Annotated in this window: 55 protein-coding genes (2 of these 55 running past the window's edge); 17 read left to right on the top strand and 38 right to left on the bottom strand. The window is 59.1% G+C overall.

What is annotated here, in order from left to right; genetic code table 11:
* From V476_RS18575 to V476_RS18545, 7 genes are all read right to left on the bottom strand, one after another.
* On the bottom strand, window positions 1-192 hold the 5' end (the start) of the coding sequence (locus tag V476_RS18575) for a peptidoglycan DD-metalloendopeptidase family protein (protein WP_003391034.1). 675 nt of this gene lie to the left of the window's left edge; only the first 192 of its 867 coding nucleotides appear in the window; the start codon lies at window positions 190-192; the stop codon falls past the left edge of the window.
* A gap of 207 nt (window positions 193-399) precedes the next feature.
* Window positions 400-1,035 (bottom strand): protein-L-isoaspartate(D-aspartate) O-methyltransferase, encoded by a 636-nt coding sequence (locus tag V476_RS18570; RefSeq protein WP_002554702.1) that lies wholly within the window; start codon window positions 1,033-1,035, stop codon window positions 400-402.
* Between the two features lie 41 nt (window positions 1,036-1,076).
* Window positions 1,077-1,826, bottom strand: coding sequence for a 5'/3'-nucleotidase SurE (gene surE / locus V476_RS18565; protein ID WP_003314323.1), 750 nt, complete (start codon window positions 1,824-1,826; stop codon window positions 1,077-1,079).
* Window positions 1,814-2,872, bottom strand: a complete 1,059-nt coding sequence (gene truD, locus V476_RS18560; RefSeq protein ID WP_024960248.1) for a tRNA pseudouridine(13) synthase TruD — start codon at window positions 2,870-2,872, stop codon at window positions 1,814-1,816. Before truD ends, surE begins: the two co-directional genes overlap by 13 nt.
* The gene (gene ispF / locus V476_RS18555) at window positions 2,869-3,342 is read right to left on the bottom strand and encodes a 2-C-methyl-D-erythritol 2,4-cyclodiphosphate synthase (protein ID WP_024960249.1); all 474 of its coding nucleotides are present in this window, start codon (window positions 3,340-3,342) and stop codon (window positions 2,869-2,871) included. The genes truD and ispF overlap by 4 nt, the downstream gene beginning before the upstream one ends.
* A 53-nt stretch (window positions 3,343-3,395) precedes the next feature.
* Window positions 3,396-4,241: an S-formylglutathione hydrolase gene (gene fghA / locus V476_RS18550; RefSeq protein ID WP_003339558.1), complete on the bottom strand. Its 846-nt coding sequence runs from the start codon at window positions 4,239-4,241 to the stop codon at window positions 3,396-3,398.
* Between the two features lie 96 nt (window positions 4,242-4,337).
* Window positions 4,338-5,450, bottom strand: coding sequence for an S-(hydroxymethyl)glutathione dehydrogenase/class III alcohol dehydrogenase (locus tag V476_RS18545; protein ID WP_003339560.1), 1,113 nt, complete (start codon window positions 5,448-5,450; stop codon window positions 4,338-4,340).
* Between the two features lie 104 nt (window positions 5,451-5,554).
* On the opposite strand from V476_RS18545, the gene V476_RS18540 reads away from it, so the two are divergent.
* Complete coding sequence (locus V476_RS18540; RefSeq protein ID WP_024960250.1) at window positions 5,555-6,451, top strand: LysR family transcriptional regulator; 897 nt, start codon at window positions 5,555-5,557, stop codon at window positions 6,449-6,451.
* Between the two features lie 6 nt (window positions 6,452-6,457).
* On the opposite strand, the gene ispD is transcribed toward V476_RS18540, so the two are convergent.
* The 23 genes from ispD to rpsB all read right to left on the bottom strand — a co-directional run bounded on the left by ispD (window position 6,458) and on the right by rpsB (window position 32,705).
* Window positions 6,458-7,168, bottom strand: coding sequence for a 2-C-methyl-D-erythritol 4-phosphate cytidylyltransferase (gene ispD / locus V476_RS18535; protein WP_024650257.1), 711 nt, complete (start codon window positions 7,166-7,168; stop codon window positions 6,458-6,460).
* Window positions 7,169-7,181: 13 nt separating this feature from the next.
* Window positions 7,182-7,460 carry a cell division protein FtsB gene (gene ftsB / locus V476_RS18530; RefSeq protein ID WP_003314315.1) on the bottom strand — a complete coding sequence of 93 codons (279 nt, stop codon included), beginning with the start codon at window positions 7,458-7,460 and terminating at the stop codon, window positions 7,182-7,184.
* Window positions 7,461-7,650: 190 nt separating this feature from the next.
* Window positions 7,651-8,937, bottom strand: coding sequence for a phosphopyruvate hydratase (gene eno, locus V476_RS18525; protein ID WP_003339565.1), 1,287 nt, complete (start codon window positions 8,935-8,937; stop codon window positions 7,651-7,653).
* Between the two features lie 139 nt (window positions 8,938-9,076).
* Window positions 9,077-9,922, bottom strand: coding sequence for a 3-deoxy-8-phosphooctulonate synthase (kdsA, locus tag V476_RS18520; protein ID WP_003314314.1), 846 nt, complete (start codon window positions 9,920-9,922; stop codon window positions 9,077-9,079).
* Window positions 9,923-9,936: 14 nt separating this feature from the next.
* Window positions 9,937-11,568 carry a CTP synthase gene (gene pyrG, locus V476_RS18515; RefSeq protein WP_003364819.1) on the bottom strand — a complete coding sequence of 544 codons (1,632 nt, stop codon included), beginning with the start codon at window positions 11,566-11,568 and terminating at the stop codon, window positions 9,937-9,939.
* A gap of 263 nt (window positions 11,569-11,831) precedes the next feature.
* Entirely contained in the window at window positions 11,832-13,169 is a 1,338-nt protein-coding gene (tilS, locus tag V476_RS18510; RefSeq protein ID WP_024960251.1) for a tRNA lysidine(34) synthetase TilS, read from the bottom strand.
* Window positions 13,170-13,305: 136 nt separating this feature from the next.
* On the bottom strand, window positions 13,306-14,253 hold the full coding sequence (gene accA / locus V476_RS18505; RefSeq protein ID WP_024960252.1) for an acetyl-CoA carboxylase carboxyl transferase subunit alpha: 948 nt from the start codon (window positions 14,251-14,253) through the stop codon (window positions 13,306-13,308).
* Between the two features lie 128 nt (window positions 14,254-14,381).
* On the bottom strand, window positions 14,382-17,903 hold the full coding sequence (dnaE, locus tag V476_RS18500) for a DNA polymerase III subunit alpha (RefSeq protein ID WP_024960253.1): 3,522 nt from the start codon (window positions 17,901-17,903) through the stop codon (window positions 14,382-14,384).
* Between the two features lie 68 nt (window positions 17,904-17,971).
* Entirely contained in the window at window positions 17,972-18,625 is a 654-nt protein-coding gene (rnhB, locus tag V476_RS18495) for a ribonuclease HII (RefSeq protein ID WP_024960254.1), read from the bottom strand.
* An 11-nt stretch (window positions 18,626-18,636) separates the two neighbouring features.
* Entirely contained in the window at window positions 18,637-19,779 is a 1,143-nt protein-coding gene (gene lpxB / locus V476_RS18490) for a lipid-A-disaccharide synthase (protein WP_024960255.1), read from the bottom strand.
* A gap of 2 nt (window positions 19,780-19,781) precedes the next feature.
* A complete protein-coding gene (gene lpxA, locus V476_RS18485; RefSeq protein ID WP_024960256.1) occupies window positions 19,782-20,558 on the bottom strand; it encodes an acyl-ACP--UDP-N-acetylglucosamine O-acyltransferase in 777 nt (258 codons plus the stop codon).
* Complete coding sequence (gene fabZ, locus V476_RS18480) at window positions 20,555-20,995, bottom strand: 3-hydroxyacyl-ACP dehydratase FabZ (protein ID WP_002554719.1); 441 nt, start codon at window positions 20,993-20,995, stop codon at window positions 20,555-20,557. The genes lpxA and fabZ overlap by 4 nt, the downstream gene beginning before the upstream one ends.
* Window positions 20,996-21,104: 109 nt before the next feature.
* Window positions 21,105-22,160, bottom strand: coding sequence for a UDP-3-O-(3-hydroxymyristoyl)glucosamine N-acyltransferase (gene lpxD, locus V476_RS18475; RefSeq protein WP_003314304.1), 1,056 nt, complete (start codon window positions 22,158-22,160; stop codon window positions 21,105-21,107).
* Between the two features lie 2 nt (window positions 22,161-22,162).
* Window positions 22,163-22,666, bottom strand: coding sequence for an OmpH/Skp family outer membrane protein (locus V476_RS18470; protein WP_003314303.1), 504 nt, complete (start codon window positions 22,664-22,666; stop codon window positions 22,163-22,165).
* Between the two features lie 45 nt (window positions 22,667-22,711).
* Entirely contained in the window at window positions 22,712-25,087 is a 2,376-nt protein-coding gene (gene bamA / locus V476_RS18465) for an outer membrane protein assembly factor BamA (protein WP_024650250.1), read from the bottom strand.
* Between the two features lie 74 nt (window positions 25,088-25,161).
* On the bottom strand, window positions 25,162-26,514 hold the full coding sequence (gene rseP / locus V476_RS18460; RefSeq protein WP_003314300.1) for a sigma E protease regulator RseP: 1,353 nt from the start codon (window positions 26,512-26,514) through the stop codon (window positions 25,162-25,164).
* 116 nt (window positions 26,515-26,630) lie between these two features.
* Window positions 26,631-27,821: a 1-deoxy-D-xylulose-5-phosphate reductoisomerase gene (gene ispC, locus V476_RS18455; protein ID WP_003422047.1), complete on the bottom strand. Its 1,191-nt coding sequence runs from the start codon at window positions 27,819-27,821 to the stop codon at window positions 26,631-26,633.
* A complete protein-coding gene (locus tag V476_RS18450) occupies window positions 27,818-28,633 on the bottom strand; it encodes a phosphatidate cytidylyltransferase (protein WP_024960257.1) in 816 nt (271 codons plus the stop codon). Before V476_RS18450 ends, ispC begins: the two co-directional genes overlap by 4 nt.
* On the bottom strand, window positions 28,633-29,388 hold the full coding sequence (gene uppS / locus V476_RS18445; protein ID WP_003314296.1) for a polyprenyl diphosphate synthase: 756 nt from the start codon (window positions 29,386-29,388) through the stop codon (window positions 28,633-28,635). Before uppS ends, V476_RS18450 begins: the two co-directional genes overlap by 1 nt.
* A gap of 16 nt (window positions 29,389-29,404) precedes the next feature.
* Window positions 29,405-29,962 (bottom strand): ribosome recycling factor, encoded by a 558-nt coding sequence (gene frr, locus V476_RS18440; protein ID WP_024960258.1) that lies wholly within the window; start codon window positions 29,960-29,962, stop codon window positions 29,405-29,407.
* Entirely contained in the window at window positions 29,962-30,702 is a 741-nt protein-coding gene (gene pyrH, locus V476_RS18435) for a UMP kinase (protein WP_003339591.1), read from the bottom strand. The genes frr and pyrH overlap by 1 nt, the downstream gene beginning before the upstream one ends.
* Before the next feature lie 205 nt (window positions 30,703-30,907).
* On the bottom strand, window positions 30,908-31,771 hold the full coding sequence (gene tsf, locus V476_RS18430; protein WP_024960259.1) for a translation elongation factor Ts: 864 nt from the start codon (window positions 31,769-31,771) through the stop codon (window positions 30,908-30,910).
* 190 nt (window positions 31,772-31,961) lie between these two features.
* Window positions 31,962-32,705: a 30S ribosomal protein S2 gene (gene rpsB, locus V476_RS18425; protein ID WP_003314293.1), complete on the bottom strand. Its 744-nt coding sequence runs from the start codon at window positions 32,703-32,705 to the stop codon at window positions 31,962-31,964.
* 314 nt (window positions 32,706-33,019) lie between these two features.
* Here rpsB and map point away from each other — a divergent pair, with 314 nt between their 5' ends.
* The 4 genes from map (at window position 33,020) to V476_RS18405 (ending at window position 38,789) form a co-directional block, all read left to right on the top strand.
* Window positions 33,020-33,802, top strand: a complete 783-nt coding sequence (gene map / locus V476_RS18420; RefSeq protein ID WP_003391089.1) for a type I methionyl aminopeptidase — start codon at window positions 33,020-33,022, stop codon at window positions 33,800-33,802.
* Window positions 33,803-33,867: 65 nt separating this feature from the next.
* On the top strand, window positions 33,868-36,564 hold the full coding sequence (locus tag V476_RS18415) for a [protein-PII] uridylyltransferase (protein ID WP_024960260.1): 2,697 nt from the start codon (window positions 33,868-33,870) through the stop codon (window positions 36,562-36,564).
* 51 nt (window positions 36,565-36,615) lie between these two features.
* Window positions 36,616-37,809, top strand: coding sequence for a succinyldiaminopimelate transaminase (gene dapC, locus V476_RS18410; protein ID WP_024960261.1), 1,194 nt, complete (start codon window positions 36,616-36,618; stop codon window positions 37,807-37,809).
* 131 nt (window positions 37,810-37,940) lie between these two features.
* Window positions 37,941-38,789 (top strand): matrixin family metalloprotease, encoded by an 849-nt coding sequence (locus tag V476_RS18405; protein WP_024960262.1) that lies wholly within the window; start codon window positions 37,941-37,943, stop codon window positions 38,787-38,789.
* A gap of 91 nt (window positions 38,790-38,880) precedes the next feature.
* On the opposite strand, the gene V476_RS28480 is transcribed toward V476_RS18405, so the two are convergent.
* Window positions 38,881-39,111, bottom strand: coding sequence for a hypothetical protein (locus tag V476_RS28480; protein WP_003314288.1), 231 nt, complete (start codon window positions 39,109-39,111; stop codon window positions 38,881-38,883).
* 232 nt (window positions 39,112-39,343) lie between these two features.
* Here V476_RS28480 and V476_RS18395 point away from each other — a divergent pair, with 232 nt between their 5' ends.
* From V476_RS18395 to V476_RS18380, 4 genes are read left to right on the top strand one after another with little or no spacing between them, the layout of a single operon-like run.
* Window positions 39,344-39,691, top strand: a complete 348-nt coding sequence (locus V476_RS18395; RefSeq protein ID WP_003314287.1) for an ArsC family reductase — start codon at window positions 39,344-39,346, stop codon at window positions 39,689-39,691.
* A 47-nt stretch (window positions 39,692-39,738) separates the two neighbouring features.
* Entirely contained in the window at window positions 39,739-40,773 is a 1,035-nt protein-coding gene (gene dapD, locus V476_RS18390) for a 2,3,4,5-tetrahydropyridine-2,6-dicarboxylate N-succinyltransferase (protein WP_024960263.1), read from the top strand.
* 59 nt (window positions 40,774-40,832) lie between these two features.
* Window positions 40,833-42,038: an aminotransferase class V-fold PLP-dependent enzyme gene (locus V476_RS18385; RefSeq protein ID WP_024960264.1), complete on the top strand. Its 1,206-nt coding sequence runs from the start codon at window positions 40,833-40,835 to the stop codon at window positions 42,036-42,038.
* Window positions 42,035-42,442: a SufE family protein gene (locus V476_RS18380; protein ID WP_003314282.1), complete on the top strand. Its 408-nt coding sequence runs from the start codon at window positions 42,035-42,037 to the stop codon at window positions 42,440-42,442. The genes V476_RS18385 and V476_RS18380 overlap by 4 nt, the downstream gene beginning before the upstream one ends.
* Here the strand turns inward: V476_RS18380 and tcdA are convergent.
* A complete protein-coding gene (gene tcdA, locus V476_RS18375) occupies window positions 42,433-43,263 on the bottom strand; it encodes a tRNA cyclic N6-threonylcarbamoyladenosine(37) synthase TcdA (protein WP_003339603.1) in 831 nt (276 codons plus the stop codon). The genes V476_RS18380 and tcdA overlap by 10 nt on opposite strands.
* Window positions 43,264-43,546: 283 nt before the next feature.
* On the opposite strand from tcdA, the gene V476_RS18370 reads away from it, so the two are divergent.
* The 7 genes from V476_RS18370 (at window position 43,547) to V476_RS18340 (ending at window position 52,554) form a co-directional block, all read left to right on the top strand.
* A complete protein-coding gene (locus V476_RS18370; protein WP_024960265.1) occupies window positions 43,547-46,060 on the top strand; it encodes a glycosyltransferase in 2,514 nt (837 codons plus the stop codon).
* Between the two features lie 99 nt (window positions 46,061-46,159).
* On the top strand, window positions 46,160-47,311 hold the full coding sequence (dapE, locus tag V476_RS18365) for a succinyl-diaminopimelate desuccinylase (RefSeq protein WP_003339604.1): 1,152 nt from the start codon (window positions 46,160-46,162) through the stop codon (window positions 47,309-47,311).
* Entirely contained in the window at window positions 47,311-48,120 is an 810-nt protein-coding gene (locus V476_RS18360; protein ID WP_024960266.1) for a putative RNA methyltransferase, read from the top strand. The genes dapE and V476_RS18360 overlap by 1 nt, the downstream gene beginning before the upstream one ends.
* Window positions 48,121-48,139: 19 nt before the next feature.
* Window positions 48,140-48,517 (top strand): hypothetical protein, encoded by a 378-nt coding sequence (locus V476_RS18355; RefSeq protein ID WP_003306646.1) that lies wholly within the window; start codon window positions 48,140-48,142, stop codon window positions 48,515-48,517.
* Window positions 48,518-48,695: 178 nt separating this feature from the next.
* A complete protein-coding gene (gene plsB, locus V476_RS18350; RefSeq protein WP_003391119.1) occupies window positions 48,696-51,197 on the top strand; it encodes a glycerol-3-phosphate 1-O-acyltransferase PlsB in 2,502 nt (833 codons plus the stop codon).
* A gap of 112 nt (window positions 51,198-51,309) precedes the next feature.
* Window positions 51,310-51,660 carry a YbaY family lipoprotein gene (locus V476_RS18345; protein WP_024960267.1) on the top strand — a complete coding sequence of 117 codons (351 nt, stop codon included), beginning with the start codon at window positions 51,310-51,312 and terminating at the stop codon, window positions 51,658-51,660.
* A 204-nt stretch (window positions 51,661-51,864) separates the two neighbouring features.
* A complete protein-coding gene (locus V476_RS18340) occupies window positions 51,865-52,554 on the top strand; it encodes a DUF4197 domain-containing protein (RefSeq protein ID WP_004418704.1) in 690 nt (229 codons plus the stop codon).
* Window positions 52,555-52,619: 65 nt separating this feature from the next.
* Here V476_RS18340 and V476_RS18335 read toward each other — a convergent pair whose 3' ends face one another.
* Window positions 52,620-53,429 (bottom strand): class I SAM-dependent methyltransferase, encoded by an 810-nt coding sequence (locus V476_RS18335; protein ID WP_024960268.1) that lies wholly within the window; start codon window positions 53,427-53,429, stop codon window positions 52,620-52,622.
* A gap of 96 nt (window positions 53,430-53,525) precedes the next feature.
* On the opposite strand from V476_RS18335, the gene V476_RS18330 reads away from it, so the two are divergent.
* Window positions 53,526-54,149: a hypothetical protein gene (locus V476_RS18330; protein WP_010416207.1), complete on the top strand. Its 624-nt coding sequence runs from the start codon at window positions 53,526-53,528 to the stop codon at window positions 54,147-54,149.
* Window positions 54,150-54,160: 11 nt separating this feature from the next.
* Here V476_RS18330 and V476_RS18325 read toward each other — a convergent pair whose 3' ends face one another.
* The 5 genes from V476_RS18325 to adk form a co-directional block, all read right to left on the bottom strand.
* Window positions 54,161-54,850, bottom strand: a complete 690-nt coding sequence (locus tag V476_RS18325; protein ID WP_024960269.1) for an extensin-like domain-containing protein — start codon at window positions 54,848-54,850, stop codon at window positions 54,161-54,163.
* A gap of 133 nt (window positions 54,851-54,983) precedes the next feature.
* Window positions 54,984-55,847 (bottom strand): DUF72 domain-containing protein, encoded by an 864-nt coding sequence (locus tag V476_RS18320; RefSeq protein ID WP_024960270.1) that lies wholly within the window; start codon window positions 55,845-55,847, stop codon window positions 54,984-54,986.
* A 2-nt stretch (window positions 55,848-55,849) separates the two neighbouring features.
* On the bottom strand, window positions 55,850-56,161 hold the full coding sequence (locus V476_RS18315) for a hypothetical protein (protein ID WP_003314268.1): 312 nt from the start codon (window positions 56,159-56,161) through the stop codon (window positions 55,850-55,852).
* Between the two features lie 244 nt (window positions 56,162-56,405).
* The gene (gene tsaB, locus V476_RS18310) at window positions 56,406-57,080 is read right to left on the bottom strand and encodes a tRNA (adenosine(37)-N6)-threonylcarbamoyltransferase complex dimerization subunit type 1 TsaB (protein ID WP_024960271.1); all 675 of its coding nucleotides are present in this window, start codon (window positions 57,078-57,080) and stop codon (window positions 56,406-56,408) included.
* A 92-nt stretch (window positions 57,081-57,172) separates the two neighbouring features.
* Window positions 57,173-57,314: the 3' end of an adenylate kinase gene (gene adk / locus V476_RS18305; protein WP_003314266.1), read on the bottom strand. The gene runs 506 nt beyond the window's last position; the window shows 142 of its 648 coding nt (coding positions 507-648); its start codon lies beyond the right edge, outside the window; its stop codon occupies window positions 57,173-57,175.

The following is a 57,314-nucleotide window of genomic DNA, read 5'->3' as shown; positions in this document are numbered from 1 at the left end:
GCGCCTGACCACATATTGGCCAGTGGTCACTGTCGGGCGCTGGGCCACGGCGTTGCCGTTGCGATCAACGACGCGAACGCCGCCTGAAGGCGAGCTGGAGCAGCCGACCAAAAGGACACTGAGAGCAATGCCAATCACCAGACGCTGATAACTTCTTGAAGACCTGAGCTGCTGAATGACTGTGAGACTCACCCGCCACTCCCTTTACTGGTGACTGAATTCAAAAAAGATGCCTATTGTGCCGTAATAGCGACGGGCAGCCAGTGATATCCGCTGAAAAACGCTGTTAAGTATCAATCAGCTGCATGGAAATGATGCCATCAGGCCATTTAACATTTGTGGCCGCGCGCTGTAGACCGATGACTGACGCCAGAATTCATTGTTTACCGCAGACAATCTTCAAGCGATGGGTCCATTGAGCAGTGGCACGAAGCGCACAGCCCCCAGCACATGTCGGGAAAAACCGTTTTCTTCACGAATGATCAGCATCAACTGCTGAACCTCTCCCGAGCCCACGGGGATGACCAATCGGCCTCCCGGTGCCAGTTGATCGAGCAATGCCTGCGGCACATCGGTGGCCACCGCCGTAACGATGATGCCGTTATACGGCGCCAGTGCAGGCCAGCCTTCCCAACCGTCACCCCAACGGAACACCACGTTGCGCAGATTGAGCTCGACCAGACGCTCCTTGGCGCGATCCTGAAGCACCTTGATGCGCTCTACCGAAAACACTCGTTCTACCAGCTGCGCCAGCACAGCAGTCTGATAGCCGGACCCTGTACCGATCTCCATGACCTTGTCCAGCGGCCCGGCTGCCAACAGCAACTCGCTCATCCGCGCGACCATGTAAGGCTGGGAAATAGTCTGGTTGTGGCCGATGGGCAATGCGGTGTCTTCGTAGGCGCGATGCGCCAGCGCTTCATCGACAAACAGATGCCTGGGCGTCTTGCGAATGACGTCCAGTACCCGCTGGTTGGAAATGCCCTCTTCGCAGAGGCGTTGAATCAGACGCTCGCGGGTACGCTGCGACGTCATTCCGATCCCTCGACGCAATAGATCATCCTGCTCGCGTGACATCAACGAAGTCCCTCCAGCCAAGTGTTCAGGCTGCTGAATCCGTCCTGATAGGTTCTATCCAGCTGCAACGGCGTGATCGATACGTAGCCTTGTACGACCGCATGAAAGTCGGTCCCGGCACCGCCGTCCTCGACGTCGCCTGCAGCAGCGATCCAGTAGCCGGCGCGGCCACGCGGATCGACGACTCTGATCGGTGCCGCAGCGCGGGCACGATGCCCCAATCGGGTCAATTGAATGCCGCGGATATGCTCGAGCGGCAGGTTGGGAATATTCACGTTCAATACCGTGCGGGGTGGCAGGTCGAGTTGCTCATGGGCCTCGACCAGCAAGCGCGCGTAATGCGCCGCCGTCGCCAGATTATCCGGCTGACGTGACAGAAACGAAAAGGCAAACGACGGGCGCTGCAGAAAACGCCCTTCAAGGGCTGCAGCGACCGTTCCGGAATACAGTACATCGTCGCCCAGATTGGCCCCCAGGTTGATGCCTGAAACCACCATGTCCGGTTGACGTTCCAGTAGCCCGTGAATGCCCAGATGCACGCAGTCGGTGGGCGTACCGTTGACACTGATGAAGCCATTTTCCAGGGTGTGCGGATGCAAGGGCCGGTCGAGTGTCAGAGAACTGCTGGCACCACTTTTGTCCTGATCAGGCGCAATCACCACGCAGTCGGCGTAGTTCGCCAACGCCGCATGGAGCGCGACAAGACCGGGCGCATTCACCCCGTCATCATTTGATATCAGAATACGCATGAGCTGTCCGTCTGCCCAACCGGCACCAGATCGATGAGTTCGCGGACCAAAACGGTCGCGAAACATCCGGGCGGAAGGACGAATTCCAGTTGCAGAATGTCAGACTCGGGATAATGCCACGTCAGCCGCCCAATGGGCAGTCGCAGGATGCGACGTTCGTGCTCCATGCCCGCTCTGACCAGCCAGTCACGCAATACAGATTCGTCGTCGGCAACGGTATTTTCCAGCGCTGCCGTCGCACCGCCAGCTGGCGAAGGGCCTTCACCCCATTGAGGTCCGGTGGGGTGCAGATCGAGGATCGCCAGACGAGGATCGCTGCATTCATCCACCCCGGCCGGGAAAAAGCTGCGGCTGTCGGTGAACGCGAGCAAATCACCGACCTGAGCCTTCTGCCAGCTGCCATCGACAACCCGAGCGGCCAGCACCCGATTGAACAGGTAACTGCGCGCCGTGGACAACAGTCGCGAACGCACCGCGCGTTGCTCAGGCAGCGCCTTGCGGGCGGCGTAATCGCGTGCCTCGCCAAGATTTCCGCCCTGATAACCGAAACGCTGCGTGCCGAAATAATTGGGAATGCCCTGCCGAGCGATGGTTTCAAGACGCTGATTCAAGGCGCCCTTGTCTGCATCCAGCTGGGTCAGACGCAGCGTGAAGCCATTGGCCGCATGGGCGCCGCGTTGCAGTTTGCGTTTGTGGCGGCCGCTCTTGAGAATCTGCAGCGTGTCGTCCTGCGCAGCGGACAGGTCAGGATCGGCCTTGCCAGGCAATTGAATGCTGAACCACTGGCGGGTCAGTGCCTGACGATCCTTGAGCCCGGCATAGCTGACTGTGCGCAGTTGGACGCCCGCAGCCCTGGCCAGTCGGCGGGCCGCCTCTTCCGTGTTCAGACCGCGTTTCTCGACCCATAGCCACAAGTGCTCGCCATCCCCGGAAAGCGGAATGTCCAGCACTTCGTCGACCTGAAAGTCTTCGGCAGTCGCTTTGAGGACTGCACGCCCCAATGCCTCGCCGTAAGCTCGCGGGCCCAGCAGTTCACGTTCATTCATGCGCGCAGCAACAATGCAACGGCATGCACCGCGATGCCTTCTTCACGCCCGGTAAAGCCAAGCTTTTCAGTCGTCGTGGCCTTGACGTTGACCTGGTCCAGCTCAACCTGAAGGTCTGCAGCGATCAATGCACGCATGGCATCGATGTGCGGCGCCATTTTCGGTGCCTGAGCGACGATGGTGGCGTCGACATTACCGACCTGCCAGCCTTTGCCATGAATCAACGTAAGGACATGACGCAGCAGCACGCGACTGTCGGCGCCCTTGAACTGCGGATCCGTGTCGGGAAAGTGCTTGCCGATATCGCCCAGCGCTGCGGCACCCAGAAGCGCGTCGCTCAAGGCATGCAGCAGGACATCGCCATCGGAATGGGCCAGCAGACCGAACCCGTGTGCAATCCGCACGCCGCCCAAGGTAATGAAGTCGCCTTCAGCGAAACGGTGCACATCAAAGCCATGGCCAATACGCATAAAAAAACGCCCTGAAAAAAGTCAGGGCGTGATTCTACCTGCTTTGGCGCGCGTTAGCTGTTCAAGGCTGCTGCGTGATGCCTGAGATGGTCTTCGATGAAGCTGGCGATGAAGAAATAGCTGTGGTCGTAACCTGGCTGCATGCGCAGGGTCAGCGGGTAGTCCGCAGTCTTGGCCGCCTGAACCAGCACCTCGGGTTTGAGCTGGTTGACCAGAAAATCATCACGATCGCCCTGATCGACCAGGGTCGGCAGCTTTTCGGACGCCTGCGCAATCAGCACGCTGGCATCCCACTCGCGCCAGCGAGAACGGTCTTCGCCCAGATAACGGGAAAATGCCTTTTGCCCCCACGGGCAATCGATCGGATTACTGATCGGCGAGAACGCGGATACCGACCGATAGCGACCTGGATTGCGCAATGCGCAGACCAGCGCGCCGTGACCGCCCATCGAGTGCCCGCTGATGCTGCGCACCTGTGACGCCGGGAAATGCCCCTCGATCAGCGCCGGCAGTTCCTTGACCACGTAATCATGCATTTGGTAATGCCGCGCGTAAGGCTGCTCGGTGGCGTTGAGGTAGAAGCCCGCGCCTTGACCGAAGTCCCAGGCGCCGTCAGGGTCATCTGCCACGTCAGCACCGCGCGGACTGGTATCAGGCGCTACGATGATGATGCCCAGCTCGGCCGCCAGTCGATGGGCGGCGGCTTTCTGCATGAAGTTTTCATCCGTGCAGGTCAGGCCGGACAGCCAGTACAACACCGGCAGCTTGCCGCCCTGCTCCGCCTGTGGCGGCAGATAGACGGCAAACACCATGTCACAACCGAGCACCTGAGAATGGTGCTTGTAGCGCTTGTGCCAGCCGCCGAAGCTCTTTTGGCAGGAAATATTTTCCAAAGGCATATCGTGTCCTCTAGCTACAAGCCTCAAGCCGCAAGCTACAAGCATGTAAGAGACCTTCGTGCTTGCCGCTTGGAGCTGACAGCTTGCTGCTGCTCCTTAAAAATGAATGACCGTGCGGATGCTTTTGCCTTCATGCATCAGGTCGAACGCCTTGTTGATGTCTTCCAGGCCCATGGTGTGGGTGATGAACGTATCCAGCGGGATTTCACCGGTCTGCGCCATGTCCACATAGCTCGGCAATTCGGTACGGCCACGCACGCCGCCAAACGCCGAACCGCGCCAGACGCGCCCGGTCACCAGCTGGAACGGACGGGTAGCGATTTCCTGACCGGCACCGGCCACGCCGATGATGACCGACTCGCCCCAGCCCTTGTGGCAGGATTCCAGCGCTGCACGCATCAGTTGCACATTACCGATGCACTCAAACGAGAAGTCGACGCCGCCATCGGTCATGTCGACGATGACTTCCTGGATCGGACGGTCGAAATCCTTCGGATTGACGCAATCAGTCGCGCCCAGCTGTTTGGCGATCTCGAACTTGGCAGGGTTGATGTCGATGGCGATGATGCGAGCCGCCTTGGCTTTGACCGCACCGATCAATGCAGAGAGGCCAATACCGCCCAGACCGAAGATGGCTACGGTATCGCCAGGCTTGACCTTGGCGGTGTTGAGCACCGCACCGATACCGGTGGTGACACCGCAACCCAGCAGGCAGACTTTTTCCAGCGGTGCCTGCTTGTCGATTTTGGCCACCGAGATTTCCGGCAGTACGGTGTATTCGGAGAAGGTCGAGGTGCCCATGTAGTGGAAAATTGGCTCGCCCTTGTAGGAAAAACGCGTAGTACCATCGGGCATCAGGCCTTTACCCTGAGTGGTACGAATCGCCTGGCACAGGTTGGTCTTGCCCGAGCGGCAGAACTTGCACTGACGGCATTCCGGGGTGTACAGCGGAATCACGTGATCGCCGACCACCACCGAGGTCACGCCCTCACCCACCGCCTCGACAATCGCACCACCTTCGTGGCCGAGGATCGATGGAAAGATCCCTTCAGGGTCAGCCCCGGACAGTGTGTAGGCATCGGTGTGGCAGACGCCGGAGGCCACTACTCTGAGCAGCACTTCTCCCGCCTTGGGCATGGCCACATCGACTTCAACGATCTCCAATGGCTTTTTGGCTTCAAAAGCGACAGCAGCGCGCGACTTGATCATCAATCTTCTCCGACGGGTAAAAACAAGGATTGCAGTGTAGTACAGTGCCAATTGACGAGTAATACGGCTAAAAGCAAAACATTAATGCTGTACAGGGATAATTGATGTACACCAATCGTTGGGAAGGTCTGGATGAGTTCGTTGCCGTCGCGGAATGCGGGCAGTTCACCGCCGCGGCTCTGCGGCTCGGGGTCTCCTCGTCGCATGTCAGCCGTCAGATCGTGCGCCTTGAAGAACGCCTGCAGACTCGTCTGCTCTACCGCAGTACCCGCAAGGTCGCGCTCACCGAAGCCGGTCAGACCTTTCTGCATCACTGCCAGCGCCTGCAGGACGGCCGCGAAGAAGCACTGCGCGCGGTGGGCGATCTGGCCAGCGAACCGAAGGGGTTGTTGCGCATGACCTGCGCCGTGGCCTATGGCGAGCGCTTCATCACGCCGCTGGTCACACGCTTCATGGACCTGTACCCGCACCTGCGGGTCGATATCGAGCTGAGCAATGAAACGCTGGACCTGGTTCATGAAGGCATGGACCTGGCGATTCGTCTTGGCCGGTTACAGGATTCGCGCCTGGTCGCAACCCGCCTTGCGCCACGGCAGATGTACCTGTGCGCCTCGCCGTCCTACATCGAGCGTTACGGCAGGCCGCACAGCCTTTCGGAACTCAATCGCCATAATTGCCTGATCGGAGGCAGCGATACCTGGCAGCTCCAGCAGAACGGGCGTGAATTTTCACAGCGCGTGCAAGGCAACTGGCGCTGTAACAGCGGCCAGGCCGTGCTGGATGCCGCGTTGCATGGCGTGGGTTTGTGTCAGTTGCCGGATTACTACGTGCAGAAACATCTCAACGACGGCACGCTGATCTCATTGCTGGAGGCGCATCAACCGCCCAACACGGCCGTGTGGGGGCTCTATCCGCAGCAAAGGCACCTGTCACCCAAGGTGCGCAAGCTGGTGGATTATCTCAAGGAAGGCTTGGCGATGAGGGATGAGTACCGCCAGTAGCGGGGCCTAGCGCCCGAACTCGCTGCGGCGCTGGCGCAGCCATTCCAGGTCTTCCGGGCGCGTGACCTTGATGTTGTCTGAGCGTCCCTCGATCAGGCGTGGAGATTGCCCCGCCCACTCGATGGCCGATGCCTCATCGGTGATGCTGACGTTAGAGACCAGGCTGTCCGCCAGGGCGCGATGCAGGGCCCCAAGACGAAACATCTGCGGCGTGAAGGCTTGCCAGATCAGGCTGCGATCCACTGTTTCCAGCACACGACCGCTGCTGTCGGCACGCTTGAGCGTATCGCGGGCCGGCACGGCCAGCAGGCCGCCAACAGGATCATCGGCCAGTTCGCCGAGCAGATTGTCCAGATCACTGCGCGCCAGGTTCGGACGCGCAGCGTCATGAACCAGCACCCAGTCATTGTCACTGGCGCCCTGCGCATGCAGGTGCAGAAGCGCATTGAGCACCGAGCCTGAGCGCTCGATGCCGCCGTCCACGCGCTGAATGCGAGTGTCATGCGCGCAGGGCAATGCAGCCCAGTAAGGGTCGTCCACAGCCAGACTGATCACCAGCCCCTTGAGCCGGGGGTGATCGAGAAAGCAAAGCAGGCTGTGTTCCAGAATTGTCAGGCCGCCCAGTGGCAGGTACTGCTTGGGACGGTCGGCTGCCATGCGAGCACCAATGCCCGCTGCAGGTATCACTGCCCAGAAGGCAGGAAGAAAGTCTTTCATCGCACCAACTTGATTATTGCGCGAGCTGGTAAAGGGTTTCGCCGTCCTTGACCATGCCCAATTCATGTCGGGCACGCTCTTCGACGGTTTCCAGACCCTTTTTCAACTCCATGACCTCGGCATCGAGCACGCGGTTGCGCTCGAGCAGCACCTGATTTTCAGCGTGCTGGTCGGCAATCTGCTGAGTCAGGCTGGCCACTTGCGCGAGGCTTCCGTTACCGACCCAAAGGCGGTACTGCAAGCCAGCCAGCAACAGGAGCAGGACGAGGAACAACCAGTTAGGACTGCGCATTGAAATATCAGGTACCCAGTAAAAAAGACAGCAGAGCCAACGTGAACAACAAACGACTGAGGGCATTGAGCCTGACATAAGCCAGGCTCAATCACTCCAGATTACCGCGGAGCGTCAGCATCGGAGCTACACAGGCGAGTCAGGGAACCCGAATCCGTGCAGCACTCTGCGTCTTTTTACCATCTATGGCTCAGCCGCGAAACTCGGCACGACCACGATACACAGCCTTGGAGCCCAATTGCTCCTCGATGCGCAGCAATTGGTTGTACTTGGACACGCGGTCGGAGCGGCACAGCGAACCGGTTTTGATCTGACCAGCAGAGGTGCCCACAGCCAGGTCAGCAATGGTCGAATCTTCGGTCTCGCCGGAACGGTGAGAGATGATTGCCGTGTAACCGGCAGCCTTGGCCATCTGAATGGCTTCCAGGGTTTCGGTCAGCGTACCGATCTGGTTGAACTTGATCAGGATCGAGTTGGCGATCTTCTTGTCGATGCCTTCCTTGAGGATCTTGGTGTTGGTCACGAACAGGTCGTCACCTACCAGCTGGGTTTTCTCGCCGATCTTGTCGGTGAGGATTTTCCAGCCATCCCAATCGGACTCGTCCAGACCGTCTTCGATGGAAATGATCGGGTGCTTGCGAGTCAGCTCGGCAAGGTATTCGGCGAACTCGGCAGAGCTGTATTCGCCCTCTTCGCTCAGCTTGTACTTGCCGTTCTTGTAGAACTCGCTCGCTGCGCAGTCCAGCGCCAGGGTCACGTCGGTGCCCAGCGTGTAACCCGCATTGGCAACCGCCTCGGCGATAGCGTCGAGCGCTTCCTTGTTGGACGCCAGGTTGGGCGCGAAGCCACCTTCGTCACCCACTGCGGTGTTCAGGCCACGCGCTTTGAGTACAGCCTTGAGGTGATGGAAAATCTCGGTGCCCCAGCGCAGGCCTTCAGCGAAGGATTTGGCGCCGACAGGCTGGATCATGAATTCCTGGATGTCGATATTGTTATCGGCATGCTCGCCACCGTTGATGATGTTCATCATCGGCACCGGCATGGAATACACGCCCGGTGTGCCATTGAGGTTGGCGATGTGCGCGTACAGCGGCAGGTCCTGATCCTGTGCGGCGGCCTTGGCAGCTGCCAGGGAGACCGCGAGGATGGCGTTTGCGCCCAGGCTTGCCTTGTTTTCGGTGCCGTCCAGCTCGATCATCGCGTGATCCAGCGCCTTCTGGTCAACCGGGTCCTTGCCCAGCAGCAGGTCACGGATAGGGCCATTGATGTTGGCCACAGCTTTCAGAACGCCCTTGCCCATGTAACGGCTCTTGTCGCCATCACGCAGCTCCAGCGCTTCGCGCGAGCCGGTTGAGGCCCCGGACGGCGCACAGGCGCTGCCGATGATGCCGTTATCGAGGAGCACATCTGCTTCTACGGTGGGATTGCCACGGGAGTCGAGAACTTCACGACCTTTGATGTCGACGATTTTTGCCATTGTTGTAAACACTCCAAGATTGACGAAAACGACGCAGCTGGGGAAACAATGCTCGCAATCAGACGCAGAAAAAGGCAGGTCTGAATGCGACAACCCCGTCACGAATGACGGGGAACGGCACTTTACCGGAGAACCCTGTTCAAGCGGTCTCTACGATCGGAAAACTCTTTACAAGTTCATCCAGGGACTTGAGCTGGGCCAGGAACGGCTCGAGCTTGTCCAGACGCAGGGCACATGGCCCGTCGCATTTGGCGTTATCAGGATCCGGATGGGCTTCAAGGAACAGGCCGGCCAGATTCTGACTGATACCGGCCTTCGCCAGATCCAGCACCTGAGCGCGGCGCCCGCCGGCAGAATCGGAACGACCGCCCGGCATCTGCAGGGCGTGGGTCACGTCGAACAGAATCGGATACTCGAACTGCTTCATGATGCCGAAGCCAAGCATGTCCACGACCAGATTGTTGTAACCGAAGCTGGAGCCACGCTCACAGAGAATCAACTGATCGTTACCGGCCTCTTCGCACTTGGTCAGGATGTGTTTCATTTCCTGGGGTGCAAGGAACTGGGCTTTCTTGATGTTGATGACTGCGCCGGTTTTCGCCATCGCGACGACCAGATCGGTCTGCCGCGACAGGAAAGCCGGCAACTGAATGATGTCGCAGACTTCAGCCACCACGGCGGCCTGATGCGGCTCGTGAACATCGGTGATCAGCGGCACGTTGAAGGTGCGCTTGATCTCTTCGAAAATACGCATGCCTTCTTCAAGGCCCGGCCCACGGTAGGAGTTCACCGAAGAGCGGTTGGCCTTGTCGAAGCTGGCCTTGAACACGTAAGGGATACCGAGCTTTTCGGTGACCTTTACGTATTCTTCACAGACCTGCATGGCCATATCCCGGGATTCGAGTACGTTCATGCCGCCGAACAGCACCATTGGCTTGTCGTTGGCGATCTCGATCGAACCTACGCGGATGATTTTCTGAGCCATGTCTGCAGTCCCTGTCAGGAATTTTTCTGATGTTGAGCCAGTGCCGCCTTGACGAAGCCGCTGAACAGCGGATGACCGTCACGGGGTGTGGAGGTGAATTCCGGGTGGAACTGGCAAGCGACGAACCATGGATGATCCGGTGCTTCGACCACTTCAACCAGCGCGCCGTCGCCGGAGCGGCCGGAAATCTTCAGGCCCGCCTCGATCAGTTGCGGCAACAGGTTGTTGTTCACTTCATAGCGATGACGATGACGTTCGACGATCACGTCCTTGGTGTAGCAGTCGTGGACCAGCGAACCGGCTTCAAGCTGGCACTCTTGCGCGCCCAGACGCATGGTGCCGCCCAGATCGGAGCTTTCGGTACGGGTTTCGACTGCGCCGGTGGCATCTTCCCACTCGGTGATCAGACCCACTACAGCGTGCGCGCTGGTGCGATCGAACTCGGTGGAGTTGGCGTCTTTCCAGCCCAGCACGTTACGGGCGAACTCGATGACCGCGACCTGCATGCCCAGGCAGATGCCCAGGTACGGAACCTTGTTCTCACGGGCGAACTGAACGGCAGTGATCTTACCTTCGACGCCGCGCAGACCGAAGCCACCGGGAACCAGGATCGCATCCACGCCTTCCAGCAGGCCGGTGCCCTGGTTTTCAATGTCTTCAGAGTCGATGTAACGCAGGTTGACCTTGGTGCGATTGGTGATACCGGCATGGCTCATGGCTTCGATCAACGACTTGTAGGCGTCGAGCAGCTCCATATACTTGCCGACCATCGCAATGGTCACTTCGTGTTCCGGGTTGAGCTTGGCGTCGACGACCTTGTCCCACTCGGACAGGTCGGCACCACCACATTGCAGGCCGAAGCGCTCGACCACAAAATCGTCCAGGCCTTGCGAATGCAGAATGCCCGGGATCTTGTAGATGGTGTCCGCGTCTTCGAGGGCGATGACCGCACGCTCTTCGACGTTGGTGAACTGAGCGATCTTGCGACGCGAAGAAACGTCGATCGGGTGGTCGGAACGGCAGACCAGCACATCAGGCTGCAGGCCGATGGAGCGCAATTCCTTCACCGAATGCTGGGTCGGCTTGGTCTTGGTCTCGCCGGCAGTGGCGATGTACGGCACCAGCGTCAGGTGCATCAGCATCGCGCGGCGTGCGCCGACTTCGAAGCGCAACTGGCGGATGGCTTCAAGGAAAGGTTGCGACTCGATGTCGCCCACCGTGCCGCCGATCTCGACCAGCGCCACGTCGGCATCGCCAGCACCCTTGATGATGCGGCGCTTGATTTCATCGGTGATGTGCGGGATGACCTGAATGGTCGCGCCCAGGTAATCACCACGGCGCTCTTTGCGCAGGACGTGCTCGTACACACGACCGGTCGTGAAGTTGTTGTTCTGGGTCATGGTGGTGCGGATGAACCGCTCATAGTGACCAAGGTCCAGGTCGGTCTCGGCGCCGTCGTGAGTGACGAATACCTCACCGTGCTGGAACGGGCTCATGGTGCCCGGGTCCACGTTGATGTACGGATCCAGTTTGAGCATGGTGACCTTGAGTCCCCGCGCCTCCAGGATGGCCGCCAATGAAGCCGAGGCAATGCCTTTCCCCAATGAAGAAACAACACCGCCCGTGACGAAGATGTAGCGCGTCATGAAAAACCCTAGAAGTCTGCGTTAAAGCGGTCAGAGCCGCCGGGGATAGCGAAGGAAGGCCGAAGCCCCCGATTACCGACAAAATTCACGGTGCACTCCCGAAACTGCTGCGTTGAAACCGACCGGCCGAAGCCCGTGTGGTGTGCGCTACATTTTAAGAATTACCCAGTAAATACTGGTTGGTAACCGGCAACTCATGTCGTTTCAAAAGAGCCGACAGAAGCTGTATCAAGAAGGGAGCGTAGTCTACCTGAAAGGGCCTTTCAGCTCAAACTTTGGTCGCCGGTCGGCGTAACCCAGCGCAAACGCCAGTTTTCATTGGGCGAACCGTCCAGTCCAGGCAGGTTGGCGACGGCCAGCAGCACGTTATCGAGGTACAGCAGCGGCAATCTGCCGCGCAGAAACGCCGGCACTGACTGCTCGTTGAGCAAGCGCTTGAGATCACGGCTGCCACGCCCGTTCAGGCGTAACACTTCACCACCCTGCCGATAGCGGACTTGCAGACACCCCGACGGCGCCTCGCCTTCCAGAACCACGCAGCCATTACCCGGCAAGTCCAGCGGCACACCAGGGTCCGGCCAGTCCATTGCCTGACGACAGAGCGGCTGCCAGTCAGCGGGCACCCACCAGATACAATTCTGCGCCCTGTGCAGCGTTCCATCAGCAAGCCGCCATAACGGACCTGCGTCATGCGCCGCATCGCGCAATGCCTCCCAGCCAGCCCAGTGATCGGTGTCCGGCAGGCGCGTCAGTGGCGCAAGCCAGTGACGCAGTGCATTGCGCTGCCGGGCTGCGGACAATGCGGCAATCGGCCCAAGACTCAACACCGGCAGGCCAACCCAAGTGAACGACGTTGCAGCCTGCGCGTTGGCAATATCCTGCAGCGCGAGCTCGTCGAGCAATTGCTGCGCTTCGCCGAGGTGGCGCGCAGTACGCGCCAGACTGGCCGCTGCCTGCGGCCATCTGGAGGTCAGCAACGGCAATACCTGACTGCGCAAAAAATTGCGCGAGAACTGCTGATCGTCATTGCTGGGATCTTCGATCCAGTTCAGGCCGTGCCGATGCGCGTAGTCTTCCAACTGCTTTCGCGACACATCCAGTAGCGGCCTCAGCAGATGCCCACACCCCAGCACGCGCTGATCGGGCATGGCAGCCAGACCGCGTACGCCTGCGCCGCGCAGCAGACGGAACAACAGGGTTTCGGCCTGATCATCGCGATGCTGCCCCGTCAGCAGCACCTCGCCCTCACCCAGCCGCCCACTGAAGGCGCTGTAACGCGCCTGCCGGGCAGCCTGCTCGAGACTTGCAGCGTACTCGACCTGAACGCGAACAGACTCGAATGCCACCCCGAGCGTCTTGCAGACCTGCTGACAATGCTCTGGCCAGCAATCGGCAGCAGTCTGCAGACCGTGGTGCACATGGATGGCGTTGAGCGCAGGCAGGGTTTCGCGACTGGCGAGTTCAGCCAGAAGATGCAAAAGCACGGTTGAGTCGAGGCCGCCGGAGAAACCGACATGCCAGACAGGCGCATTACGCCATGGGGCCAGGACTTGAAGAAGCCTGGCAGAAAGATCATGACCGGTGCGTGAGGGGGTGGTCATGGATGTTTTTCACCGACCTGGCGGGTTCGCACACTAACGGCTTCAGTGCTCAAACCCGCCCTTTCGCGAACAGGTTCGCTCCCACGCCTTTCGGGCAGAAGCCCGCAAGACGTGGAAACAATCGGGGCGACGCAGCTTACAGACCGTAGCTCATCAAGCGGTCATAACGGCGCGCCAGCAGCTCGTCGTTATCGAACTCCTTGAGCATCGCCAGCTGATTGCTCAGCTCTTCGCGAATCAAGGCAGCGGCAGCGACCGGATCACGATGCGCGCCACCCAGTGGCTCGGCGATGACCTTGTCGACGATACCCAGACCTTTCAGGCGGTCAGCGGTGATGCCCATAGCTTCAGCAGCATCCGGAGCCTTCTCGGCGGTTTTCCAAAGGATCGACGCGCAGCCTTCCGGAGAGATCACCGCGTAAGTCGAGTACTGCAGCATGTTCAACTGGTCACAGACGCCAATCGCCAGCGCACCACCAGAACCGCCTTCACCGATGACGGTAGCGATGATCGGCGTCTTGAGACGGGCCATCACGCGCAGGTTCCAGGCAATCGCTTCGCTCTGGTTGCGCTCTTCCGCGTCGATACCCGGATAGGCGCCCGGCGTATCGATAAAGGTCAGGATCGGCATCTTGAAGCGCTCGGCCATTTCCATCAGACGGCAGGCCTTGCGATAGCCTTCGGGGCGCGGCATGCCGAAGTTGCGGCGAACCTTCTCGCGCACGTCCCGGCCTTTCTGATGGCCGATGACCATGACTGGCTGGTTGTCCAGACGGGCAATACCGCCGACGATCGCCGCATCATCGGAGAAATGCCGATCGCCGTGCAGCTCATCGAACTCGGTAAAGATGTTTTCGATGTAGTCCAGCGTGTAAGGACGACGCGGATGGCGCGCCATGCGCGCGATCTGCCAGCTGGTCAGGTTGCCGAAGATGCTTTCGGTGAGCGTCTTGCTCTTGTCTTGCAGCCGGGAGATCTCGTCGCCGATGTTCAGCGAGTTGTCGTTACCCACCAAGCGCAGTTCTTCGATTTTGGCCTGCAAGTCAGCGATAGGCTGTTCGAAATCAAGAAAATTCGGGTTCATAGGCATCCGTCTTGGGTCGACGGCCAAGAGGCCGGCCGGTTGATCCGTCTGCGCCGTTCCTGTTCGGAACCGGCGCGTTCAGGTCGAAATTAAAATTCAGGGTTGAGCGCAAGTCGAGCCTGCGACGTTCAACGATACTGGAGAAAGACGTTCTCACGTCCGAACTGGTCACGCAGAGCTTGAATCAAGCTGTCCGCAGGATCAATCCGCCATGCTTCTCCCAATTGCAGCAATGCGCGGGCGTCCTGCCCCGTGTAGTCCACCGTGATCGGACAGGCACCGCGATGGCGCTTGCACAGATCGCCCAGCCAGCGCAGCCGGTCGCCCTTGAGCGCCTCGGCACGCACCGTCACACGCAGGCTCTCGGCCAGATTGGTGCGGGCATCCTCGATACTCATGACACGCTTGGCCCGCAAGCGCAGCCCACCGGAGAAGTCATCATTACTGACTTCGCCCTCGACTACCACCATAGCATCGGTCTGCAACAGTGACTGAGCCGAATGGAACGCTTCGGCAAACAGCGACGCCTCGATGCGCGCCGAGCGATCGTCAAGGGTAATGAACCCCATCTTGTCGCCCTTCTTGTTCTTCATGACGCGCAGGGCAATGATCAGGCCCGCGACTGTCTGGGTGTCTCTTGCCGGCTTGAGATCAATGATGCGCTGACGAGCGAAACGGCGGATCTCGCCTTCATATTCATCGATCGGGTGCCCGGTCAGGTACAGCCCCAGGGTTTCCTTTTCACCACGCAGACGATCCTTGAGGCTCAGCTCGCGGGTCTTGCGATGGTTGGCGTAGACATCGGCATCCGCTTCGACGAACAGACCGCCGAACAGGTCGGCGTGACCACTGTCATGACTGCGTGCAGTCTGCTCTGCCGCCTGAATGGCTTCTTCCAGCGCGGCAAGCAGCACCGAACGGTTACGGTCGATATTGGCCTGATAGGCCTTGGGCTCCAGTTCGAAGTACGGCCCGAGACGATCCAGCGCACCGCTGCGAATCAGACCATCCAGGGTGCGCTTGTTGACCCGTTTAAGGTCGACGCGAGCGCAGAAGTCGAACAAGTCCTTGAACGGCCCGTCCTGGCGCGCATCGGTAATCGCCTCGACCGGCCCCTCGCCTACGCCCTTTATCGCACCAAGGCCATAAAGAATACGGCCATCGTCGCTTACCGTGAACTTGAACTCCGAGGTGTTCACGTCCGGCGCGTCGAGGCGCAGCTTCATCGTGCGCACTTCTTCGATCAAGGTCACGACCTTGTCGGTGTTGTGCATATCCGCCGACAACACCGCCGCCATGAACGGCGCCGGGTAGTGAGTCTTCAGCCAGGCAGTCTGGTACGACACCAGCCCGTAGGCTGCGGAGTGGGACTTGTTGAAACCGTAACCGGCGAACTTTTCCACCAGGTCGAAGATGTTACCGGCAAGGTCCGGGTCGATGTTATTGGTCTTGCAGCCATCGATGAAACCACCGCGCTGCTTGGCCATTTCCTCGGGCTTTTTCTTGCCCATGGCACGACGCAGCATGTCCGCACCGCCAAGGGTGTAACCGGCCATGACCTGGGCGATCTGCATCACCTGTTCCTGATACAGGATGATGCCGTAGGTCGGTGCCAGTACCGGCTTGAGGCCTTCGTACTGGTAGTCGACGTGCGGATAGGACAGCTCGGCGCGACCGTGTTTACGGTTGATGAAGTCGTCGACCATGCCCGATTGCAGCGGGCCGGGACGGAACAGGGCCACCAGTGCGATCAAGTCTTCCAGACAGTCGGGCTTGAGCTTTTTGATCAGCTCTTTCATGCCGCGCGACTCGAGCTGGAACACCGCCGTGGTCTCGGCGCGCTGCAGCAACTGATAGGTCGGCATGTCGTCGAGCGGAATGAACGCGATGTCCAGCGGTTCTTCGTTGACCTTGGCGCGGTCGCGGTTGATGGTCTTGAGTGCCCAGTCGATGATGGTCAGGGTACGCAGACCGAGGAAGTCGAACTTCACCAGCCCCGCAGCCTCGACATCATCCTTGTCGAACTGGGTCACCAGACCGTCACCGGCCTCGTCGCAATAGATCGGCGAGAAGTCAGTCAGCTTGGTCGGGGCAATAACCACACCACCGGCGTGCTTGCCGACGTTACGCACGATGCCTTCGAGCTTGAGCGCCATCTCCCAGATTTCCGCCGCTTCCTCATCCACCTTGAGGAAATCGCGAAGAATCTCTTCCTGCTCGTAGGCCTTTTCGAGGGTCATGCCGACTTCGAACGGGATCATCTTCGACAGACGATCCGCCAGCCCGTAAGACTTGCCCTGCACCCGCGCCACGTCACGCACCACCGCTTTGGCGGCCATGGAACCGAAGGTTATGATCTGGCTGACCGCGTTGCGACCGTACTTCTCGGCCACATATTCGATCACCCGGTCACGACCATCCATGCAGAAGTCGACGTCGAAGTCAGGCATGGAAACCCGCTCCGGGTTCAGGAAGCGTTCGAACAGCAGATCGTATTCCAGCGGGTCGAGGTCGGTGATCTTCTGTACATAGGCAACCAGCGATCCGGCACCCGAACCACGACCCGGCCCCACCGGTACGCCGTTGCTCTTGGCCCACTGGATGAAGTCCATCACGATCAGGAAGTAACCGGGGAAGCCCATCTGGATAATGATATCCAGCTCGAAATTCAGCCGGTCGACATACACCTGACGCTTGGCTTCGTAATCTTCGGTCGTGTCCTTGGGCAACAGGACTGCAAGACGCTCTTCCAGTCCATCGAAGGAGACCTTGCGGAAATACTCATCGATGGTCATACCATCGGGAATCGGGAAGTTGGGCAGGAAGTGCGTGCCCAGCTTGACGTCGATGTTGCAGCGCTTGGCAATCTCGATGGTGTTTTCCAGCGCTTCTGGCAGATCGCTGAACAGCTCGGCCATTTCTTCCGGGCTTTTCAGGTATTGCTGATCGCTGTAGTTGTGCGAGCGACGCGGGTCGTCCAGCGCACGCCCTTCACCGATGCATACGCGGGTTTCATGGGCTTCGAAATCGGCCTGTTTGATGAAGCGCACATCGTTGGTCGCCACCAGCGGGGCGCCGTGACGCTCGGCCAGGGCCACCGCAGCGTGCAGATGCTCTTCGTCATTGGCGCGGTTGGTACGCTGCACTTCGATATAGAAGCGGTCAGGAAAGACTTCCAGCCACTCGCGCAACAGTTCGTCGGCCTCCCCCGGATTGCCGCCAAGCAAGGCCATGCCGATTTCGCCTTCCTTGGCCGCAGAAAGCGCAATCACGCCTTCACTGGCCTGCGCGACCCACTGGCGCTGAATGACGATCTGACCGTTACGCTGGCCTTCGATAAAGCCTCGGGAAATCAGCTCGGTCAGGTTGCGGTAGCCCTGGGCATTCATGGCCAGCAGGCTGATGCGGCTGAGCGCGGCATCTTCGTCCCTGCCCGCCAGCCACAGATCGACACCACAGATCGGCTTGATGCCGGAGCCCTGAGCGGCCTTGTAGAACTTGACCAGCGAACACATGTTGTTCTGGTCGGTCACCGCCACGGCGGGCATGTTCATGCCGGTCAGCGCCTTGATCAACGGTTTGACCCGGACCAGGCCGTCAACCAGCGAATATTCGGTGTGCAGGCGTAGATGAACGAAAGAAGCCGGCATGGTGATCCTATAAAACGCGAAAATACAAAAAACGAAGGGCAGGATTGTAGCTGGCCCGGAGTGAAACGTCAGTCCTGCAGCAAACCGACTGACGGCGCAAGCGAGCCGCCCATCATTATCGTTGCGCGCGCTTCGTGGGCTGCACGCACCGGTGCAAAGGAACGCCGATGAATGGGCGTAGGCCCGAGCCGGGCCAGTGCTTCCAGATGCACCGGCGTAGGATAACCCTTGTGCCCACCGATGCCATAACCCGGATAGATGAGTTCAAACGCCGCCATTTCTCGATCCCGACTCACCTTGGCGAGAATCGAAGCGGCAGCGATGGCAGGTACCTTGGAGTCACCCTTTACCACCGGCGCCGAGGGCACCGACAACTGCGGGCAGCGGTTGCCGTCGATAAGCGCCAGTCTGGGCGTGATACTCAAGCCTTCGACTGCGCGCTGCATGGCCAGCATCGTGGCGTGCAGGATATTCAACTGGTCGATCTCTTCGACTTCAGCCCTGGCGATGAACCAACAAAGGGCTTTCTCCTGAATTTCGACGAAGAGCTTTTCGCGCCTGGCTTCGGTCAGTTTCTTCGAGTCATTGAGACCGAGAATGGGCCTGGTCGGGTCGAGAATGACGGCGGCGGTTACCACTGCACCGCACAGCGGGCCGCGACCCACTTCATCAACACCCGCCACCAGGTCCTCGACGAGGGTAAAATCCAGACCTGTTTGCATCATGGGCGACCTCACAGTGAAGGCGACCGTCCGAGCAGGCTCAATACCGCATCGGCGGCCTGATTGGACGCATCGCGGCGCAGGATCCGGTGAATGGCATCAAAACCGGCGGTTTGCTCGCGACCGTCTTCGATCAATGGCAGCAGCGTACGCGCCAGGGCTTCTGGCGTAGCGTCGTCCTGCAGCAGTTCAGGCACCAGCAGACGCTGGGCCAGCAGGTTCGGCAGCGACACGTAAGGGCTTTTGACCATTCGCTTGAGAATCCAGAAGGTCAGCGGCGCCAGGCGGTAGGCAACCACCATGGGGCGCTTGTAAAGCAAAGCTTCCAGGGTCGCGGTGCCGGAGGCGATCAGTACCGCATCACACGCGGCCAGGGCAACGTGCGACTGGCCGTCGAGCAGCGTGACGGGCAGATCACGACCCTGCAGCAATTGCTCCACCTGAGCACGCCGCTGCGGGCTGGCGCAGGGCAGCACGAAACGCAAGTCAGGGCGCCGGGCAAGCAGCAGCTCGGCCGTGTCGAAAAACAACCCGCCCAGACGCCCCACCTCACCGCCCCGGCTGCCCGGCATCAGCGCGACAACCGGCGTATCCTGCGCGAATCCCAGGCCAGCGCGAGCACCCGCACGATCGGACTCCAGGGGGATGGTATCTGCCAGCGGGTGACCGACAAAACGCACCGGTACGCCCTGCTCTTCGTAGAAACGCGCTTCGAACGGCAACAGGATCAGCATCAGATCACAGCCTTCACGAATCTTCAGCACACGCTTCTGACGCCAGGCCCAGACTGACGGGCTGACGTAGTGCACGGTCTTGATGCCGGCGCGACGCAGTTGAAGTTCGATGTTGAGCGTGAAGTCAGGGGCGTCGATGCCGATGAAGACATCCGGCTTTTCATTGATCAGGGTCTGGACCAGCAACTTGCGCCGGGCCAGCAGTTCGCGCAGTCGCCCGAGCACTTCAACCAGCCCCATCACCGATAGACGTTCCATCGGGAAGGAGGACTGCATGCCTTCGGCTTCCATCAACGGACCGCCGACACCGATGAAGCGGATATCGGGATGGCGCACCTTGAGGGCACGCATCAGACCGGATCCGAGGATATCGCCGGATGCTTCACCCGCGACCAGAGCGACACAGAGTGGGCTGCTCATGATTAGCGAATGATGCCGCGAGTCGACGCCTGAATGGACTGAAGAAATACCGCCACTTCAGGAAACTGCGCCGCAGGCTCTGCCAGATCGGCCAGCGCCTGGCCGATGGTCAGACCCTGACGATAAACCGTCTTGTAGGCTCTGCGCAGCGCATGAATGGCTTCTTCGGAGAAACCCCGACGGCGCATGCCCTCGAAGTTCATGCTGCGCGCCTCGGCCGGGTTGCCAAAGACCGTGACGAACGCGGGTACATCCTTGCCGATCGCAGTGCCCATGCCGGAGAAGCTGTGCGCACCGATGTGGCAGAACTGATGCACCAGGGTAAAGCCGGACAGGATAGCCCAGTCATCCACGTGAACATGGCCTGCCAGGGCGGTGTTGTTGACCAGAATCACGTGGTTGCCGATCACGCTGTCATGCCCGATGTGGGCATAGGCCATGATCAGGTTGTGATCGCCCAGCGTGGTTTCGGCACGGTCCTGAACGGTTCCACGGTGAATGGTCACGCCTTCGCGGATCACATTGTGATCGCCGATGACAAGGCGGGTTTCCTCGCCCTTGTATTTCAGATCAGGCGTGTCCTCACCCACCGATGAAAACTGGTAGATGCGGTTGTGCTTGCCGATTCTGGTTGGCCCCTTGAGGACAACGTGAGGACCGACGACTGTACCCTCGCCAATTTCCACACCGGGTCCGATGATCGACCAAGGGCCGACCTCAACATTGTCGGCCAGAACGGCCGTCGGATCGATGATTGCGCGAGGGTCAATCAAACTCATAGTTTGCGTTCCGCACAGATGATTTCAGCAGAGCAGACTGCCTTGCCATCAACTGTAGCCTTACATTCGAACTTCCAGATCTGGCGCTTGCTGCTCAGGAATTTCGCCTCGAGAACCAGTTGGTCGCCCGGCAGAACCGGCTGACGGAAACGCAGTTTGTCCGAACCGACGAAATAATAGAGCGTGCCGTCCGACGGCTTGGAGTCGAGCATCTTGAACGCAAGAATACCGGCAGCCTGCGCCATCGCTTCGATGATCAGTACACCCGGCATGATGGGATGCTCAGGGAAATGACCGTTGAAAAAAGGCTCATTGACGCTGACATTCTTGTAGGCGCGAATGTTCTTGTTCTCGATATCCAGCTCGGTCACGCGATCCACCAGCAGGAACGGGTAACGATGAGGCAGGTATTCGCGAATTTCTTTGATGTCCATCATTTCGAGGGGAAGCCTGTAGTAAAGATTAGGAGTGCGTCGCGACTGCGCAGCACCCCTCTACATCAAGGAGGCAGTTTATCGACTGAGCACGCTTGATATTAAAAAGGTATCAGCCATCAGATGAGCGATTACCCGAGGAGGTCACCGTCTCTACAACCTTTTCGAGCTTTTGCAGACGTCGCGCCATGTCGTCGATCTTGCGCAGACGAGCTGCGCTCTTGCGCCATTCGTCCGCTGGTTGCATAGCCGTACCCGAGGAGTAGGAACCAGGCTCGGTGATGGAGTGCGTGACCATGGTCATACCCGTGATGTAAACACCATCGCAAATATCGATATGCCCCACCAGACCAACCCCGCCCGCCAGCATGCAATGCTTGCCGATTTTGGTGCTTCCAGAGATACCAACACACGCAGCCATCGCCGTGTGGTCGCCGACCTGCACGTTGTGGGCAATCTGAATCTGGTTGTCCAGTTTGACGCCATTGCCAATTCGCGTATCAGCCAGCGCACCCCGATCGATTGCCGTATTGACGCCAACCTCGACGTCATCACCGAGGGTGACGCCACCGATCTGTGCAACCTTGTGGTAGATACCTTTATCCTGGGCAAAGCCAAAGCCTTCGCCACCCAGCACAGCACCCGACTGGATGACCACGCGCTTGCCAATGCGCACATCGTGGTAAAGCGTTACCCGCGGGGCCAGCCAGCCGCCTTCACCGATCTCGCAGCGAGCGCCGATGAAGCAGTGAGCACCGATGGTGACACCTGCTGCAATGCGCACACCGCTCTCGATCACAGCAAAAGCGCCAATGCTGGCAGCAGGATCAATCAGTGCATCTGCGGCAATCACTGCCGTCGGATGAACGCCTGCGCTACTTTTAGGCTTGGGATCGAAAAAATGCGAAATGCGCGCATAGGCCAGATAAGTATCAGGAACCACCAGCGCATTACCGGTGTAACCTTCGGCGTCTGCCGGCTTGAGCAGCACGGCAGTGGCCTGGGTATCGACCAGCAATTTACGATACTTGGGATTTGCCAGGAAACTGACTTGACCAGGGCCGGCCTCTTGTAAAGTGGCCAGCCCGGTGATTTCGATATCCTTGTCGCCACGTAACGTAGCACCAAGGAACTCGGCCAACTGGCCGAGCTTGATGGTTATGCTCATGGTTACTTCAGCTGGTTCATGCGCTCGATGACCTGGCGAGTCACGTCATACTGTGGCTTGACGTCGATCACCGCACCGCGCTCGAAAACCAGATCGAAACCACCTTTCTTGATGACTTCTTCTACAGCCTGATCCAGCTTCGGCTTCAACTGCTTGAGCATTTCGCGGTCAGCAACGGCCTTGGCTTCGTTCAGTTCCTTGGACTGGAACTGGAAATCACGGGCCTTTTGCTTGAACTCAAGCTCCAGACGCTCGCGCTCAGGCTGAGCCATCTTGTCGCCACCGCTGACCAGACGATCCTGAATGCCCTTGGCGCTGCTTTCCAGGCTTTTCAGCTTGGTCAGTTGCGGGCCGAATTTCTTCTCGGCGTCCACTGCGTAACGCTTGGCAGCGTCCGATTCCAGCAAGGCCATCTGATAGTTCAGTACCGCAATTTTCATGTCGGCGAATGCAGGGCTTGCGACCAGTACGGTTGCCAGCATTACCAGTTGAGTCAACTTACGCACAATACAACTCCTACAAAATTCGTTGCGTTATCAAAGATCAGACGCTTAGAAGGTCTGACCCAGGGAGAATTGGAAAACCTGCGTTTCGGCTTCGTCGTCCGGCTTCTTGATCGGCATCGCCAGAGCAAAGCTTAGCGGGCCGAGTGCGGTGATCCAGGTGACGCCGATACCCACAGAGCTGGCCATGCCGGAAAGGTCGATGTCGTTGCATTCGACTTTCTTGCCTGACGCGCTTGTTCTGGTCGAGTCGCACTTGGTATCGAAGACATTACCCACGTCCCAGAAAACAGACGTCCGCAGCGAGCGCTGATCCTTGACGAATGGCAGCGGGAACATGACTTCTACGCCACCCTGAACCAGGGCGTTGCCGCCGAACGGCAGTGGATCCTGGTCCGGGTCCGCCAGTGTGCCCGGCTTGGAACCGTTACTTGGCGTACTGCGCGGACCAAGGGTGCTGTCCTTGAAGCCACGTACCGAGTTGAAACCGCCCGCGTAGTAGTTCTCGTAGAACGGCAGACCCGAGGTCGAACCGTATCCGTCACCATAACCCAGCTCGGTGTGCAGACGCAGGGTGTAGTTATCGGTGATCGGGTGGAAGTACTGAGCACGGTAATCCAGCTTGAAGAACGACAGGTCGCTACCCGGCAAGGTGGATTCGAATACCAGGCTTTGCGAGTGACCACGGGTCGCCAATACACCCTTGTTCAGGGTCGATTCAGACCAGCCAACCGAGCCCTTGAAGTTCAGGTACTTGTCGCCTTCCTTCTCGACGAAGTCGAAAATCTCGTCAACGGTGTACTTGCCGGTCTTGATCTCGTCCTGCTGCACAGAAAGGCCGTAAGTCAGGCGCGAGGTCTCGCTGATCGGGTAGCCAAGGTTGATACCGGCACCCAGGCTGTCAACCGCATAGCTTGCAACATCAACGTCGAGGTCATCGTAGTTGGTGGTGCGATAGAACGCGCTGTAACCCAGGCTGACACCGTCCGGCGTGTAGTACGGATCGACGTAGCTAAAGTTGTAACGGCTCTGGTATTCGCTGCGGGTCAGGCCGATGCTGACCTTGTTACCGGTACCGAGGAAGTTGTTCTGGCTGATCGAACCACCGAGGATCAGACCGGCGCTTTGCGCAAAGCCCACGCTGGCGGTGATCGAACCGGACGCCTGCTCTTCAACGGCGTAGTTCACATCGACCTGATCGTCGGTGCCAGGAACAGGTGGCGTTTCGACGTTGACTTCCTTGAAGAAGCCCAGACGATCCAGACGGGTTTTCGACTGGTCGATCAGGTAGGTCGATGCCCAGCCGCCTTCCATCTGACGCATTTCGCGACGCAGCACTTCGTCTTCCGACTTGGTGTTGCCGCGGTAGTTGATACGGTTGACGTAGGCACGCTTGCCCGGGTCGACGACGAAGGTGATATCGACCGTGTGGTCTTCGTTGTTCGGTGTCGGTACGCCGTTGACGTTGGCGAAGGTATAGCCTTCGTTACCCAGACGGCGGGTGATCAGTTCGGACGTCGTGGTCATGACCTTGCGCGAGAAGACCTGGCCCGGCTGCACCAGCAACAGGGATTTGACCTGGTCTTCAGGGACCTTCAGGTCACCGCTGAGCTTGACCGACTTGACGCTGTACTTCTCGCCTTCGTTGATGTTGACCGTGATGTACACGTTCTTCTTGTCAGGCGTGATCGATACTTGGGTCGAGGCGATATCCATGTTGATATAGCCGCGATCGAGGTAGTACGAACGCAGACGTTCAAGGTCACCGGACAGCTTTTCACGGGCGTACTTGTCGTCATTCTTGAAGAACGACAGCCAGTTGCTGGTCTTGAGCTCGAACAGGTCGGTCAGGTCTTCGTCGGAGAAGACCTTGTTGCCCACCACGTTGATGTGCTGAATGGAGGCTACGGTGCCTTCATTGATGTTGATCTTCAAGCCAACGCGGTTGCGCGGCTGAGGAACAACCTCGGCGTCAACCTCGGCAGAGTAACGGCCCTGGGCAACGTATTGACGTTGCAGCTCGTTACGCACGCCTTCGAGGGTAGCACGCTGGAAAATCTCACCTTCGGCCAGACCGGACTGTTTCAGCCCCTTCATCAGGTCCTCGGTGGAGATGGCCTTGTTACCCTCGATTTCGATACTCGCAACCGAAGGACGCTCGACGACGTTGATGACGAGCACGTTGCCGTCGCGACCCAGCTGGATATCTTGAAAGAAACCGGTTTTAAACAGCGAACGGGTAGCATCGACCAAACGACCATCGTCCGCCTGCTCGCCTACGTTCAGCGGCAGTGCACCAAAGACACTGCCGGCGGAAACCCGCTGCAGGCCGTTGACACGGATATCGGAGATGGTGAAGGACTCGGCGTGAACTTCAGCGATCATCAGTGCGGAAAGAACCGCAGTTAGCAGCAGACGTTTCATGAAGTCCTTTCTTATTCCAACTGGCAATAAACAAACTGCCGCAAAATGCGGCAGATTCGCAACTCGGCAACGCTTTACAGTCGGCCCAGATCGTTGACCAGCGCGAGCAACATTACGCCCACTACCAGACTGATACCGATCTGCGCCCCCCAACCTTGAACCTTTTCCGAAAGGGGACGACCACGCGCCCACTCGATCAGATAAAACAGCAAATGCCCCCCGTCCAGGACGGGAATGGGCAGCAGATTCAGAACACCCAGGCTAATACTCAGATAAGCGAGGAAGTTCAGAAAATCTCCGATGCCCGACTGGGCCGAAGCGCCCGCCACTTTAGCAATGGTTATCGGTCCACTCAAGTTTTTTACCGAGAGCTCGCCGAACAACATTTTCTTCAGCGAGTCCAGGGTCAGCACACTCATGTTCCAGGTGCGCTTCACGCCCTCGGTCATCGCCGCGAAAGGCCCGTAGCTGACCTCGCGCAGCATTTCGGGTGGCCAATCGACAGCTTTCACACCAGCGCCGAGGTAACCTGCGGCAGCCTTGCCCTCGCCTTTGACCGCGAGCGTCACCGGCACGTCCATTTGCACGCCGTCGCGCTCGATGCGCAGCGAAATCTTCGCTTCGGGGCGCTCGCGCACCCGATCGACAACCTGTTGCCACTCCTCGAGCGGCTGACCGTCCATCGAAATCAGACGATCACCCGATTTAAGCCCTGCGCTCTGCGCCGGACCTTTCGGATCGATTTCTGCCAGTACCGGAAGCAGCGCCGGACGCCACGGGCGAATACCCAGCGACTTGATCGGATCAGGCTCTTCTGCCCCTCTCAGCCAGTCATTGAGTACCAGCTCACGGGAAGTGTCGACCGTAGAACCCTGATCCCGGACCTTGAAAGCGATGGTACCGCTTTCACCCAGGCGACGGACCAGCTGCAGGTTGACCCCGGACCAGCCAGAAGTAGGCTCGCCATCGACAGCGACGATTTCCTGTCCGGCCGTCAGGCCAGCCTGCTGGGCGATGCTTCCGGACTCGACTGCGCCGATCACCGGGCGAACCTGCTCGCTGCCCATCATCGCCAGCACCCAGAAAAATGCGATGGCGAGAAGGAAATTGGCTGTCGGGCCGGCGATTACGATCGCAATGCGCTGGCCTACTGTCTTGCGGTTGAACGACTGGTCGGCGAGCTCGGGCGGGACATTGCCTTCGCGCTCGTCAAGCATTTTCACATAGCCGCCCAGAGGAATGGCAGCGACGACGTATTCGGTGCCCTGACGGTCATGCCAGCGCAGAAGAGGCGTGCCGAAGCCTACTGAAAAACGCAGCACTTTGACGCCACAGCGACGAGCCACCCAAAAGTGGCCGAATTCGTGGAAGGTCACCAGCACGCCCAACGCAATCAGGGTGCCGAGAATCATGTATAAAGCGCTCATCAGCCTTCTCCGGGTACCGACTGGTCGGCCAGTGTGTTAATCATTGCAGACCTCCAGGCCCGCCCTTGACGCACCACATCAACCCATTCACTCATATCTTTCGGGTTGTCAGATCGCTATCGCCCGTTTCTTTCAAGCCATTGGCCTGCCAGCAAACGCGCTTTCGCATCGGCGGCGAACACCGCATCGAGTCCTTCGACCGCGGTGACAGGCTCATGATCCAGAACCTCCTCGATAATACCGGCGATTTCCAGATAGCGGATACGCCCGTCGAGGAATGCCGCAACAGCCACTTCATTGGCCGCGTTGAGCATGGCAGGCGCACTGCCTCCAGCCTCTGCCGCCTGTCGGGCCAGCCGCAGGCAAGGGAATCGTTCCTCGTCCGGCGCCTGAAAATCAAGCTGACCGATACGAAACAGGTCCAGTGGCGCAACGCCAGAGTCTACACGCGCAGGCCATGCCAGTGCATTGGCGATGGGCGTACGCATGTCGGGATTGCCCAATTGAGCCAACACCGAGCCATCGACGTAATCGACCAGCGAGTGGATCACGCTTTGCGGGTGAATGACCACCTCGACCTGATCCGGGCGCGCATCGAACAGCCAGCAGGCTTCGATCAGCTCGAGCCCCTTGTTCATCATGGTTGCCGAATCGACGGAGATCTTGCGCCCCATCGACCAGACCGGGTGGGCACAGGCCTGCTCAGGCGTGACATTGTGCAACTGCTCCAGCGGCGTTTCGCGAAACGGCCCGCCCGAGGCAGTCAACATGATCCGCCGAACACCGACGGCACCCAGCCCGCGAGCGAAGTCGCCGGGCAGGCACTGGAAGATCGCATTGTGCTCGCTGTCGATCGGCAACAGCACAGCGCCACTTTGCCGAACGGCCTGCATGAACAAGGCGCCGGACATGACCAGCGCTTCCTTGTTGGCCAGCAATACCTTCTTGCCCGCCTCCACCGCAGCCAGCGTCGGGCGCAAGCCGGCAGCTCCGACAATGGCGGCCATGACTGCATCTACCCGAGGGTCTGCGGCTACTTCGCACAGACCGCCCTCGCCGACCAGCACCCGTGTATCGAGCCCGGCCGCAGCGAGGTCATCCTGCAGCTTGCGGGCGACCACCTGATCAGGCACTACGGCGTACTGCGGCGTGTGCCTGATGCACAAGGCCAGCAATTCGTCCAGGCGACTGAAGCCGGTAAGCGCGAACACTTGATAAAGCGCTGGATGACGGGCAACGACATCCAGAGTACTCAGCCCGATGGAACCGGTTGCACCCAGAATGGTGATTTGTTGCGGCCCACTCACATGACACCCCAGTCAGCGGCCCAGAGCAGCACCGCAAATACCGGGATGGCCGCCGTCAGGCTGTCGATACGGTCGAGCACCCCGCCGTGGCCAGGCAGCAGATTGCTGCTGTCCTTGACCCCGGACTGGCGCTTGAACATGCTTTCGGTCAGGTCGCCAATCACCGAGATGAATACGATCACCGCGGCACCAAAGAGCGCTGCTATGAACTGCGCAACCGTCCAGTCGCGGGAAACGCCCACTGCTGCCGTGATGCCCAGGCTGACGACCAGACCGCCATATACGCCCTCCCAGCTCTTGCCAGGGCTTACCTTGGGTGCCAGCTTGCGTTTGCCAAAAGTCTTGCCGGAGAAATAAGCGCCGATGTCGGCGGCCCAGACCAGCACCATCACCGACAGAATCAGCCAGTTACCCAGCGGCCATTGCTTGATCAGGACCAGACCCTGCCATGCAGGCAGCAGAATCAGAAGGCCGATAACCAGCTTGCACGCTGCACTCGCCCAGTGGCTGCTCGAGTCCGGATAGGTAAGGACCAGAAAGGTCGCAACACTCCACCAGATGACCGCGGCAACCAGCACCCAGGGCTCCAGCCCCGGCAGCAGGTACATGAGAAATAGCAGAACGGCGACCACAGCCGCATAACCGATACGCATCGACTGCGCGGCAAAACCTGCGAGCCGCGCCCATTCCCAGGCACCCAGAACGACAACCACCCCGATGAACAGGGCGAAGTACATGCCGGTCAGCAGGAAAAACCCGCACAAGGCGATCGGCAACAGAATGAGTGCCGTGATGATCCGTTGTTTCAGCATTAAGCCCGGGCTCCAGCTTCTACCTGTTCGCTGGTTTTACCGAAGCGACGTTGGCGAGAAGCGAAATCTGCCAGCGCAGCGCGCATGGCATCGTGTTTGAAGTCCGGCCAGAACAGGTCGGAGAAGTACAGCTCGGCGTAGGCCAGCTGCCAAAGCAGGAAGTTGCTGATGCGATGCTCGCCGCCGGTGCGTATGCACAGATCCGGCAACGGCAAGTCGCCGGTGGCCAGGCAGGTCTGCAACAACTGGGGAGTAATGTCCTCCGGCTGCAGGTGCCCGGCCTGAACCTCACGCGCCAGCCGCTGGGCGGCCTGCGCGATGTCCCACTGCCCACCGTAGTTGGCAGCGATCTGCAGCACGAAGCGGCTGTTGCCAGAGGTGCGCACTTCCGCCTCGCGCATGGCAGCCTGAAGCTCAGGATGAAAGCGCGAGCGGTCGCCGATGATCCGCAGGCTGATCTCGTTCTCGTTCAGGCGCTTGGTCTCACGGCGCAACGCCGTGAAAAACAGCTCCATCAGCGCGCCAACCTCTTCGGCCGGGCGCTGCCAGTTTTCACTGGAGAACGCGAACAGTGTCAGTACTTCGACCCGGGCTTCAGCGCAGACCTCGATAACGGCCCGCACAGCATCGACACCCGCCTTATGGCCTGCAACGCCTGGCAGCAGGCGTTTCTTCGCCCAGCGATTATTACCATCCATGATAATCGCGACATGGCGCGGCACCGAAGACGGCACGGCCGGTTTTATCTTTTCCATGAAAGCGTCCGAAACCTTAAACAGCCATCAGATCGGCTTCTTTCTGCTTGACCGCAACTTCGATTTCCGCAACGAACTTGTCAGTCAGCTTCTGTACGTCGTCAGCCGCACGACGCTCTTCGTCTTCGCTGATTTCCTTCTCCTTGACCAGGTCTTTCAACTGGCTCAAGGCGTCACGGCGAATGTTACGGACGGCCACACGGGCATCTTCCGCGGCATCGCGCGCCTGCTTGGTGAAGCCCTTGCGGGTTTCTTCGGTCAGCGCCGGCATGGAGATCAGCAGCAGCTCACCCAGGTTGGTCGGGTTGAAACCCAGACCAGAGCTCTGGATAGCCTTGTCGACAGCCGCCAGCATGTTGCGCTCGAACGCCACGACCTGAAGGGTACGCGAGTCCTTGACGGTCACGTTGGCCACTTGGGCCAGCGGGGTATCGTTACCGTAGTAAGGAACCATGACGCCACCCAGGATGCTTGGATGCGCCTTGCCGGTACGGATACGGGTGAAGGCATGGGTCAGCGACTCCAGACTCTTCTGCATGCGGGTCTGAGCATCTTTCTTGATTTCGTTGATCATTATTGTGCTTCCTCGATCAGGGTCCCTTCAGCGCCACCATGGACGATATTCAGAAGGGCACCCGGCTTGTTCATGTTGAAGACGCGCAACGGCATCTTGTGATCGCGACACAGGCAGATTGCGGTCAGATCCATCACACCCAGCTTGCGATCCAGCACTTCATCGTACGTCAGATGATCGAACTTCTCGGCATTCGGGTCTTTGAACGGATCCGCGGTGTACACACCGTCCACCTTGGTAGCCTTAAGCACCACGTCGGCGTCAATCTCGATCGCGCGCAGACAGGCAGCAGAATCGGTCGTAAAGAACGGATTACCGGTACCGGCAGCAAAAATCACCACTTCCTTGGCGCTGAGATGGCGCATGGCCTTGCGACGATCGTAATGATCGGTCACTCCCACCATGGAAATGGCCGACATCACGATGGCGGTGATATTAGCGCGCTCCAGCGCATCGCGCATTGCCAGGGCGTTCATCACAGTGGCCAGCATGCCCATGTGGTCGCCTGTCACCCGATCCATGCCCGCAGCACTCAGGGCCGCGCCACGGAACAGGTTGCCGCCACCGATCACCAGACCGACCTGAACGCCGATACCGACCAGCTGGCCGACTTCCAGCGCCATGCGGTCCAGCACCTTGGGATCAATGCCGAACTCTTCTGAGCCCATGAGGGCCTCACCGCTAAGCTTGAGTAGAATGCGTTTATAGCGAGCCTGATAACCACTGCCCTGCTGAGCCATTGCGAATCTCTCCTGCGGCGTATTCTGAAAAAAATCTGTGCGGGCTATTTCAAGCCTGCGCTTACTTTAGCTTGACGCTATGCGCGCGTCGGGAGAATGCAGCCTTGTGAGCACAATCTCCAAGGAAAATTTCCTTTTCTCTTTCGACAAAGAGGCCGCACGCGTGAGCGGGCAGCCTCTTTGGGGCGACAGTTGAAAAACCGTCTTACTGCTTGGCGGCAGCCAGTTGAGCAGCCACTTCGTCAGCGAAGTTATCAACTGGCTTCTCGATGCCTTCGCCTACTTTGAAGTAGGTGAAGGAAACGATTTCAGCGCCGGCTTTCTTGGCCAGATCACCGACCTTGACTTCCGGGTTCTTGACGAAGGCTTGCTCGACCAGGCTGGCTTCTGCCAGGAACTTGGTGATACGACCGCCAACCATCTTCTCAACGATTTCAGCTGGCTTGCCTTTGATCTTGTCTTCGTTCAATTGCAGGAAGACGTTCTTCTCGCGCTCGATCGCTTCGGCAGAAACTTCCGAAGGGAACAGGAACTCGGGGTTGCTTGCTGCTACGTGCATGGCGATATCTTTGGCCAGTTCGACGTTGCCACCCTTGAGGGTAACAACCACGCCGATCTTGTTGCCGTGCAGGTAAGTCCCTACCACGTCACCTTCGATACGCTTCAGGCGACGGATGTTGACGTTTTCGCCAACCTTGCCGACCAGTACCAGACGTGCATCTTCCTGAGCTTCGATCAACGGAGCGACATCAGTCAGCTTGTCAACGAAGGCTTTTTCGACGCTTGCAGCAACGAAAGCCTTGAAGTCGTCTTGCAGGGCCAGGAAGTCGGTCTGCGAGTTGACTTCGATGATGACAGCGGCTTTACCGTCGTCCTTGATGGCGATAGCGCCTTCAGCAGCCACGTTACCTGCTTTCTTGGCGGCCTTGATGGCGCCGGAAGCACGCATATCGTCGATTGCTTTTTCGATGTCGCCGCCAGCCTTGGTCAAGGCCTTTTTGCAATCCATCATGCCTTCGCCGGTACGCTCGCGCAGTTCTTTGACCAACGCTGCAGTAATCTCTGCCATTTCAAAATCCTCTTGGATAGGTCTTCAACCATTCCACCCGGCAGGCCGGGCGTGCAATTCTTGAAAAATCAGGGTGGCAGCAACACATGACAGAGAGGTCATGGTTACAGACCGACAAATCATTTCCTAGGTGGCAAAAAGGGGGCTAAGCCCCCTTTTCGCGTACTGAGTAAACGCCAGGCGTTTGTACTCAGCCTTCTACAGCGGCTGCAGCTGGAGCTTCTTCGACGAAAACGTCGGTGCCGCCAGCAACATTGTTACGACCACGGATAACAGCATCAGCCATCGAACCCATGTACAGCTGGATGGCGCGGATTGCGTCATCGTTGCCCGGGATGATGTAGTCAACGCCTTCCGGGCTGCTGTTGGTATCGACGACGCCGATAACCGGGATGCCCAGCTTGTTGGCTTCGGTGATCGCGATGCGCTCGTGATCAACGTCGATAACGAACAGAGCGTCTGGCAGACCGCCCATGTCCTTGATACCACCCAGGCTGCGATCCAGTTTTTCCAGATCACGGGTACGCATCAGGGCTTCTTTCTTGGTCAGCTTGGCGAAAGTACCGTCTTCAGCCTGTACTTCCAGCTCGCGCAGACGCTTGATCGACTGACGGATGGTCTTGAAGTTGGTCAGCATGCCGCCCAACCAGCGATGGTCGACGTACGGCGAACCGCAACGTGCTGCTTCTTCAGCAACGATCTTGCCAGCGGAACGCTTGGTGCCGACGAACAGAATCTTGTTTTTGCCCGAAGCCAGGCGCTCAACGAAAGTCAGCGCTTCGTTGAACATAGGCAGGGTTTTTTCAAGGTTGATGATGTGAATCTTGTTGCGCGCGCCGAAAATGTATTTACCCATTTTCGGATTCCAGTAACGGGTCTGGTGACCGAAGTGGCAACCAGCCTTCAGCATATCGCGCATATTGACTTGGGACATAAATAGTTCCTTGATAAGTCGGGTTAGGCCTCCACGTATCCCAATGACCAACCAATGGCATCTGCCAAGGGCACCCAGGTCATCGTGTCGACACGTGTGTGGGTTTGTGCTTCCAAGGACGGACCTTGGAAAGCGGCGCATTTTATATCACAAAAGGGAAGAGAACGGAACTCCAATCAAGTGCTTGTTTTGCGGCGACTTTGCAGCTTCACGGACAGCCTATAGAAGGAAGCGATGATTACCCGGCACCGGTGGTCTGATAGAATTGCGCCTTTGCGCACCCACCGCGTGCCTGCCACGCCGAGAGAATTCGTATGACCATCACCCTCAAAACCCCGGAAGACATCGAAAAGATGCGCATCGCCGGTCGCCTGGCCGCCGATGTTCTGGAAATGATAGCGCCGCACGTCAAGCCCGGTGTGACCACCGAAGAGCTGGACCGCCTCTGCCACGACTATATCGTCAACGAACAGAAGGCGATCCCGGCCCCGCTTAACTACAAGGGCTTCCCAAAATCGATCTGCACCTCGATCAACCAGGTGGTCTGCCACGGCATCCCGAGCGACAAGAAGCTGAAGGACGGCGACTCGCTGAATATCGACGTCACCGTCATCAAGGACGGCTACCATGGCGACACCAGCCGGATGTTCCATGTCGGCACCGTTCCGGTATGGGCCGAACGCCTGTCGAAGGTGACTCAGGAGTGCCTGTACAAGGCCATCGAAATCGTCAAACCCGGCACTCGCCTGGGTGACATCGGTGCCGTCATCCAGAAACACGCTGAAAAGAACGGCTTCTCCGTGGTTCGCGAGTTCTGCGGTCATGGCATCGGCAAGGTGTTTCATGAAGAGCCACAGGTCATGCACTTTGGCGAGGCCGGAACCGGTATCGAGCTGCAGGAAGGCATGACCTTCACCATCGAACCGATGATCAACCAGGGTCGCCCTGAGACCAAGATTCTCGGCGATGGCTGGACGGCGATCACCAAGGACCGCAAGCTCTCGGCGCAATGGGAGCACACGCTGCTGGTGACCGCCGACGGTTACGAAATCTTCACCTTGCGCAGCGATGACACCATTGCCCAAAAAGCTCCCTGACCCGATCATGCCCGGCTGAACGCCCGCCCGTCACTTGCACAGCCCGACACGAGGAATACTGCTCAATGCCGCAAGTAGATCCAGACTTGTTCGATCGTGGCCAGTTCCAGGCCGAACTGGCCTTGAAAGCCAGCCCCATCGCTGCGTTCAAGAAGGCCATCCGCCGAGCGAGAGACGTCCTTGATGAGCGCTTCAGCTCGGGCCGTGACATTCGACGACTGATCGAGGACCGGGCATGGTTTGTCGATAACATTCTGCAAAAGGCCTGGGATCAGTTCGAATGGAGTGAAGACGCCGACATAGCGCTTCTGGCAGTGGGTGGCTACGGGCGCGGCGAGCTGCATCCTTACTCGGACATCGATCTGCTGATCCTGCTGGACAGCGACGACCACGAAGTTTTCCGCGAACCCATCGAGCGGTTTCTGACGCTGCTGTGGGACATCGGCCTGGAAGTCGGGCAAAGCGTACGCTCGGTCAACGAATGCGCACAGGAAGGCCGCGCCGACCTGACCGTGATCACCAATCTGATGGAAAGCCGCACCATCGCAGGCCCCGAACGCCTGCGCCAGCGCATGCTGGAAGTCACCAGCACCGAGCATATGTGGCCGAGCAAGGAGTTCTTCCTCGCCAAGCACGCGGAGCAGAAAAAACGCCACCACAAGTACAACGACACCGAATACAACCTGGAACCCAACGTCAAGGGTTCTCCGGGCGGCCTGCGCGATATTCAGACCATTCTCTGGGTCGCGCGACGTCAGTACGGCACGCTTAACCTGCATGCGCTGGCAGGCGAAGGCTTCCTGCTGGGCAGCGAAAACGCCCTGCTCGCCTCCTCTCAGGAGTTTTTGTGGAAAGTGCGTTATGCGTTGCACATGCTGGCCGGGCGCTCAGAGGACCGGCTTCTGTTCGATTATCAGGTGCGCATCGCCGGATTGCTGGGCTATGAAGACAATGATGCCAAACTGGCCATAGAGCGCTTCATGCAGAAGTACTACCGAGTGGTCATGAGCATCGCCGAACTCAGCGATCTGATCATCCAGCATTTCGAAGAAGTGATTCTTTCCGACGACAGCGGTACACCACAGCCGATCAATTCACGCTTTCAACTGCATGACGGCTATATAGAAGCCACCCATCCGCACGTCTTCAAGCGCACCCCGTTTGCCATGATCGAAATCTTCGTGCTCATGGCCCAGCACCCGGAGATAAAAGGTGTGCGCGCCGACACCATTCGCCTGCTGCGTGAACATCGGCATCTGATCAACGACGAGTTCCGCAACGATATTCGCAACACCAGCCTGTTCATCGAGCTGTTCAAGTGCGAAATAGGCATTCATCGCAACCTGCGCCGGATGAATCGCTACGGCATTCTCGGCCTGTACCTGCCGGAGTTCGGCCATATCGTTGGCCAGATGCAGCATGACCTGTTTCACATCTATACGGTCGATGCGCACACGCTGAATCTGATCAAGCACCTACGCAAGCTGCAGTACACCGAAGTGTCCGAGAAATTTCCGCTGGCCAGCAAGATCATGGGCCGCCTGCCCAAGCCGGAGCTGATCTATCTGGCCGGGCTTTATCACGACATCGGCAAGGGTCGTGGCGGTGATCACTCGGAGCTCGGCGCCGTCGACGCGCAGGCCTTCGGTACGCGCCATCACCTGCCTGCGTGGGACAACCGGCTCATCGTCTGGCTGGTGAGCAACCACCTGGTGATGTCGACCACCGCCCAGCGCAAGGATCTCTCCGACCCGCAGGTCATCCACGACTTTGCCCAGTTCGTGGGCGACGAAGTGCATCTGGACTACCTGTATGTACTGACTGTCGCCGACATCAATGCGACCAATCCGACGCTCTGGAACTCGTGGCGCGCCAGCCTGCTGCGCCAGCTGTACACCGAGACCAAGCGAGCCTTGCGCCGCGGCCTGGAAAACCCGGTCGACCGCGAAGAGCAGATTCGTCGCACACAGACTGCCGCGCTGGATATTCTGGTACGCAACGGCACCGATCCTGATGACGTCGAGCAACTCTGGTCAGCGCTGGGCGACGATTATTTCCTGCGTCACACCGCCGGCGACGTGGCCTGGCATAGCGATGCAATCCTGCAGCAACCGGCCGACGGCGGTCCGCTGGTGCTGATCAAGGAGACCACGCAGCGTGAATTCGAGGGTGGGACGCAGATCTTCATTTACGCCCCGGATCAGCATGACTTCTTCGCGGTGACCGTGGCGGCGATGGACCAGTTGAACCTGAACATTCACGACGCGCGCATTATCACTTCCAGCAGCAAATTCACACTCGACACCTACATCGTCCTCGACCATGAGGGTGGTTCGATCGGCAACAATCCGGAGCGCATTCAGGACATCCGCGAAGGCCTGACCGAAGCCCTGCGCAACCCGGATGATTACCCGACAATCATCAAGCGCCGCGTGCCGCGTCAGCTCAAGCACTTTGCCTTCGCCCCGCAAGTCACCATCCACAACGACGCCCAGCGCCCAGTGACGGTACTCGAGTTGCTGGCACCGGATCGTCCCGGGCTGCTGGCGCGCGTCGGCAAGATCTTCCTGGAGTTCGACCTGTCCCTGCAGAACGCCAAGATTGCAACGCTGGGCGAACGCGTGGAAGACGTGTTCTTCATCACCGACGCCAACAATCACCCGCTGTCCGATCCACAATTGTGCCGCCAGTTGCAGGATGCAATCGTCAAGCAACTGAGTGTCAACTCAGAGCAAGGCGGCGATTTACGGATCAGCATATGAACATTCGCTCCTACGAATCGACTCAACGCAGCTCATTGAGGAACACGTTCCATGAATAACGCCATGCAACTGCTTCAGCCTTACCCTTTCGAGAAGCTGCGCGCCTTGCTGGCCGGCGTAACGCCCAATCCGGAAAAGCGTCCGGTAGCGCTGTCGATTGGCGAGCCTAAGCACCGCTCCCCCGATTTCGTCGCCAAGGCGCTGGCAGACAATCTCGATCAGATGGCGGTTTACCCGACCACGCTGGGTATTCCGGCACTGCGCGAAGCCATTGCTGGCTGGTGCAGCCGTCGATTCGGCGTACCACAGGGCTGGATCGATCCGGCGCGCAATGTACTACCGGTCAACGGCACGCGCGAAGCGCTGTTCGCCTTCACCCAGACCGTGGTCAATCGCAGCGATGACGGCCTGGTGATCAGCCCGAATCCGTTCTACCAGATCTATGAAGGCGCTGCGTTTCTGGCCGGAGCCCAGCCACACTACCTGCCATGCCTGAGCGAGAACGGTTTCAATCCCGATTTCGATGCCGTCAGCCCGGACATCTGGAAGCGTTGTCAGATCCTCTTTCTGTGCTCGCCGGGCAACCCTACCGGGGCACTGATTCCGGTTGAAACCCTGAAAAAGCTCATTGCCCTGGCTGACGAATATGACTTTGTCATTGCTGCGGACGAGTGCTACAGCGAACTGTACTTCGACGAACAAACCCCGCCGCCGGGCCTGCTCAGCGCCTGCGTCGAGCTGGGCCGCAAGGATTTCAAACGCTGCGTGGTCTTCCACAGCCTGTCCAAACGCTCCAATCTGCCGGGCCTGCGCTCCGGTTTTGTGGCGGGTGACGCGGAGATCCTCAAGGCCTTCCTGTTGTATCGGACTTATCACGGCTGCGCCATGCCGGTTCAGACTCAACTGGCCAGCATCGCGGCATGGAATGATGAGGAGCACGTACGCGCCAATCGTGACCTGTACCGCGAAAAATTCGCTGCGGTGCTCGACATCCTGAGCCCGGTGCTCGACGTTCAGCGCCCGGACGGTGGTTTTTACCTGTGGCCGAATGTCGGTACCGATGACGCTGCATTTTGCCGCGATCTGTTCGTCGATCAGCATGTCACCGCAGTACCGGGCTCGTACCTTTCCCGCGAAGTGGATGGCGTCAACCCTGGCGCAGGCCGGGTGCGTCTGGCGCTCGTGGCACCGCTGGCGGAATGCATCGAAGCGGCCGAACGTATCCGCGCCTTCCTGAGCAAGTAAAAGCCAAACCCCAAAAGATTGCCCCGCCGCATGCAACGTGCGGCGGGGTAATTAGTTACCACCTCCAGCCCCCTGCGTGAACGTACTCTCAACCTTCATTTTTCATGCTTCCGGACAGGAAGCGAACGACCATGAAGGCCAATCCCATGCCCGTATCCACTGCTCCCAAAGGCGTAAAACTGCCCGCATCCTGCTGCATGCGCAGCGCTGGAAATCACCAGGCTTCGTATGAAGCGGCGATTCGCGAAAACCCCGCTAACGCGGAAACCACCCCTGCTTACCAATCGGAAACCGGCAACAACACCGGCCAGTCAAGGCACCAGGCGCGCCTGCTGGTTTCGTTCAGCAAATACTGGGCTCGCGGGCGAACCCTGAAAGTTCTTTTCCTCAAGAACCCTCCAGCCACCCTCACAGCTCCCATCGTAGAAGCGGCAAGCAAATGGCTGCCTCATATAAATCTGAAATTCGAGTTCGTTACGGACGGGGCGAGCGATATCAGAATCGGCTTCAATGAACACCTGAACTGGAGCGCCATAGGCACCGATACCCTGCTGGCCGAGCCTGACGAGTCGACCATGGAGTTCAACCTCAAAGAGCTGTACACGGCGGATCTGAAACCCATGCCGGACCTGACGCGCATCGTGCTGCATGAATTCGGACACGCGCTCGGTGCGGTTCACGAGCATCAGCATCCGCAGGCAAACATCCCCTGGAACGAACCGCTGGTGCGCTCACTGCTTTCGCAAACCGGATTGAGTGAAGAAGAGATCAATAGCAATTTTTTCGACAGGTACGAGGCCGCCGACTTCCACCACTCGCCTTACGACCGTGACTCGGTCATGCATTTCGATATCCCCAACGGCCTGACCCTCGGCGAATTCGAGATCATCAATGTGGGCAAGACGCTCAGCAGCAATGACATCGCCGTGATGGGCGCTATCTACCCGGACCGTGGCAACTCGAAATTTGAAACACCCTGACGGAAAGCGTCGGGGCACGTGCTGATCATGCGGCACTCAACAGCGCCATACGTTTCCAACGTGTGGCGTGACCGCCCGAAAAAAGTGCTGACTACTCTCGGGTTCGCAGCTTTTCCGCCACCCAGCCGACCGCCCAACTGACCGGATCATGGGACTGCATGGGCAGCAACGGCTTTCCTTCGCGGGCAGCCAGGCGGCCCTGGGCTTCAGCTTCACCGTGAATCCAGAGGGTACTCTGCTTGAATCCCTCGGCACGCTGACGCTCCCTGTAATAACGTTGCCGTACAAGCGCTTCCTGACGCTTCTTCTCTTGCTCAGACATAACGCACCCAAACTTCAAATGACGGGTAATAATTGCGCGCAGCAGCCAGCGACTCAAGCGTGAGCGGGTGAAGTTTTCTTAATGATGGTTAGCCTTATTATCTAATTTTCGTTCAGCCACCGTACTGGCGCTGTCACAACACTGAACGGACTGACGTGGCATAATAGCCGGCTAAATTGCGAGGAGAGGACGTGGGGAGTATCGAGCAAGATCAGCCACCCCACCTTAAACAATGACTTACACTCTATTTGGCATCAAAGCCTGCGACACGATGAAGAAGGCTCGTACCTGGCTCGACGAGCATTCGGCGAGCTACGAATTTCACGACTACAAGACCCAGGGCATCGACCGTGAGCACCTCGAGCAGTGGTGCAATGAACACGGATGGCAGGTTGTGCTGAACCGCGCAGGCACGACCTTTCGCAAGCTCGAAGACGGACAAAAGGCCGATCTCGACCAGGCGAAAGCCATAGAACTGATGCTCGCGCAGCCGTCCATGATCAAGCGTCCAGTGCTCGATCTGGGCGATAAAACCCTGATCGGCTTCAAGCCTGACCTGTATGCAGCGGCTTTACAGTAAGCCAGAGCGCTACTGAAAGCCCCTTGATAAAGCCACGAGGTATTTACATGTCCACCACCCTGTTCAGCCTGGCCTTCGGCGTCGGCACCCAAAATCGTCAAGGCGCATGGCTTGAAGTATTTTATGCTCAGCCTCTGATCAATCCTTCTGCGGAACTGGTCGCGGCTATCGCACCGGTTCTGGGTTACACCGGCGGCAACCAGGCAATCACCTTCAATGTCGACCTGGCCTACAAGCTGGCCGAAGCGGCCAAATCCGTGGACGCGACTCAGGCCGCACTGCTGACTCGTCTGGCCGAAAGCCAGAAGCCGCTGGTCGCGACCCTGCTGGCTGACGACGCCACACTGACGTCGACTCCCGAGGCGTACCTCAAGCTGCATCTGCTTTCACACCGTCTGGTCAAGCCGCACGGTCTTAACCTGGCAGGTATCTTCCCTCTGCTGCCAAACGTGGCCTGGACCAGCCAGGGCGCGGTCGACCTGGTCGAACTGGCCGAGCGTCAGCTCGAAGCACGCCTCAAGGGCGAGCTGCTGGAAGTATTCTCGGTCGACAAATTCCCGAAGATGACCGATTACGTTGTGCCGAGCGGCGTTCGTATCGCTGACAGCGCTCGCGTGCGTCTGGGCGCCTATATCGGTGAAGGCACGACCGTCATGCACGAAGGCTTCGTCAACTTCAATGGCGGTACCGAAGGCCCGGGCATGATCGAAGGCCGCGTTTCCGCTGGCGTATTCGTCGGCAAGGGCTCGGATCTGGGCGGCGGCTGCTCGACCATGGGTACGCTGTCCGGCGGTGGCAACATCATCATCAAGGTCGGTGAAGGCTGCCTGATCGGCGCCAACGCCGGCATTGGCATCCCGCTGGGTGATCGCAACACCGTGGAATCGGGTCTGTACGTGACCGCGGGTACCAAGGTCGCGCTGCTCGACGAAAACAATGAGCTGGTCAAGATCGTCAAGGCCCGCGAGCTGGCGGGTCAGACCGACCTGCTGTTCCGTCGCAACTCTCAGACCGGCGCAGTGGAATGCAAAACCCACAAGTCGGCCGTCGAGTTGAACGAAGCACTGCACGCTCATAACTGATGCTGTGTGCGGGTTCAAGGCTGACGGCCTTGAACCCGCCTCCACACGCTGGACGAACAATGCCCCTCTTCTCTCCCTGGCGCGGCGACTTCCCCGCCATCGCTGCGCTGCAACGGCAAGGCCAGACCTATCTGGACAACGCCGCCACGACGCAAAAGCCTCAGGCACTCCTCGACGCCCTGACTCATTACTACGCCAACGGTGCCGCCAATGTGCATCGCGCCCAGCATCTGCCCGGCGCACACGCCACTCAAGCGTTCGAGGCCAGCCGTGGCAAGGCCGCCCGCTGGCTGAATGCCGGCGAGAACGGCCAGATCATCTTCACCCACGGCGCAACGTCTGCGCTGAACCTGCTGGCCTACGGGCTGGAACATGAATTCGCGGCGGGCGACGAGATCGCCATCAGCGCGCTGGAACATCACGCCAATCTGCTGCCATGGCAGCAACTGGTTCAGCGTCGGGGCCTGAAACTGGTGGTCCTGCCGCTGGACATCGACGGCGTGATCGACTGCGACGCGGCAGCCAGCCTGATCGGACCGCGCACACGCCTGCTCGCAGTCACCCAGCTCTCCAACGTGCTCGGCACCTGGCAACCCCTTGCCCGCCTCATCGCCCTGGCCAAGAACCAAGGCGCACTCACCGTCGTGGACGGCTCGCAGGGCGTGGTGCACGGACGCCATGATGTGCAGGCGCTGGGCTGCGATTTTTATGTGTTTTCCAGCCACAAACTGTATGGCCCGGAAGGACTCGGCGTGCTCTACGGACGCAACGAGGCGCTGCCCAGCCTCGCGCATTGGCAGTTCGGCGGCGAGATGGTGCTGACAGCCGATTATCAGCACGCGAAATTTCGTCCGGCACCACTGGGTTTCGAGGCGGGCACCCCGCCCATTGCCAGTGTGATCGGTCTGGGCGCTACCCTGAGTTACCTGGACAGTCTCGACCATCAGGCGGTTGCAGAACATGAAGCCAGACTGCACCGTCGCCTGCTCGAGGGCCTGCAGCAGCGGGACGGCATTCAAGTTCTGGGCTCACCGGATCTGGCACTGGTCAGCTTCGTCGTCGATGGCGTTCACAATGCTGATGTGGCCCACCTGCTGACCGAGCAGGGCATTGCCGTACGCGCCGGCCATCACTGCGCGATGCCGCTGTTCAAGACCCTTGGCCTGCCCGGCGCGATTCGAGTGTCACTGGCGCTGTACAACGATTCGGACGATCTGCTGCAGTTCTTCAGCGCACTGGATCAGGCACTGGAGCTGCTTCGATGAGCCTGCCGCCCTTAGCGCAAACTGCGCTCGACAGTTTTTCCCGGCCGCAAGGCTGGGAACAGCGCGCACGCCTGCTGATGCAATGGGGTGATCAACTTGCGCCACTGAGTGACGAAGAAAGAACCGACGACAATCTGGTACACGGTTGTGAAAGCAAGGTCTGGCTGACCGGCGAAGTCAGCGACGACGCCTGGCTGTTTCGGGCCGGCAGCGACGCGCGACTGATTCGCGGCCTGGTGGCGCTGCTACTGGCGCGTGTCAACGGCCTGTCGGAACGGGAGCTGGCAGCCGTGGATTTACCTGACTGGTTCCATCAGTTGGGCCTCGCCCGCCAGCTCTCACCCTCGCGCAGCAACGGCCTGAATGCCGTACTGCAGAAGATGCGCCAGCTGACTCAAGCCTGATCGGGCGTCGCAGCCGCTGGCTTGACCCGCTCCGAAGGCCGTCGCGTGCCCGCCACCAGTTTGTCCACCGCTCGGGTGGCGGCAACCATGCCAAAGGTTGCGGTCACCATCATCACTGCACCGAAACCACCGGCGCAATCGAGCTTTACGCCCTCGCCGACGAATTTCTTTTCCAGACAAATGCTGCCATCCGGCTTGGGGTAGCGCAGTTGTTCAGTAGAAAACACGCAAGGCACGCTGTAGTGACGGTTAGGCGTGCGTGAAAAGCCATAATCCCGACGCAGGGTCGAACGCACTTTGGAGGCCAGCGGGTCATTGAAGGTGCGGTTGAGGTCGGCGATCTGAATCAGGGTCGGATCGATCTGCCCGCCGGCGCCCCCGGTGGTGACCATCTGAATCTTGCGTCGTTTGCACCATGAAATCAGCGCAGCCTTGGCGTTGACGCTGTCGATGCAATCGATCACGAAATCCATGTCCGGGGTAATGCACTCGGCCATGGTGTCGCGGGTCACGAAATCAGACACCGCGTGCACGATGCAATCGGGGTTGATCGCGCGGATACGCTCAGCCATTACCTCGACCTTCGGCCGACCGACCGTGCTGTCCAGTGCATGCAACTGGCGGTTGCTGTTACTGACACAGACATCGTCCATGTCGAACAGCGAAATCTCACCCACGCCACTGCGCGCCATCGCTTCCGCAGCCCAGGAGCCCACGCCGCCGATACCGACCACGGCCACATGAGCCGCGCGCAGGCGTGCCAGCCCCTCGACGCCATAAAGACGGGCGATGCCAGCGAAACGTGGATCTTCTGCGCTCATGACCAATACCTCAAAAACCGGCGCGCATTATAGGGGTTTGTCGACGACAAGACACCTGACTTGTTCCCGGCAGGCAAGGTCCTTATCCGTTGACGAGCTGACCCAGAGATTCAAGGGAAGTAAAAAATAATGATGTTAGAACGCGATCAACGCTGACTGCTTAAACGCCATTCCGTTTTTGGAAACGCCCGAGGAAAAGAGTCTAAGCATTGCAAACGGCAATGAGCGAGGGCGACTAAGGTTAACCAACGCGAAGGGAACTCGCGGCACCGGTGCAACAAGCATGGAGCACATTGCAGACATGGATGACAATCTATCCAAGGGGAACATATGGCCAGCCCGTTCATTAACAACAATGGCCAGCGAGGTTCCGGACTGGCCTGAAAATATCCCGGGGGTCTCATACAGCCCTTTTCGTCCTGGGCAGAGTCCGTACACGCACCTCTATCCGACTCGCGAGCAAATTACCGAAGACCTGCTGCTGATCCGGCCTTTGACTCGACACATAAGAACCTATTCAGTGGAGGGTACGCTGGCCTGTATTCCCGAGATCGCCGAGGCATTGGGCATGAGCGTCACACTCGGCGTATGGATCACTTGGGACGAGAAACATAATGACCGGGACTTGCTGACCGGCGTAGACCTGGCCAATCGATTCTCCAGCGTCCAGCGCTTACTCATCGGACATGAAGCACTGCTGCGCAACGATGTGACCGTCGATCAACTGATTGCCTATATGAACACTGCACGACGCTATGTCGAAGTTCCGGTGTCGACCTCGGAAGGATGGAAGCAATGGCACGAGACGCCTGAACTGGCCGAACATGCAGACTTCATAGCGGCTCATATACTGCCGTTCAAAGAGGCTGTGCCGGTGACCGAAGCAAGCGCACGAGTACTTGCGCGGGCTGACGAACTGAAGCTGATGTTTCCCGACAAACCCCTGTTCATTTCCGAAGTTGGCTGGCCCGGCAAAGGCAACTTCAGAAGGCGCATAACAACGTATCGTGCAGAACAGTCGATTTATCTGCGTCATCAGCTCTCTCTGCTCGAACAGCACGGCCACGACTACTTTGTCATGGAAGCGTTCGATCAGCCGTGGAAGACCTCGCAAGGTTTGCCAGGGCCGCACTGGGGCCTGTTTGATGCACAGCGCAACATGAAGCTGCAACTGAAGGGTCCTGTGAAAACACGCGCCAGTTGGCAGTCGGAAATTCCGAGAATAATCGCCGGTTTGCAGCCTGACGCCTGGCGAACAACAGCGGTAATGTGCGCCGTGGCGTACGCCGTGCTGGTCTGGGTCGGCATGAGTTACGCGCAGCCGTTATCCGCATGGATAGCCCTGCCCATTGCTCTGGCATGGGCCACCTGCCTAATGATCGTCGTGGTCACACAGGGTTACGAGTTTCTGGAGTCGTTCTGGGGAGCGGAAAATCCGCGATCCTTTCCGCCAATACGTGCCTATCCAGGCCCGTGGCCCAAGGTTTCCATACATGTACCCTGCTACAACGAACCTCCGGACATGGTGAAGCTGACTCTCGACGCATTGCAAAAACTGGATTATCCGGATTTTGAAGTGCTGGTAATCGATAACAACACTCAAGACCCGAACATCTGGAAACCCGTCCAGGCGTACTGTCGACAGCTGGGAGCTCGCTTCCGGTTCTTTCACGTCAATCGGCTAAGCGGCTTCAAGGCCGGCGCCCTGAATTACCTGCTGGAATACACGGCCGAGGACGCCGGAATAGTCGCAGCCATCGACGCCGACTATTGCGTGCATCGGCACTGGCTCAAACATATGGTGTCGCACTTTGCGGACCCGGACATAGCCGTCATTCAGGTACCTCAGGATTATCGTGACGGGGACGAGAGTCTGTTCAAACGTTATTGCGAGGCCGAGTATCGCGTTTTCTTCAATATCGGCATGGTGATCCGCAACGACCACGACGCAATCATTCAGCACGGCACCATGACCCTGATTCGCAAATCCGTACTGCAGCGGCTGCGCTGGGCAGAATGGTGTATCTGCGAGGATGCTGAACTGGGATTGAGAATACTGGAGCACGGCTTTTCTACCGGCTATGCCGCCATCAGTTACGGCAAAGGGTTGATGCCCGACACTTTCATGGACTTTAAAAAACAGCGCTACCGCTGGACCTATGGTGCCATGCAGATATTCAAGCGGCATGCAGGAAGTTTGCTGGCGGGAACCGGTACCGCGTTGACGCCTGTCCAGCGTTATTACTTTATCGCCGGGTGGGTGCCGTGGATGGCAGGCGGCGTCAATTACTTCCTGGCACTGGCCGTGCTGCTGTGGTCGATGGCAATGATCGTTGAGCCCGACCTGCTTGAACCGGTGCCCTGGTTGTTTTCGGCCTCATTATTGCTGATGTTCGTTTTGGGAATATTCAAGGCGTTTGCCCTCTACCAGCGGCTGGCCAATACAGACATCAAAGACGCACTGGCAGCGATGCTGGCGAGCACGGCGCTCTATTCCGTCATAGGCAAAGCCGTGCTGTCAGCATTGTTCACGTCAGGATTGCCGTTTTTTCGCACGCCCAAGCAGACTGCACACACCCGGTTCGGCCAAGCCGTACGGGAAGCCGCAGAAGATGTGTGCATGATATTGCTTTGGTGGGCTGCGATCATACTTCTCTGCATCCGAAAAGACACCATCGATCCAGACCTGGGATTCTGGATAACCATGCTTTTCGCACAATCAGTCCCTTATCTGGCAGCCATAGCCATGGCCGTCCTGTCCGCTCGCGCAACCCGCCCCGCCACATCCACTGCCTGACATATCCACCGGGCGCGATAAACGACGGCCTCAGGTCGTCGTTTTGCTTTAAGATATCCGCCTTTTCGCGCCCAAAGTCTTGCTACCGGAGTTCTGTACATGACGGCCCCAGCCGACCTCTCGCCCACCCTCCAACTCGCCTGCGATCTGATCCGCCGTCCGTCAGTGACGCCGGTCGATGCCGATTGCCAGACCGTGATGATGCAGCGCCTGGGCGATGCCGGCTTCAAGCTGGAGCCGATGCGCATCGAAGACGTCGACAACTTCTGGGCCACCCACGGCACCACCGACGGCCCGGTACTGTGTTTCGCCGGTCATACCGACGTGGTTCCGACCGGGCCGCTGCAGAATTGGCAGAACGACCCGTTCGATGCGTTGATCGACGAGCACGGCATGCTTTGCGGACGTGGCGCGGCAGACATGAAAGGCAGTCTGGCGGCCATGCTGGTGGCGGCCGAACGCTTTGTCGCCGATCACCCTGATCACAAGGGCTCGGTGGCATTCCTGATCACCAGCGACGAAGAAGGCCCGGCGCATCACGGCACCAAAGCCGTGGTCGAGCGCCTCGCAGCACGTAAGGAACGCCTGGACTGGTGCATCGTCGGCGAGCCGTCGAGCACCACGCTGGTCGGCGATGTGGTCAAGAACGGTCGGCGCGGTTCGCTGGGGGCCACGCTGACGGTGCGCGGCAAGCAGGGCCATGTGGCTTACCCACATCTGGCGAAGAACCCGATTCACCTGGCCGCTCCGGCCTTGGCCGAACTGGCTGCCGAGCATTGGGACCACGGCAACGATTTCTTCCCGCCAACCAGCTTCCAGATCTCTAACCTGAACGCTGGCACCGGCGCCACCAACGTCATCCCCGGCGATCTGGTGGCGGTCTTCAACTTCCGTTTTTCCACCGAGTCGACCGTCGAAGGCCTGCAACAGCGCGTGGCCGATATCCTCGACAGGCATGAACTCGACTGGCACGTGGACTGGGCATTGTCCGGCCTGCCGTTCCTCACCGAGCCGGGCGCGTTGCTGGACGCCGTGTCCTCCAGCATCAAAAGCGTAACGGGCCGTGAGACTAAAGCCTCGACCAGCGGCGGAACCTCCGATGGTCGTTTCATCGCCACCCTCGGCACCCAAGTGGTCGAACTGGGGCCGGTCAACGCAACGATCCATCAGGTCAACGAACGTATTCTGGCCAGCGACCTCGATGTGCTGACCGAGATCTACTACCAGACTCTGGTCAAGTTGCTCGCCTGATGCTGACCTGCCCGATCTGCTCAGCGCCGCTCAGCACTGCCGACAACGGCGTGGTGTGCCCGGCCAATCATCGCTTCGACCGAGCCCGTCAGGGCTATCTGAACCTGTTGCCGGTGCAGCACAAGAACAGCCGCGACCCTGGCGACAATCAGGCCATGGTCGAGGCGCGACGCGACTTTCTCAATGCCGGGCATTACGCTCCGGTAGCCCGGCGTCTGGCTGAGCTGGCCGCCGAGCGATCCCCCGCGCACTGGCTGGACATCGGCTGTGGCGAAGGCTATTACACCGCGCAGATTGCCGAAGCCTTGCCCCATGCCGATGGCTATGCGCTGGACATCTCCCGCGAAGCGGTCAAGCGTGCCTGCCGTCGTGACCCGACGCTGACCTGGATGGTCGCCAGCATGGCCCGTGTGCCACTTCCGGATGCCAGTTGCCAGTTTCTGGCCAGTGTGTTCAGCCCGCTGGACTGGCAGGAAGCCAAGCGCTTGCTGACCCCGGGCGGCGGACTGATGCGGGTCGGCCCGACCAATGAGCATCTGATGGAGCTGCGTCAGAGGCTCTATGATGAAGTGCGCGATTACGCCGACGACAAGCACCTGTCGCTGGTGCCGCAAGGCATGCAGCTGCAACACAGCGAAACCCTGCGCTATACGCTGAAGCTGATCGACAGCCAGTCCCGCGCCGATCTACTGGCCATGACACCTCACGGCTGGCGCGCCAGCGCCGAACGTCGGGCAGCGGTCATCGAGCAACCAGGACCTTTCAAGGTCACCGTTTCCATGCGCTACGATTATTTCGTACTGCAATAAGCATTCAACAGAGGCCCCCATGCGCCAACCCGATATCGAGATTTACCTGAAAGACGAAGACGTCGATCACAAGGCAATCGCCCAGTGGCTCGGCGACGCGCTGGGCTCCTGCAGCGACTGGAAGCAGAAAGGCCAGACCTGGAAATGCACAGCGGGCACTGTAGCCGTGACCTGGTTGCCCAGAGCAGTCGGCAAATGGAACAGCCTGCATCTGGACAGCGATCAGACCCCGTGGGAAGACGACATCGCCTGCGCACGCGCCGCATTCAAGGCCTTGAACGTCGAAGTACGTTGCGCCCCGGGCACCTGGGTTGAAGAAGAAAGCGACGAAACTGCTGACCGCTGGATACGCGTCAGTGCCGACGGTGAGGAAGAGATTACCTGGCGAACCGCGTAAGACTTTTCGCCGCGACGTTCCTGATACGTGCCGTCGTCAGGTGAGCCCGGCTCGGCAAGCGGTCATTCGGACTTGATCCGTTCAGCGGGCACACCGGCGCTTTTGCCGATCGCTTCGGGATACGTCACACTGGCGCCCATCCAGGGCAGCCGCCCGCCCCTCACTCAGCAGAAGCCGTATGACCCGCTCTCCATTCCGTCGTCTCGTGTTCGGCACCCTGCGCCGGTTGTTGTATCTCTGGGTTCGCTCGGAAACCATCAATCAATCGTCTTTTACGCTGAATCTGGACCGCAGTCGCCCGGTGTTCTATGCACTGCAATCGCCGTCAATCAGCGATTTGGCAGTGATCGATACAGAATGCCGTAAAGCCGGTCTACCTCGTCCGGTTCTGTCGGTAGCGGTTGGCAACCTGATCGAGCCCGCCGCATTCTTTTACCTGACCCCCTCCCCCGACTGGCTCGGTCGCCAGGACAAGCGTGGTGCGCCCCCGACGCTGGAGCGTGTGGTCGCAGCCGTCAGCCAGAACCCCGGCGAAGACGCGCAGATCATCCCGGTCAGCGTGTTCTGGGGCCAGTCACCTGACCGCGAATCCAGTGCCTGGAAGCTGCTGTTTGCCGACAGCTGGGCGGTGACCGGCCGTTTGCGCCGTCTGGTCAGCATTCTGATTCTGGGCCGCAAGACCCGCGTGCAGTTTTCCGCGCCAATTCACATGCGCGAACTGGTGGGTGAAAACAAAGGTTACGAGCTGACGCTGCGCATGACCCAACGTCTGCTGCGCGTGCACTTTCGCAACCTGAAAAGCGCCGTGATCGGCCCGGACGTGTCGCACCGGCGCACGGTGGTCAAAGGTCTGCTGGACGAACCGCTGGTCAAGCAGGCGATCATCGAAGAGGCCGAGCGTGAACACATCACCCAGGAAAAGGCCCGGGAACGGGCGCTGAGCTACGGCAACGAGATCGCCTCGGACTACACCTATTCGGTGATCCGTTTCATGGAGGTGGTGCTCAGCTGGTTCTGGAACAAGATCTACGACGGCATCAAGGTCAGCCACATCGAAGGCGTTCAGGAAGTCGCACCGGGACATGAGGTCATTTATGTGCCTTGCCACCGAAGCCATATCGATTATCTGCTGCTGTCTTACCTGCTATTTCGCAACGGCCTCACGCCGCCGCACATCGCCGCCGGCATCAACCTGAATATGCCTGTGGTCGGCGGCCTGCTGCGACGTGGCGGGGCATTTTTCATGCGCCGCACGTTCAAGGGTAACCCGCTGTATACGGCGGTGTTCACCGAGTACCTGCACACGCTGTTCATCAAGGGCTTTCCGGTCGAATACTTTGTCGAAGGCGGCCGTTCACGCACCGGGCGCATGCTACAACCGAAAACCGGCATGCTCGCCATCACCCTGCGCAGCTTCCTGCGCAACTCGCGGATGCCCATCGTCTTTATCCCGGTGTACATCGGCTACGAGCGTGTTCTGGAAGGCCGTACTTACCTGGGCGAACTGCGCGGCGCAACCAAGAAGAAAGAGTCGATCTTCGATATCTTCAAAGTCATCGGCGCGCTGAAGCAGCGTTTCGGTCAGGTCTCGGTGAACTTCGGTGCGCCGATCAAACTGGCCGAGTTTCTCGATGGCGAACAACCGGACTGGCGCGAACAGCAGCTGGACCCGCAATTTCGCCCCGAATGGCTGAGCGAGACCACGCACCGCCTGGGTGAGCGTGTGGCCCAGCATCTGAACGAAGCCGCTGCCGTCAACCCGATGAACCTGGTTGCCGTGGCGTTATTGTCGACGCAAAGACTGGCGCTGGACGATCAGGCCATGGAGCGGGTTCTCGACCTGTACCTGACCTTGCTACGCGCCGTTCCGTACTCCCCGCACACGACACTGCCGGAAGGTGATGGCCGTTCGCTGATCGAGCACGTAAAAGGCATGGACCTGCTCGCCGAACAAAAAGACGCGCTGGGCAAAATTCTGTACCTGAACGAACAGAATGCGGTGTTGATGACCTACTACCGCAACAACGTCCTGCACATCTTCGCCCTGCCCTCGCTGCTGGCGAGCTTTTTCCAGAGCTCGTCGCGCATGACCCGCGAACAGATCCTGCGCTACACACGTGCGCTGTACCCGTTCCTGCAATCGGAACTGTTCATTCGCTGGCCGCTGAACGAGCTGGATGAAGTGGTCGATCAATGGCTGGCTGCGTTCGTGGAACAAGGTCTGTTGCGCTTCAAAAAGGACGCCTACGTGCGCCCGGAGCCCAGTTCACGCGAGTTCGTCTTGCTGACCCTGTTGTCCCGCGCCATCGCCCAGACCCTGCAGCGCTTCTACATGGCGATTGCCTTGTTGCTCAACAGCGGGCAGAACACGCTGAGCCCCGAGCAGCTCGAGGACCTGTGCACGGTCATGGCTCAGCGCCTGTCGATTCTGCATGGCCTCAATGCGCCGGAGTTCTTCGACAAGAGCCTGTTCCGGCACTTCATCCAGACCCTGCTGGACCTGGGTGTGCTGCGCAAGGACAGTGCCGGCAAGCTGAGCTATCACCCGATGCTGGGAGAACTGGCGGAAGGTGCGGCCAAGCGAGTGTTGCCTGCCGAAATCCGTCTTTCGATACGGCAAGTGGCCTTGCACAGCAATGAAGAGGAGCAGGATGTGGGAAGCGATCAAGAGAAAACGTAGGGTTTTTCCGTAACCTGGCAGGGATTTTTAGACAGCTGTTTTCTGCTCTCTGGCCACTGCTAGGGTTTGGTGGGTACCAATGACTGGTACTTAATCAAATAAGGAAATTGAAATGTCCAGCGAACCCCTAGTACGCCTTCAGGGTGAAGTTTATTACCTGCCACGTATTGCGTTGCCAACGGGCTGCAAGCTGATTGTCGCCCTGAGTGACATCAGCCTTGCTGACGCACCGGCCCATGTCATCGATGTCAGCGAAACAGAGATTACTCACCAGGTGCCGCTGCCGTTTGAACTGAACTACGCCGCCGACCGCTATCCCGTGCAGGGCCACAGCTATGCCCTGTCGGCACGAATCGAACACAACGGCACGCTGGTATGGATCAACGATACCGTTCATTCGGTCGAGCTGACCCACGAAGACCAGAAAGGCCTGCTGATCAAGGTCATTCAGACAGCCGGCTGATCCGTTCAGCACTGATTGCTCCCTTCAACGGTGCGCCTCGGCGCGCCGTTGTCGTTTTACAAGGCTTCCTCCCCCTCGACATCGATTGACGTCCATCGCTCACAGGTGCAAGTGCCTGTCGCGACTTCCTGATACGCTTGATCACGCACCGCACCATTATCGATCCTGGTTCAGGTCAGAACCCACTTCAACAAGGACGCTCTCATGCCTCGTTTTTCGTTCACCCTGGCCGGCCTGTGCGCAGGCCTTCTGCTGTCAGCCAACGTCTTCGCTCTATCGCTGGGCGACCTCTCGCAATCAGACGCGACCGGTGGGCTCAAGGATGCCTTGACTCAAGGCGCACAGGTCGCCGTCAAACAACTCGGCGTTCCTGGCGGTTTCAGCAAAAATGAAGAGGTGCGTATCGAGCTGCCGGGCAAACTCGGCCAGATCGCGAAAAAGATGAAAATGCTGGGCATGGGCACTCAAGTCGATCAGTTGGAAACCAGCATGAACCAGGCCGCCGAAGCCGCCGTGCCTCAAGCTCAGGCACTGCTTGTAGATGCGGTGAAGAAGATGAGCGTAACCGACGCCAAGGCCATTCTCGGCGGCGGCAAGGACTCGGCCACCCAGTACCTGAGCAGCACCAGCCGCGAGCAGATCCGCGCCAAGTTCCTGCCTATCGTCAAGAAGTCCACCGATCAGGTCGGTCTGGCGCAGAAGTACAACGCCTTTGCCGGCAAGGCGGCGGCGCTTGGCGCGCTTGACAGCAAAAGTGCAAATCTTGAAGGCTACGTGACCGAACAGGCGCTGAACGGGCTGTTCGAAATGATCGCCAAACAGGAAGAAAGCATTCGCGCCAACCCTGCTGCCGCCGCTACGGGCCTGGCGAAGAAGGTCTTCGGCGCGCTTTGAGTGCGGTGTTTGCGCCTGTATTCACAGGCGCATCTGCGTTTGACTCGGGCTGTCGACGATAGGCGCTATGCACCGCTCTCGTCTGTGGCTGCCTTGGGCTTCAAAGCCTTCTTCGGGTAGATGTCGTAGCGGCTGGATTTGCCGTCCAGCGCATAGCCCGGCTTGAGGCCGTCGATGCAGGGGGCCTTGCGCGGGCGTTTGACCACCACGCGGTGGGTGGCAAGCGCCAGCGCTGCTTCAAGTAACGCTGGCGCGTCCATGTCATCACCGACCAGAGGCCGGAACAGACGCATCTCCTTTTTCACCAGCGCGGTCTTTTCCCGGTGCGGGAACATAGGGTCCAGGTAGATCACCTGGGGCGGCTCCCCTGTCCAGGCGCGGATGATGTCGATCGAGTTGCCGGTCAACAGGCGCATCCGGGCAATGATGGAGCCGACGTCACGATCACCGCGCCCACGGGCCAGACCGTCTTCCAGCAATGCAGCGATAATCGGCTGACGCTCGATCAGGCTCATGTCGCAGCCCAGACTTGCCAGCACGAACGCATCCTTGCCAAGACCTGCCGTTGCGTCCAGCACGCTGGGGCGAATGCCCGGCTGAATACCGACCGCCTTGGCAATCATCTGCCCGGTCCCGCCGCCGAATAGCCGCCGGTGAGCCACCGCGCCCTCGACAAAATCGACACGTACGGCGCCAGGTGCATCATCGCCCAACTGCTGCAATTGCAGCCCGTGGTCAGTCAATTGCAGTGCAAAATCAGCGTGCGCGTCGCTCAACGGCAGGCCCAGGCGCCGCGCCCACTGCGCCGCCTGCTCCTGTTCGCCAACGGCCAGGGCTTCGACCCGGATACGACTGCCTGCTTGCTGATCAATCATTGCGCTTACACACTCAAAAATTGTTAATGATCGGCAAAATCTGCCGATAACCAAGTATCCGGCATTTTGCCAGACCCAAGGCCAGTACTGATCGCTATGTCAGAGATTGTTCAATCATCCATCGGCTATTTGTCGCACTCAGGCGACTTTAGCGTACGCAACAGCCGCACACTGGGTGGTGTGACGCAGCTGTGGTCGGATGCATTTGCCCGGGCGATGGCGGATCAGGTCAGTGAAAGCCCTTCAGTACCCGTGCATCCGACGGCTGTTGAGGTGGATGTAGAGACGGGCGAACCGGTCGCTGGTGCAAAAACCCTGAGCAAGATCGTCGAGCAACGTACCTGCCCGGTCACCGACACCGAGGTCAAGCCTCCAGAGCCGCTGTTCCTGCCGATTGCCGAATTCGACCTTGATCTGCTGCCTCCGCCTGCCGAGCCGTTCAGCATGGCTGAAATGATCGAGCAGCAACGCCATCTGGAATTCGAGAGCCATTGGGTGCGCCCTACCGTCCTGAACCCTTATGACGATAGCGTCAAACCAGGCCCTGGCCCGCAGCCACGCCCGCTGCATCTGCCGATTGCCGAATTCGAATGGGAACTGGCCGACAAGCCTGCCCAGCCGCTGGATGAGCAGACCATTGCCGCCCAACAGCGTCAGTTCGACTACGAGAACGGCTGGGCACGTCCGCTGATCCTGCAAAACCTGCGGATGGCGGCATAAGCCCCGAACGCTTACTTACACACCGACCAGCGCCCCATGTCGACGTGAAAATGATCGCGATGCGCCGCGTTGTACTCCGGCCCGAGCACCGTACTGAAGTTTTTGCAGGCACCGTCACGTAACAGCCTTAGAAAACGCCCCTTGTCCCCCTCATCGCCCCAATCCTTGAGCACACCGATGCGCTGACCGTCTGCCAGGCGAAAACCTGCCATGTCCAGCGCATTGGCCGTGGCGTGCTGGCTGAGCCGGGCATTGGCGCGGTTGTAGATGTTGCGGCAGGCAAAGCTGCCCAAGTGATCGATCCGCGCTACCCGCTGGCCGAAAACGGCCTGAGCGGCAGGTTGCAATGTGTGGATATCAAACAGCGCATAGGCGACCGCCAACGGGCAACTGGCCAGAAAGCTACTGCTCAGCGCCACGTCGCCCCCCTGAATACGCAGAGTATTTTGCAGAGGGCAACGAGCAGAAGGATCACTGTCGGCCTGGCGACTGAAACGCAACCCAGACGAACTCAGCACCTGATCGCACAGTGCGGGATCATTCTGCAATCGCGACAGCTTGTAAGCCGTCAGAAAGTTGGGCTCGGCCCGTACATCCAGCGGCGCCCATGGGTTCCAGCGCTCGGGGACATCGACCCAGCCACGCCAGACTGCAAACGCAGCCATTGCGCAGAGCAGCAGGAATACCAGCAGCATGCGCATGCTCAACCCTTGGACCGGGCAACAGATGCGAATCGGATGAAGCGTTTACAAACAGGGGCAAAACAGCGCAGTTGCGAATCCATAAGCGGGCTCTCCACAAGGTCGGGCTCTATGAGCCCATACCTGGAAGACCTCAGAGCAAGCCCAACTGTTCCACCTGAGGCCCGCGGTACAGTTCGAACAATGCCGGCAAGCCAGGCAATCGCGCCATCAGTTGCTGATGAAAGCGCATGGCCTGCTCGGCAGCCCTGATGTTGTCCGGGGTGTGCAGAAACACATAAGGCGTACGCCCCTCTTCGATCCACACGGCAACCTTTTCCACCCACTGCTGCAGAAACTGATCGTTGGCCTCCAGGTCCGGACCGCCGATGAAGCGCACTTGGGGAAACAGGGTCAGCGCAGCCGGACGAGGCGGCACCTTGGGCTTTTTCGATTGGGCGTGCAGGACTGCAGGATCAGTCGATACACAGCTGAACAATGCCCGGGAATCGAGGCAGATGCGCTCGACGCCTCGGTCCAGCAACAGGCGATTGAGCATGCGCTCTTCCTCACCCTTCATGAAAAACGCCATATTGCGCACTTCCACGGCCAGCGGCACGTTGAGCTCGTCGAGAAAGCCGGCCAGCTCGGCCAGACGCTGCGGCGTGAAGCTGGCGGGCAACTGCAGCCAGAACGGCGCGATACGCCCGCCCAGCGGCGCAAGCAGGCGAATAAACTCTTCAGCGGCGCCCACCTGCTCACGAAGATCGCCGTTGTGGCTGATGTCTTTATGGAATTTGGCGGTGAAGCGAAAATCGTCGGGCATTGTTTCTGCCCAACGCTGCACCGTGGTGGCGGCGGGACGGGCATAGAACGTGGTATTGCCTTCGACAGCGTTGAATACCTGAGTGTAGAGATTCAGGAAATCATTGGGGCGGGCATCTGCGGGGTACAGCGAATCTCGCCAGGCGTTTTCACTCCATGACGGACAACCGACGTAGTAAGGCAGAAGAGACACAATCAGACGTGCAGATCGAGCCCCGATACTTCAAGGTCCCAATCGACAAAACTGGCAGTGGCCATATAACTGGCCAGCGCATGGGCGACACGAGAGCTCATGGAGCGCGGGAAAATGATGTCTTGCGGACGCGCAGGTACGTTGGCGGTGCTGCCAATCGTTGAATCACCCGTCTCACGGCGAGCGCGCGCCGGGGGTGGCGGCAGCTCGGCATCAACTACGACTTCCTCAAAAGAACCTTCGACGGTCGAAGGTGTTTTCTGCGGCTTTCGCTTGATGGGGTACGAGCGTGATGAGGTTCCGTCTATGCGCATCGATTATGTACTCGGCGTCGATAGTGGCAATTTAGCGTTACTGCCTTGTAGTTCGCAAATTGCTTAACGATAACTAGACCACATATATTGCAAATTGTTATCGCCAAATGAGATTAAAGACCATTCAGACGATAAACGGTAGATGGCAAACTGATATTTTTAACAATACTGACCGGCTGGCTATGACTGAAAAACATTTTCCCGAAACGCTACAGCCTGTTGTGCAAACCCTGCCCCCATGCCGTCAACGTGACTTCGGCGTAGCCACCTTGTCACGCAGGTAAACCGGCTGAGCGTCATCTGCAGGCAGGGCTTCGCCGCGGTGCCAGGCAAAGGTCGCCAGCGTCAACAGATCCTGCGCGTGCGGCAGCATGGCTGCATCATGACCTGCCAGGCTGACCGGAATACGCTCTGCGTAGCCCCAGCCCGTACCGGCACCAAACCATTGACCGCTGGCCTGCGCAGGCAGCGTGGCCAGTTCGGGCGCCATCACAGCTTCGTCGCCCAACAGACGCATCTCGCCAGCGGTCTCCTGATAGCAGCCCCAGTACACCTCGTCCATGCGCGCATCGATGGCCGATGCCACTTGCGACACGCCGTGCTCGCGCCAGGCGCGCTGCGCCAGTACGGCGAGGTTCGAAACAGGAAGTACCGGACGTTCCAGGGCGAATGCCAAGCCTTGCACGACGCCGATGGCAATACGTACACCGGTGAATGCACCAGGCCCGCGTCCGAAAGCGATGGCGTCCAGCGCCGACATGGCAATGCCCGCCTCAGCCATCAGGGTTTTGATCATGGGCAGCAGCCGCTGGGCGTGCAGGCGCGGAATCACCTCGTAGTGGCTCAGCACCTTGCCGTCATGCAGCAAAGCGACCGAGCAGGCTTCAGTGGCGGTGTCCAGGGCCAGCAAGGTGGTCATCGGTGTTTCCGTCGTGGTCAATGTGAAAAAGTGCAGCAGTATAAATGACAAATGGCCCGCAAGCGGGCCATTTATTGTTCAGACCGAGAGCCTTACTTAAGAGCTTCCAGTACTTTTGCAGTGATGTCCTCAACCGAACCGACGCCCGGAATATGGCTGCACTTGGGCTTGCCGTTCTTCGCTTCCAGCTTGCTGTAGAACTCGACCAGCGGCTTGGTCTGGGCGTGGTACACC

The organism is Pseudomonas syringae KCTC 12500, assembly GCF_000507185.2.
In the GTDB taxonomy this organism is placed as follows: Bacteria; Pseudomonadota; Gammaproteobacteria; order Pseudomonadales; family Pseudomonadaceae; genus Aquipseudomonas; species Aquipseudomonas syringae.
This window is presented reverse-complemented; position numbering and strand designations above follow the sequence as displayed.

What these genes read in the sequence shown, in the direction of transcription:
- V476_RS18570 (WP_002554702.1), bottom strand. Translation starts at nt 1,035, where the DNA reads ATGACGTCGCAGCGTACCCGCGAGCGTCTGATTCAACGCCTCTGCGAA.
- surE (WP_003314323.1), bottom strand. Translation starts at nt 1,826, where the DNA reads ATGCGTATTCTGATATCAAATGATGACGGGGTGAATGCGCCCGGTCTT.
- truD (WP_024960248.1), bottom strand. Translation starts at nt 2,872, where the DNA reads ATGAATGAACGTGAACTGCTGGGCCCGCGAGCTTACGGCGAGGCATTG.
- ispF (WP_024960249.1), bottom strand. Translation starts at nt 3,342, where the DNA reads ATGCGTATTGGCCATGGCTTTGATGTGCACCGTTTCGCTGAAGGCGAC.
- fghA (WP_003339558.1), bottom strand. Translation starts at nt 4,241, where the DNA reads ATGCCTTTGGAAAATATTTCCTGCCAAAAGAGCTTCGGCGGCTGGCAC.
- V476_RS18545 (WP_003339560.1), bottom strand. Translation starts at nt 5,450, where the DNA reads ATGATCAAGTCGCGCGCTGCTGTCGCTTTTGAAGCCAAAAAGCCATTG.
- V476_RS18540 (WP_024960250.1), top strand. Translation starts at nt 5,555, where the DNA reads ATGTACACCAATCGTTGGGAAGGTCTGGATGAGTTCGTTGCCGTCGCG.
- ispD (WP_024650257.1), bottom strand. Translation starts at nt 7,168, where the DNA reads ATGAAAGACTTTCTTCCTGCCTTCTGGGCAGTGATACCTGCAGCGGGC.
- ftsB (WP_003314315.1), bottom strand. Translation starts at nt 7,460, where the DNA reads ATGCGCAGTCCTAACTGGTTGTTCCTCGTCCTGCTCCTGTTGCTGGCT.
- eno (WP_003339565.1), bottom strand. Translation starts at nt 8,937, where the DNA reads ATGGCAAAAATCGTCGACATCAAAGGTCGTGAAGTTCTCGACTCCCGT.
- kdsA (WP_003314314.1), bottom strand. Translation starts at nt 9,922, where the DNA reads ATGGCTCAGAAAATCATCCGCGTAGGTTCGATCGAGATCGCCAACGAC.
- pyrG (WP_003364819.1), bottom strand. Translation starts at nt 11,568, where the DNA reads ATGACGCGCTACATCTTCGTCACGGGCGGTGTTGTTTCTTCATTGGGG.
- tilS (WP_024960251.1), bottom strand. Translation starts at nt 13,169, where the DNA reads ATGACCACCCCCTCACGCACCGGTCATGATCTTTCTGCCAGGCTTCTT.
- accA (WP_024960252.1), bottom strand. Translation starts at nt 14,253, where the DNA reads ATGAACCCGAATTTTCTTGATTTCGAACAGCCTATCGCTGACTTGCAG.
- dnaE (WP_024960253.1), bottom strand. Translation starts at nt 17,903, where the DNA reads ATGCCGGCTTCTTTCGTTCATCTACGCCTGCACACCGAATATTCGCTG.
- rnhB (WP_024960254.1), bottom strand. Translation starts at nt 18,625, where the DNA reads ATGCAAACAGGTCTGGATTTTACCCTCGTCGAGGACCTGGTGGCGGGT.
- lpxB (WP_024960255.1), bottom strand. Translation starts at nt 19,779, where the DNA reads ATGAGCAGCCCACTCTGTGTCGCTCTGGTCGCGGGTGAAGCATCCGGC.
- lpxA (WP_024960256.1), bottom strand. Translation starts at nt 20,558, where the DNA reads ATGAGTTTGATTGACCCTCGCGCAATCATCGATCCGACGGCCGTTCTG.
- fabZ (WP_002554719.1), bottom strand. Translation starts at nt 20,995, where the DNA reads ATGATGGACATCAAAGAAATTCGCGAATACCTGCCTCATCGTTACCCG.
- lpxD (WP_003314304.1), bottom strand. Translation starts at nt 22,160, where the DNA reads ATGAGCATAACCATCAAGCTCGGCCAGTTGGCCGAGTTCCTTGGTGCT.
- bamA (WP_024650250.1), bottom strand. Translation starts at nt 25,087, where the DNA reads ATGAAACGTCTGCTGCTAACTGCGGTTCTTTCCGCACTGATGATCGCT.
- rseP (WP_003314300.1), bottom strand. Translation starts at nt 26,514, where the DNA reads ATGAGCGCTTTATACATGATTCTCGGCACCCTGATTGCGTTGGGCGTG.
- V476_RS18450 (WP_024960257.1), bottom strand. Translation starts at nt 28,633, where the DNA reads ATGCTGAAACAACGGATCATCACGGCACTCATTCTGTTGCCGATCGCC.
- uppS (WP_003314296.1), bottom strand. Translation starts at nt 29,388, where the DNA reads ATGGAAAAGATAAAACCGGCCGTGCCGTCTTCGGTGCCGCGCCATGTC.
- frr (WP_024960258.1), bottom strand. Translation starts at nt 29,962, where the DNA reads ATGATCAACGAAATCAAGAAAGATGCTCAGACCCGCATGCAGAAGAGT.
- pyrH (WP_003339591.1), bottom strand. Translation starts at nt 30,702, where the DNA reads ATGGCTCAGCAGGGCAGTGGTTATCAGGCTCGCTATAAACGCATTCTA.
- tsf (WP_024960259.1), bottom strand. Translation starts at nt 31,771, where the DNA reads ATGGCAGAGATTACTGCAGCGTTGGTCAAAGAACTGCGCGAGCGTACC.
- rpsB (WP_003314293.1), bottom strand. Translation starts at nt 32,705, where the DNA reads ATGTCCCAAGTCAATATGCGCGATATGCTGAAGGCTGGTTGCCACTTC.
- map (WP_003391089.1), top strand. Translation starts at nt 33,020, where the DNA reads ATGACCATCACCCTCAAAACCCCGGAAGACATCGAAAAGATGCGCATC.
- V476_RS18415 (WP_024960260.1), top strand. Translation starts at nt 33,868, where the DNA reads ATGCCGCAAGTAGATCCAGACTTGTTCGATCGTGGCCAGTTCCAGGCC.
- dapC (WP_024960261.1), top strand. Translation starts at nt 36,616, where the DNA reads ATGAATAACGCCATGCAACTGCTTCAGCCTTACCCTTTCGAGAAGCTG.
- V476_RS18405 (WP_024960262.1), top strand. Translation starts at nt 37,941, where the DNA reads ATGAAGGCCAATCCCATGCCCGTATCCACTGCTCCCAAAGGCGTAAAA.
- V476_RS28480 (WP_003314288.1), bottom strand. Translation starts at nt 39,111, where the DNA reads ATGTCTGAGCAAGAGAAGAAGCGTCAGGAAGCGCTTGTACGGCAACGT.
- V476_RS18395 (WP_003314287.1), top strand. Translation starts at nt 39,344, where the DNA reads ATGACTTACACTCTATTTGGCATCAAAGCCTGCGACACGATGAAGAAG.
- dapD (WP_024960263.1), top strand. Translation starts at nt 39,739, where the DNA reads ATGTCCACCACCCTGTTCAGCCTGGCCTTCGGCGTCGGCACCCAAAAT.
- V476_RS18385 (WP_024960264.1), top strand. Translation starts at nt 40,833, where the DNA reads ATGCCCCTCTTCTCTCCCTGGCGCGGCGACTTCCCCGCCATCGCTGCG.
- V476_RS18380 (WP_003314282.1), top strand. Translation starts at nt 42,035, where the DNA reads ATGAGCCTGCCGCCCTTAGCGCAAACTGCGCTCGACAGTTTTTCCCGG.
- tcdA (WP_003339603.1), bottom strand. Translation starts at nt 43,263, where the DNA reads ATGAGCGCAGAAGATCCACGTTTCGCTGGCATCGCCCGTCTTTATGGC.
- V476_RS18370 (WP_024960265.1), top strand. Translation starts at nt 43,547, where the DNA reads ATGGAGCACATTGCAGACATGGATGACAATCTATCCAAGGGGAACATA.
- dapE (WP_003339604.1), top strand. Translation starts at nt 46,160, where the DNA reads ATGACGGCCCCAGCCGACCTCTCGCCCACCCTCCAACTCGCCTGCGAT.
- V476_RS18360 (WP_024960266.1), top strand. Translation starts at nt 47,311, where the DNA reads ATGCTGACCTGCCCGATCTGCTCAGCGCCGCTCAGCACTGCCGACAAC.
- V476_RS18355 (WP_003306646.1), top strand. Translation starts at nt 48,140, where the DNA reads ATGCGCCAACCCGATATCGAGATTTACCTGAAAGACGAAGACGTCGAT.
- plsB (WP_003391119.1), top strand. Translation starts at nt 48,696, where the DNA reads ATGACCCGCTCTCCATTCCGTCGTCTCGTGTTCGGCACCCTGCGCCGG.
- V476_RS18345 (WP_024960267.1), top strand. Translation starts at nt 51,310, where the DNA reads ATGTCCAGCGAACCCCTAGTACGCCTTCAGGGTGAAGTTTATTACCTG.
- V476_RS18340 (WP_004418704.1), top strand. Translation starts at nt 51,865, where the DNA reads ATGCCTCGTTTTTCGTTCACCCTGGCCGGCCTGTGCGCAGGCCTTCTG.
- V476_RS18335 (WP_024960268.1), bottom strand. Translation starts at nt 53,429, where the DNA reads ATGATTGATCAGCAAGCAGGCAGTCGTATCCGGGTCGAAGCCCTGGCC.
- V476_RS18330 (WP_010416207.1), top strand. Translation starts at nt 53,526, where the DNA reads ATGTCAGAGATTGTTCAATCATCCATCGGCTATTTGTCGCACTCAGGC.
- V476_RS18325 (WP_024960269.1), bottom strand. Translation starts at nt 54,850, where the DNA reads ATGCGCATGCTGCTGGTATTCCTGCTGCTCTGCGCAATGGCTGCGTTT.
- V476_RS18315 (WP_003314268.1), bottom strand. Translation starts at nt 56,161, where the DNA reads ATGCGCATAGACGGAACCTCATCACGCTCGTACCCCATCAAGCGAAAG.
- tsaB (WP_024960271.1), bottom strand. Translation starts at nt 57,080, where the DNA reads ATGACCACCTTGCTGGCCCTGGACACCGCCACTGAAGCCTGCTCGGTC.